58 protein-coding genes (1 of these 58 running past the window's edge) are annotated in these 57,671 nt (G+C 41.9%); 26 read left to right on the top strand and 32 right to left on the bottom strand.

Going from position 1 to position 57,671, the window contains the following annotated elements; translation table 11 throughout:
- From OCV61_RS05750 to OCV61_RS05625, 25 genes are all read left to right on the top strand, one after another.
- Nucleotides 1-128: the 3' end of a hypothetical protein gene (locus OCV61_RS05750; RefSeq protein ID WP_158420992.1), read on the top strand. 763 nt of this gene lie to the left of the window's left edge; the window shows 128 of its 891 coding nt (coding positions 764-891); the start codon falls outside the window, past its left edge; the stop codon is at nt 126-128.
- Between the two features lie 18 nt (nt 129-146).
- The gene (locus OCV61_RS05745) at nt 147-875 is read left to right on the top strand and encodes an ABC transporter permease (protein WP_244093070.1); all 729 of its coding nucleotides are present in this window, start codon (nt 147-149) and stop codon (nt 873-875) included.
- Complete coding sequence (locus OCV61_RS05740; protein WP_158420991.1) at nt 853-1,524, top strand: ATP-binding cassette domain-containing protein; 672 nt, start codon at nt 853-855, stop codon at nt 1,522-1,524. The genes OCV61_RS05745 and OCV61_RS05740 overlap by 23 nt, the downstream gene beginning before the upstream one ends.
- Nucleotides 1,525-1,526: 2 nt before the next feature.
- Nucleotides 1,527-2,882, top strand: coding sequence for a COG1361 family protein (locus OCV61_RS05735; RefSeq protein WP_158420990.1), 1,356 nt, complete (start codon nt 1,527-1,529; stop codon nt 2,880-2,882).
- Nucleotides 2,879-3,580: a hypothetical protein gene (locus tag OCV61_RS05730; RefSeq protein WP_262582707.1), complete on the top strand. Its 702-nt coding sequence runs from the start codon at nt 2,879-2,881 to the stop codon at nt 3,578-3,580. Before OCV61_RS05735 ends, OCV61_RS05730 begins: the two co-directional genes overlap by 4 nt.
- Nucleotides 3,581-4,162: 582 nt before the next feature.
- Entirely contained in the window at nt 4,163-5,428 is a 1,266-nt protein-coding gene (locus OCV61_RS05720) for a tyrosine-type recombinase/integrase (RefSeq protein WP_158420989.1), read from the top strand.
- Between the two features lie 136 nt (nt 5,429-5,564).
- Entirely contained in the window at nt 5,565-8,183 is a 2,619-nt protein-coding gene (gene mutS, locus OCV61_RS05715) for a DNA mismatch repair protein MutS (protein ID WP_158421009.1), read from the top strand.
- Between the two features lie 6 nt (nt 8,184-8,189).
- Entirely contained in the window at nt 8,190-10,199 is a 2,010-nt protein-coding gene (gene mutL / locus OCV61_RS05710; RefSeq protein ID WP_158420988.1) for a DNA mismatch repair endonuclease MutL, read from the top strand.
- On the top strand, nt 10,199-11,143 hold the full coding sequence (gene miaA / locus OCV61_RS05705; protein ID WP_158420987.1) for a tRNA (adenosine(37)-N6)-dimethylallyltransferase MiaA: 945 nt from the start codon (nt 10,199-10,201) through the stop codon (nt 11,141-11,143). The genes mutL and miaA overlap by 1 nt, the downstream gene beginning before the upstream one ends.
- A complete protein-coding gene (locus OCV61_RS05700; RefSeq protein WP_158420986.1) occupies nt 11,140-12,417 on the top strand; it encodes a methionine gamma-lyase family protein in 1,278 nt (425 codons plus the stop codon). The genes miaA and OCV61_RS05700 overlap by 4 nt, the downstream gene beginning before the upstream one ends.
- 72 nt (nt 12,418-12,489) lie before the next feature.
- A complete protein-coding gene (locus OCV61_RS05695; protein WP_158420985.1) occupies nt 12,490-13,707 on the top strand; it encodes a BaiN/RdsA family NAD(P)/FAD-dependent oxidoreductase in 1,218 nt (405 codons plus the stop codon).
- A complete protein-coding gene (locus OCV61_RS05690) occupies nt 13,704-15,314 on the top strand; it encodes an NAD(P)/FAD-dependent oxidoreductase (protein ID WP_158420984.1) in 1,611 nt (536 codons plus the stop codon). Before OCV61_RS05695 ends, OCV61_RS05690 begins: the two co-directional genes overlap by 4 nt.
- A gap of 255 nt (nt 15,315-15,569) precedes the next feature.
- On the top strand, nt 15,570-17,261 hold the full coding sequence (locus tag OCV61_RS05685) for an amidohydrolase family protein (RefSeq protein ID WP_262582706.1): 1,692 nt from the start codon (nt 15,570-15,572) through the stop codon (nt 17,259-17,261).
- Nucleotides 17,262-17,416: 155 nt separating this feature from the next.
- Nucleotides 17,417-18,157 (top strand): RadC family protein, encoded by a 741-nt coding sequence (gene radC / locus OCV61_RS05680; protein WP_262582705.1) that lies wholly within the window; start codon nt 17,417-17,419, stop codon nt 18,155-18,157.
- Nucleotides 18,158-18,180: 23 nt separating this feature from the next.
- A complete protein-coding gene (locus OCV61_RS05675) occupies nt 18,181-19,194 on the top strand; it encodes a rod shape-determining protein (RefSeq protein ID WP_158420982.1) in 1,014 nt (337 codons plus the stop codon).
- A gap of 19 nt (nt 19,195-19,213) precedes the next feature.
- A complete protein-coding gene (gene mreC / locus OCV61_RS05670; protein ID WP_158420981.1) occupies nt 19,214-20,104 on the top strand; it encodes a rod shape-determining protein MreC in 891 nt (296 codons plus the stop codon).
- The gene (gene mreD / locus OCV61_RS05665) at nt 20,094-20,621 is read left to right on the top strand and encodes a rod shape-determining protein MreD (protein ID WP_158420980.1); all 528 of its coding nucleotides are present in this window, start codon (nt 20,094-20,096) and stop codon (nt 20,619-20,621) included. The genes mreC and mreD overlap by 11 nt, the downstream gene beginning before the upstream one ends.
- Nucleotides 20,606-23,512 carry a penicillin-binding transpeptidase domain-containing protein gene (locus tag OCV61_RS05660; protein ID WP_158420979.1) on the top strand — a complete coding sequence of 969 codons (2,907 nt, stop codon included), beginning with the start codon at nt 20,606-20,608 and terminating at the stop codon, nt 23,510-23,512. The genes mreD and OCV61_RS05660 overlap by 16 nt, the downstream gene beginning before the upstream one ends.
- Before the next feature lie 48 nt (nt 23,513-23,560).
- Nucleotides 23,561-24,349, top strand: a complete 789-nt coding sequence (gene minD, locus OCV61_RS05655; RefSeq protein WP_158420978.1) for a septum site-determining protein MinD — start codon at nt 23,561-23,563, stop codon at nt 24,347-24,349.
- Between the two features lie 30 nt (nt 24,350-24,379).
- Nucleotides 24,380-24,619 carry a cell division topological specificity factor MinE gene (gene minE / locus OCV61_RS05650; RefSeq protein WP_158420977.1) on the top strand — a complete coding sequence of 80 codons (240 nt, stop codon included), beginning with the start codon at nt 24,380-24,382 and terminating at the stop codon, nt 24,617-24,619.
- A 9-nt stretch (nt 24,620-24,628) separates the two neighbouring features.
- A complete protein-coding gene (locus OCV61_RS05645) occupies nt 24,629-25,789 on the top strand; it encodes an FtsW/RodA/SpoVE family cell cycle protein (protein ID WP_158420976.1) in 1,161 nt (386 codons plus the stop codon).
- Nucleotides 25,786-26,841, top strand: coding sequence for a D-alanyl-D-alanine carboxypeptidase family protein (locus OCV61_RS05640; protein ID WP_262582704.1), 1,056 nt, complete (start codon nt 25,786-25,788; stop codon nt 26,839-26,841). The genes OCV61_RS05645 and OCV61_RS05640 overlap by 4 nt, the downstream gene beginning before the upstream one ends.
- 213 nt (nt 26,842-27,054) lie before the next feature.
- Nucleotides 27,055-27,555, top strand: coding sequence for an RNA polymerase sigma factor (locus OCV61_RS05635; RefSeq protein ID WP_158420975.1), 501 nt, complete (start codon nt 27,055-27,057; stop codon nt 27,553-27,555).
- Nucleotides 27,552-28,820 carry an anti sigma factor C-terminal domain-containing protein gene (locus OCV61_RS05630; protein ID WP_158420974.1) on the top strand — a complete coding sequence of 423 codons (1,269 nt, stop codon included), beginning with the start codon at nt 27,552-27,554 and terminating at the stop codon, nt 28,818-28,820. The genes OCV61_RS05635 and OCV61_RS05630 overlap by 4 nt, the downstream gene beginning before the upstream one ends.
- Nucleotides 28,821-29,019: 199 nt before the next feature.
- Nucleotides 29,020-29,439: a twitching motility protein PilT gene (locus tag OCV61_RS05625; RefSeq protein WP_158420973.1), complete on the top strand. Its 420-nt coding sequence runs from the start codon at nt 29,020-29,022 to the stop codon at nt 29,437-29,439.
- 172 nt (nt 29,440-29,611) lie between these two features.
- On the opposite strand, the gene OCV61_RS05620 is transcribed toward OCV61_RS05625, so the two are convergent.
- From OCV61_RS05620 to OCV61_RS05495, 26 genes are all read right to left on the bottom strand, one after another.
- Nucleotides 29,612-30,757 (bottom strand): tyrosine-type recombinase/integrase, encoded by a 1,146-nt coding sequence (locus OCV61_RS05620; RefSeq protein ID WP_262582703.1) that lies wholly within the window; start codon nt 30,755-30,757, stop codon nt 29,612-29,614.
- Between the two features lie 135 nt (nt 30,758-30,892).
- Nucleotides 30,893-31,339 (bottom strand): D-aminoacyl-tRNA deacylase, encoded by a 447-nt coding sequence (dtd, locus tag OCV61_RS05615; protein ID WP_158420972.1) that lies wholly within the window; start codon nt 31,337-31,339, stop codon nt 30,893-30,895.
- A gap of 57 nt (nt 31,340-31,396) precedes the next feature.
- Nucleotides 31,397-32,848, bottom strand: coding sequence for an AI-2E family transporter (locus OCV61_RS05610; RefSeq protein ID WP_158420971.1), 1,452 nt, complete (start codon nt 32,846-32,848; stop codon nt 31,397-31,399).
- 78 nt (nt 32,849-32,926) lie between these two features.
- Nucleotides 32,927-33,565: a cytidylate kinase-like family protein gene (locus OCV61_RS05605; protein ID WP_158420970.1), complete on the bottom strand. Its 639-nt coding sequence runs from the start codon at nt 33,563-33,565 to the stop codon at nt 32,927-32,929.
- Nucleotides 33,566-33,631: 66 nt separating this feature from the next.
- Nucleotides 33,632-34,546: an RluA family pseudouridine synthase gene (locus OCV61_RS05600; RefSeq protein ID WP_158420969.1), complete on the bottom strand. Its 915-nt coding sequence runs from the start codon at nt 34,544-34,546 to the stop codon at nt 33,632-33,634.
- Nucleotides 34,547-34,595: 49 nt separating this feature from the next.
- A complete protein-coding gene (lspA, locus tag OCV61_RS05595) occupies nt 34,596-35,144 on the bottom strand; it encodes a signal peptidase II (RefSeq protein WP_158420968.1) in 549 nt (182 codons plus the stop codon).
- Nucleotides 35,141-36,232, bottom strand: a complete 1,092-nt coding sequence (gene aroB / locus OCV61_RS05590; protein WP_158420967.1) for a 3-dehydroquinate synthase — start codon at nt 36,230-36,232, stop codon at nt 35,141-35,143. The genes lspA and aroB overlap by 4 nt, the downstream gene beginning before the upstream one ends.
- A 174-nt stretch (nt 36,233-36,406) precedes the next feature.
- Complete coding sequence (locus OCV61_RS05585) at nt 36,407-37,171, bottom strand: YlmH family RNA-binding protein (protein ID WP_158420966.1); 765 nt, start codon at nt 37,169-37,171, stop codon at nt 36,407-36,409.
- Between the two features lie 21 nt (nt 37,172-37,192).
- Nucleotides 37,193-37,843 carry a cell division protein SepF gene (locus tag OCV61_RS05580; RefSeq protein WP_158420965.1) on the bottom strand — a complete coding sequence of 217 codons (651 nt, stop codon included), beginning with the start codon at nt 37,841-37,843 and terminating at the stop codon, nt 37,193-37,195.
- A gap of 14 nt (nt 37,844-37,857) precedes the next feature.
- Nucleotides 37,858-38,556: a YggS family pyridoxal phosphate-dependent enzyme gene (locus tag OCV61_RS05575; protein WP_158420964.1), complete on the bottom strand. Its 699-nt coding sequence runs from the start codon at nt 38,554-38,556 to the stop codon at nt 37,858-37,860.
- Between the two features lie 19 nt (nt 38,557-38,575).
- Nucleotides 38,576-40,033, bottom strand: a complete 1,458-nt coding sequence (locus tag OCV61_RS05570; RefSeq protein WP_262582702.1) for a biotin/lipoyl attachment domain-containing protein — start codon at nt 40,031-40,033, stop codon at nt 38,576-38,578.
- A gap of 261 nt (nt 40,034-40,294) precedes the next feature.
- Complete coding sequence (gene lexA / locus OCV61_RS05565) at nt 40,295-40,915, bottom strand: transcriptional repressor LexA (protein WP_158420963.1); 621 nt, start codon at nt 40,913-40,915, stop codon at nt 40,295-40,297.
- 137 nt (nt 40,916-41,052) lie between these two features.
- Nucleotides 41,053-41,409, bottom strand: a complete 357-nt coding sequence (gene rsfS, locus OCV61_RS05560; RefSeq protein ID WP_158420962.1) for a ribosome silencing factor — start codon at nt 41,407-41,409, stop codon at nt 41,053-41,055.
- On the bottom strand, nt 41,406-41,999 hold the full coding sequence (yqeK, locus tag OCV61_RS05555) for a bis(5'-nucleosyl)-tetraphosphatase (symmetrical) YqeK (protein ID WP_158421004.1): 594 nt from the start codon (nt 41,997-41,999) through the stop codon (nt 41,406-41,408). The genes rsfS and yqeK overlap by 4 nt, the downstream gene beginning before the upstream one ends.
- Complete coding sequence (nadD, locus tag OCV61_RS05550; RefSeq protein WP_158420961.1) at nt 41,989-42,648, bottom strand: nicotinate-nucleotide adenylyltransferase; 660 nt, start codon at nt 42,646-42,648, stop codon at nt 41,989-41,991. Before nadD ends, yqeK begins: the two co-directional genes overlap by 11 nt.
- A 30-nt stretch (nt 42,649-42,678) precedes the next feature.
- A complete protein-coding gene (gene yhbY / locus OCV61_RS05545) occupies nt 42,679-42,975 on the bottom strand; it encodes a ribosome assembly RNA-binding protein YhbY (protein ID WP_158420960.1) in 297 nt (98 codons plus the stop codon).
- Between the two features lie 19 nt (nt 42,976-42,994).
- Nucleotides 42,995-44,287 (bottom strand): GTPase ObgE, encoded by a 1,293-nt coding sequence (obgE, locus tag OCV61_RS05540; protein WP_158420959.1) that lies wholly within the window; start codon nt 44,285-44,287, stop codon nt 42,995-42,997.
- A gap of 78 nt (nt 44,288-44,365) precedes the next feature.
- Nucleotides 44,366-44,653 carry a 50S ribosomal protein L27 gene (gene rpmA, locus OCV61_RS05535; RefSeq protein ID WP_005422790.1) on the bottom strand — a complete coding sequence of 96 codons (288 nt, stop codon included), beginning with the start codon at nt 44,651-44,653 and terminating at the stop codon, nt 44,366-44,368.
- Between the two features lie 5 nt (nt 44,654-44,658).
- On the bottom strand, nt 44,659-44,982 hold the full coding sequence (locus OCV61_RS05530) for a ribosomal-processing cysteine protease Prp (protein ID WP_158420958.1): 324 nt from the start codon (nt 44,980-44,982) through the stop codon (nt 44,659-44,661).
- 12 nt (nt 44,983-44,994) lie between these two features.
- On the bottom strand, nt 44,995-45,300 hold the full coding sequence (rplU, locus tag OCV61_RS05525; RefSeq protein WP_158420957.1) for a 50S ribosomal protein L21: 306 nt from the start codon (nt 45,298-45,300) through the stop codon (nt 44,995-44,997).
- Between the two features lie 146 nt (nt 45,301-45,446).
- The gene (locus OCV61_RS05520; RefSeq protein WP_262582701.1) at nt 45,447-46,676 is read right to left on the bottom strand and encodes a ribonuclease E/G; all 1,230 of its coding nucleotides are present in this window, start codon (nt 46,674-46,676) and stop codon (nt 45,447-45,449) included.
- The gene (locus tag OCV61_RS05515; protein WP_334292244.1) at nt 46,669-47,385 is read right to left on the bottom strand and encodes a TIGR03936 family radical SAM-associated protein; all 717 of its coding nucleotides are present in this window, start codon (nt 47,383-47,385) and stop codon (nt 46,669-46,671) included. The genes OCV61_RS05520 and OCV61_RS05515 overlap by 8 nt, the downstream gene beginning before the upstream one ends.
- Nucleotides 47,360-49,249: a TIGR03960 family B12-binding radical SAM protein gene (locus tag OCV61_RS05510; protein ID WP_158420955.1), complete on the bottom strand. Its 1,890-nt coding sequence runs from the start codon at nt 49,247-49,249 to the stop codon at nt 47,360-47,362. Before OCV61_RS05510 ends, OCV61_RS05515 begins: the two co-directional genes overlap by 26 nt.
- A gap of 380 nt (nt 49,250-49,629) precedes the next feature.
- On the bottom strand, nt 49,630-50,034 hold the full coding sequence (gene vapC, locus OCV61_RS05505) for a type II toxin-antitoxin system tRNA(fMet)-specific endonuclease VapC (RefSeq protein ID WP_158420954.1): 405 nt from the start codon (nt 50,032-50,034) through the stop codon (nt 49,630-49,632).
- On the bottom strand, nt 50,031-50,261 hold the full coding sequence (vapB, locus tag OCV61_RS05500; RefSeq protein ID WP_158420953.1) for a type II toxin-antitoxin system antitoxin VapB: 231 nt from the start codon (nt 50,259-50,261) through the stop codon (nt 50,031-50,033). The genes vapC and vapB overlap by 4 nt, the downstream gene beginning before the upstream one ends.
- Before the next feature lie 254 nt (nt 50,262-50,515).
- Nucleotides 50,516-50,674 (bottom strand): hypothetical protein, encoded by a 159-nt coding sequence (locus OCV61_RS05495; RefSeq protein ID WP_173728071.1) that lies wholly within the window; start codon nt 50,672-50,674, stop codon nt 50,516-50,518.
- A gap of 201 nt (nt 50,675-50,875) precedes the next feature.
- Here OCV61_RS05495 and OCV61_RS05490 point away from each other — a divergent pair, with 201 nt between their 5' ends.
- Nucleotides 50,876-51,454, top strand: a complete 579-nt coding sequence (locus OCV61_RS05490) for a TetR/AcrR family transcriptional regulator (protein ID WP_158420952.1) — start codon at nt 50,876-50,878, stop codon at nt 51,452-51,454.
- Between the two features lie 45 nt (nt 51,455-51,499).
- Here the strand turns inward: OCV61_RS05490 and OCV61_RS05485 are convergent, their stop codons facing one another.
- The 6 genes from OCV61_RS05485 to OCV61_RS05460 all read right to left on the bottom strand — a co-directional run bounded on the left by OCV61_RS05485 (nt 51,500) and on the right by OCV61_RS05460 (nt 57,581).
- Entirely contained in the window at nt 51,500-53,044 is a 1,545-nt protein-coding gene (locus OCV61_RS05485; protein ID WP_158420951.1) for an AMP-dependent synthetase/ligase, read from the bottom strand.
- A 53-nt stretch (nt 53,045-53,097) separates the two neighbouring features.
- Nucleotides 53,098-53,328: an acyl carrier protein gene (locus tag OCV61_RS05480; protein ID WP_158420950.1), complete on the bottom strand. Its 231-nt coding sequence runs from the start codon at nt 53,326-53,328 to the stop codon at nt 53,098-53,100.
- A 131-nt stretch (nt 53,329-53,459) separates the two neighbouring features.
- Entirely contained in the window at nt 53,460-54,848 is a 1,389-nt protein-coding gene (locus OCV61_RS05475; RefSeq protein WP_158420949.1) for a condensation domain-containing protein, read from the bottom strand.
- Between the two features lie 184 nt (nt 54,849-55,032).
- Nucleotides 55,033-56,001, bottom strand: coding sequence for an alpha/beta hydrolase (locus OCV61_RS05470; protein ID WP_158420948.1), 969 nt, complete (start codon nt 55,999-56,001; stop codon nt 55,033-55,035).
- A 150-nt stretch (nt 56,002-56,151) separates the two neighbouring features.
- Nucleotides 56,152-56,973: a hypothetical protein gene (locus OCV61_RS05465; RefSeq protein WP_158420947.1), complete on the bottom strand. Its 822-nt coding sequence runs from the start codon at nt 56,971-56,973 to the stop codon at nt 56,152-56,154.
- Between the two features lie 113 nt (nt 56,974-57,086).
- Nucleotides 57,087-57,581 (bottom strand): DUF2284 domain-containing protein, encoded by a 495-nt coding sequence (locus OCV61_RS05460; RefSeq protein ID WP_158420946.1) that lies wholly within the window; start codon nt 57,579-57,581, stop codon nt 57,087-57,089.
- Nucleotides 57,582-57,671: the final 90 nt, after the last annotated feature.

The following is a 57,671-nucleotide window of genomic DNA, read 5'->3' as shown; positions in this document are numbered from 1 at the left end:
ATGATCCATTACTTCCGACCATCTGGCAATCCTGTATGTTCTTTGCAGGTATTTTATTTGTTCTTATGGTTCTGGCACTTCGCAGGATGAAAAAATATCCCTTTGAATTTCTGGGAGAAAAAACATAATCAGAAAGGGAAATATCTATGCGGGTAGAAACAAAACGTATGCTTTTTGGCAGGAGTTTCCTGGCGGCATGGCTGATTGCCTGCTTTTCTATTGCAGCAGGTCAGACTTATCCAAGTTTGAAAAAAGCATTAACATGTGGAACTTTTATCAGCCTGCTGGATGGTTCATTGAAAAGCCAGATGGTATCTTTTGCCATCCCTGTAGCTGCGGTACTGCCGTGGAGTGATTCTTTTTTACAGGAGTATAAAAGTGGATTTTTAAAAGCTGCATTTCCCAGGACAAACCGCAGGCTATATGTGGAAGGAAAAGTCTTTTCTGTTATGACATCTGGATTTTTAGTCTGGATATTTGCTATAAGCACCATACTTCTTGTTAATTTTGTTATATTTTATCCTATGGAAATAAAAGGCAGCTTTCCAAAGGAACAGTTTCTGGAGCTGTTTATGAAAGGTCTTAGGATGGGACTGATCGGAAGTATTCTAAGCACTTTTGGTGGAATCTGTGGTACCTTATGGAATTCAGCTTATATGGCATATGGGATTCCTTTTGTCAGCTATTATTTTGGAATTATACTTCATGAACGCTATTTCAAAGACCAGATCTGGTTTTACCCAGTGGAATGGATTATGGCAGATGGAAACTGGGGAATGGATAAAGCGGGATTGTGGTTATTTCTGCTATTATTTTTATTGGTGTTAATGGGAATTTTTGGAGGTGTTTTAAATGGAAAAGTGGAAGAAATCTGAATTTCAAAATACCTGTGTGAAAATAGAACACGTAACCAAAAGGTTCGGGGAAGATCTGGTATTAAAAGAAGTAAATCTTACCTTAAAGGTGGGACAGGTTTACGGCGTTGTAGGAAATAATGGCTCTGGCAAAACGGTACTTATGAAATGTATCTGCGGATTCCTTCCTGTTACCACAGGCACCATCCGTGTTTTCGGAAAAGAAATCGGTTGTGATGTAGATTTTCCAGAAAGCCTTGGTGTCATCATTGAGACGCCTGGCTTTCTTACTCAGTATACCGGTGCAAAGAACCTGGAAATACTGGCAGATATGAAAAGAATGATTTCAAAGGCAGATATCCGCCTGGTCCTAAAAAAAGTAGGACTGGATCCGGATATGAAAAAGCCGGTTGGAAAGTACTCTCTTGGAATGCGGCAACGCCTTGGGATTGCACAGGCCATTATGGAAGATCCTCGCTTCCTGATTCTGGATGAACCATTTAACGGTCTGGATAAACACGGTGTGGCAGAAATCAGGGAACTTTTGCTTGATTTAAAGACAGGTGGAAAAACCATTTTATTGGCAAGCCATAATGATGAGGATATCCGGATTTTATGTGATCACGTATATGAGATGGATGGCGGAGTTTTAAGAGAAAGGACAGCCTGAAAATGGAAAAAAAATTTGTGAAAACCACATTCGCAATATTAAGTTTCATGATGCTTCTGCCGACATCTGTTTTTGCAGAAGATGCAGGGGATATGGAAGCTGCTTTTGTGGGAGAGTCTGGTCTGGAAGCAGATCAGTCAGCTTCTTATATTGATGTAGACAGTACATTGCCTTCTTATATTGATGTAGACAGTACATTGCCTTTTGAAGAGGAAAAAAACAATCCTACAGATGAGAAGATCCCGGGAACTGAGGAACAGACTCCTGAAAAAACGGATTCGGAAAATCAAAATTCTGACCTGGATGAATTTATATCAGGAGACGCTTCTGCTGAGGACGAAAAGAAGACAATCCATGTCATAATAGAAAATGGAAATACTGATACAGATAATGGAACACAGATCACAGATCCTGTTATAGATAGTGGGGATTATTCTGCTGGAGGGTATAGTGGAGGCGGTTCTTCTGCCAGCTCGTCTGGTGAGAAAATACTACATAAACCGCAGGTTCTTTTAGAGGATAACAATCTTTCCGGACAAAATCTAAAAGCAGGCACTGTCACAGAAATGTCATTTACATTTCGGAATAAAAGCCGTAGCCAGAATGTATTTGGTCTAAAGATTTCTATTTCTGCGGATACAAAGGGAATTGAATTCGAGAGAAACTCTTTTTATGTTCAGAGACTGACTCCAGGAGAAGCAATTACCCTAAAGCAAAAGGTTACTATAGCAGAGGACTGTGCTCCAGGTCAGGCAACAGTTTCTTTTTCTCTGGATTACGAAGATTCAAAAGCGACGGGAGCGGCAGGTACAGAAACGCTGTCCTTTCAGATCACTCAGCAGGCGCGTGCAAAACTGGAAGCTTCTGATATTCCTTCAGTTTTATATACCATGGATACGGTAGAAATTCCGGTGAAAGCAATGAATCTTGGAAGGGATAAAATATATAATGCAAGTGTCCGGCTAGAAGCAGACGGATTGAACCCAAAAGAGTCCGCTTTTTTAGGAACATTAGAAGCTGGAACCGCAGTACAGGGAAGTCTCCGTGTGTATGTAAAAGGAAAATTAGAAGATGATGACGGTTCTTTTCCCAACAGGATTACCGGAAAACTGATTCTTACTTATGAGGATGCAGCCGGCAATTCTTATAAGGAAAGTACAGAGTTTGAGTCTGAGATCAAAGAAGCTAAAATCCAGTCTTTAAAAATAGAGGATGACCAGGAAGAAACAAACAGCTGGTGGTATTCCGTTATTGCAGTTATTGCAGTACTGCTTGTTTCTGTGATTCTACTTCTTTTGGGCAAGCTTCATAAGAAAAACATACTTCTGGAAGAAACCAGAAAGGTGGATGCCCATTGAAAAAGAATAGAATAGACAGTTTTACCTGTTTTGTAGGTTTTCTTCTGATATTGGCATTATTTTTCTTTATAAAGCTTTTTTCAGGAATACAGGACGGGAAAAAACAATACTCAGCACTGGTTTCCCTTGGAGACCTTACTTATGGTGATGATTTTTTGAAAAAGGCAAAAAAAATAGAAGGGATAAAAGAGATATGGCCCGTTGTGGAAATTCCAGTAACCATCAAGATTGAAGATTATACGGAAACAGCCACCTTTTTAGGAATAGATCTGAATGCGTTTGGAGAAAATCCGGAGCAGAATGGTTTAGGAAATACACCGGTGTTGTTGCTTGGAAGTAAATCATTGCAAAACATGAAAGACTCAAATGATCATTCCATTTCAAAAAAACAACAGGAAAAATTCCTGCAAATGGGAGAAAATCTAACCATTTCTTATGCACTTGCTGGAAATACAAAAGAGCTTTCTGGCGCGGCAGATCATCCGGTATCCTTGACTGGGCACGAAGAAAATGAACAGCAAACTGTTTATCTTCCATGTAAAGTAACTGCAGTAACGGAAAATGAAGATATCTATATTCCTTTATCACAGGCGCAGGAGCTTTGCAGTGAGATGGGTGAGCCGCTTAAAATTACAAAAATTTATTTGAAAGTGAATGGAAAAATGAATCTGGAGAAGGCAAAAAAATTATTTGAATAAGTATTCTTGGAAAATTAATTGTATCAATCTCTGGTATTCATTTGACTAACTATTGTATTTTGTGCATGTTTTATGTAATTTTATCCATGTACTTCTTGTGGAAACAGCCATAAATACAAATCTTCCAAACGCGGTTCCGCAGGAATCGAACCCTCTACCTCAGAATGATCTGCAAGATAACGGATAGATATTTGATTATTGTCCTCGCCACGCTGATTGATAATCCGCAGACGCATTTCATAGTCCATCATCTTATGAGCAGGAACCACACAACTTCATACTTTACCCGCGATTTGTTTTACCAACTCGTTTGTCGTTCCCACATCAATAATTTTTTCCAGCTTTCATAATCGCATTACGAGTTGCGATATATTCAATATCAGAAACAATGTGGGTGGAAATCAGAACAATAGCGGGTGGTCTTGACTATTTATGCGTTATAAGGGCTATACAAATACTTCTGCCATAGAAATAGTAGTTCGACAAAAAGTCGGTTCAGCAGATATTGGATTGTAAAATCATGTCTTGAAACTCTTTTTGGGGCATGTTATTATACTGTCGAGTTGTGTTTTAGGAGAAAACATGGGAAAAGGAATAAATGGAAAGGAATTAGGAAAAGGAATACGCCAGCGTAAAGATGGCAGATATGAAACTCGAATATACAATCAAGGCACAGGAAAATATGTATCTTTGTATGCAACAAACCTTCAAAAGCTAAAAAAAACACGGAGTGCATATTTGGAAGGCAAAAGTTATGGAATCGCAGGTTATGATCTCAGTATAACTGTATCCCAGTGGTACAACAAATGGATGGAACTTTACGTTATCCATAGTAAGAAAAATACTACTATTAACAATTACGTCAATGGATATGAAAGGTTAAGGGAGTATATTGGATACTTCAAGATGATTGAGGTAAAACCTGATAATATTCTCAGTGTAATCAAAAGTTTACAGAATGAAGGCTATAAACGCGCCACTGTCGTTCATTCACTTACAATATTGAAACTGATGTTCCAAAAAGCTTTTGATAGTAAAATGATACCATCAAATCCAGTCCAGGATATAAAACTACCTGCCAGGGATTATGCACCGGCATCATATGATGTTAAAAAAGATATGCAATGCATAAGTGTAACTCAATCAGAAACTTTTTTTAAGGCATGTAAAGATACAAGATATTATGAACTATTTTATCTATTAATACATACAGGAATGCGCATCGGGGAGGCCTGTGCTCTTACATGGGCAGATATTGATTTTGATAATAAATTAATCCATATCAATAAAACTCTGAACCAGGTTTCCATATATTATGACAATGATGGGAATCCTCTTCCGGAACATAAATTTGTTATACAAATAACGACCCCAAAACAAAGCAAAAGCTGCAGAAATGTTCCTTTGTCAGAACAAGTTTCAGAAGCACTTCTCATGTGGAAATCAAAACAAATGGCTGATAAAAAGCAATGTAAGCACTGGGGAGAAGAAAACAGTTTATTAACGATGTATCCAGATCTGATATTTACCACCTGCAACGGCAAAGCATATACGCCTAACGATGCAAGTAAAGAATGTAGAAGAATCATGGATAAAATAAATGCAAATGAAAAAAAACTTGCTGAACTGGAAAAGAGAATGCCTGTGCTATTAAATATTCATCTTCACATGTTCCGGCACACATTTATTACACGTTGCATACAGTCAGGAATTCCAGCCGAAACTACTGCCAAAATAGTAGGCCATGCAGATATTAGGATGACGCATTATTACACCCATATTGAGGATGAATTTATGAAAAAGGAATATGCAAAGTTCTCAGAAAACTATACAGAAAGAGGAAATTAAATTGCCAACAGAGAAACCAACCCAGAATACCAGTTCGAATACAGATATGGGTAATATATGGGTCAAAACAGCTTCAGAGAAGCCCAAAACCCGCATAAACACAGGGGTTTTGGCCAATACTCCCATATTATCGCCAATGATGCGTGAGTACTGTAAAACTAAGGAAGAGTACAAGGACTGTGTCCTTTTTTACAGATTGGGAGATTTTTACGAAATGTTCTTTGATGATGCCATAATGGTTTCAAAGGAACTGGAACTAACCCTCACCGGAAAGGACTGCGGACTGGAAGAACGGGCACCTATGTGCGGGATTCCCTTTCATGCAGCAGAAACCTACATAAACCGTCTGATCGAGCGTGGACATAAAGTGGCCATCTGCGAACAGGTGGAAGATCCAAAGCTTGCCAAAGGACTGGTAAAGCGTGCAGTAATACGGATCGTTACACCTGGCACTACACTGGATGCACAGGCCTTGGATGAAACAAAGAATAATTATCTTATGTCTATTGTTTCTATTGAAGACCATTTTGGCTGTGCTATTGCAGATGTTACTACCGGCGACTGTTTCCTCACAGAAGTAGATAAGCCTCAGAAGCTGTTGGATGAAATCAATAAATTTGTACCTGCTGAGATCATCTGTAACGATGCATTTTATATGAGCGGAATAGATACAGATGACCTGAAGAATCGACTGGGAATCTGTATTTTTTCTCTGGATTCATGGTATTTTGACGATGAATCCTGTAAACGCGTATTAAAGGATCATTTTCACGTGAATACGCTGGATGGCCTTGGAATCGCAGATTATGAAAGCGGCGTCATTGCCGCTGGTTCGCTTTTTCTTTATCTGAAAGAAACACAGAAGACAGCTTTATCCCAAATGACCAGTATTCATCCCTACACTGCTGAGAAATATATGCTGATCGACAGTTCCAGCCGCCGCAATCTGGAGCTTGTGGAAACCCTGCGTGAAAAACAGAAGCGGGGATCCCTTTTATGGGTACTGGACAAAACCCGGACAGCTATGGGGGCAAGGACGCTTCGCTCTTATGTGGAGCAGCCGCTGATCGATGTAGATGAGATCAACAACCGGCTTATGGCAGTGGAAGAGCTGAAAGAAAAGCCTATGCTGCGTGATGAGATCCGTGAATACCTTAATCCAATTTATGATCTTGAACGACTGATCAGCCGGATCAGTTATAAATCAGCAAATCCCAGAGATCTGGTAGCCTTTGCATCCTCTTTGGAGATGATCCCCTATATCAGGCAGATTCTGAAGGATTTTGATGCTCCTATCATAAAGAGGATTTACGAAGATATGGATGATCTGGAAGATGTAACAGGCCTGATCAAAAGTGCCATTATCGAAGATCCACCACTTGCCCAGAAGGAAGGCGGCATCATCCGGGAAGGATATAATCCGGATGTAGATAAATTCCGCACAGCCCGTACAGATGGCAAGAAATGGCTGGGAGAACTGGAAGCAAGAGAGCGGGAGCGTACCGGGATCAAATCCTTAAAGATCAAATATAACCGAGTATTCGGATATTCTCTGGAAGTAACCAATACCTTTAAAGAACTTGTGCCTGAGAATTACATCCGCAAACAGACCCTGGTAAATGCCGAGCGCTACATTACACAGGAATTAAAAGACCTGGAAGATGTGATCCTTGGTGCAGAGGACAAGCTTTATGCTTTGGAATACCAGCTGTTTTCTGATGTAAGGGATAAAGTTGGAAATGAAGTGGTACGTATCCAGCGTACTGCCAAGGCTGTAGCCGCCCTGGATGTTTTTGCATCTCTTGCACTTGTAGCAGAACGGAATAATTATGTGCGCCCCAAGGTAAGCGAAAATGGGATCATTGACATTAAAAACGGACGCCATCCAGTGGTGGAACGTGTGATTGAAAATGACATGTTTATTGCCAATGATACTTTCCTGGACAATCATAAAAAGAGGATCTCCATTATTACCGGCCCCAATATGGCGGGTAAATCTACTTATATGAGACAGACTGCACTGATCGTGCTGATGGCACAGATTGGCTGCTTTGTTCCAGCTCAGAAAGCCTCCATCGGGATTGTTGACCGGATATTTACCAGAGTGGGGGCTTCTGATGACCTGGCCAGCGGTCAAAGTACCTTTATGGTAGAGATGACAGAGGTTGCTAATATCCTGCGGAATGCAACCTCCAAGAGTTTGCTGATCCTGGATGAGATTGGAAGAGGAACCAGCACCTTTGATGGGCTGGCAATTGCCTGGGCTGTGATCGAGCATATCAGCAATACAAAACTGTGCGGTGCAAAAACGCTGTTTGCTACTCATTACCATGAGCTTACCGAACTGGAAGGCAAGATCTCAGGTGTGAATAATTACTGTATTGCAGTCAAAGAAAAGGGGGATGATATTGTATTCCTCCGAAAGATCGTAAAAGGGGGAGCTGATAAAAGTTATGGTATCCAGGTAGCCAAGCTTGCCGGCGTACCGGAGCCTGTGATCCAGCGTGCTAAAGAACTGGTAGAAGAATTAAGCGATGCAGATATTACAGCCGCAGTAAAGGATCTTACAGCCCCAAAGAAAAAACAGAAAGTTGTTTATGATCAGGTAGATATGGCACAAATGTCTTTATTTGATACAGTACAGGATAATGATATCATTGAGGAATTAAAATCCATAGACATCGGAAATCTGACTCCTATGGAAGCGTTGAATACACTTTACAATCTTCAGAACAAGATCAAGAACAGATGGTGATAAATATTGAGAAAAATAGCAGTTTTAGATAAACATACCATAGATAAGATCGCAGCCGGAGAAGTGGTGGAGCGCCCTTCTTCCGTAGTAAAGGAGCTTGTAGAAAATGCCATTGATGCAGGTGCTACTGCTGTGACGGTTGAGATTGCAGACGGTGGGAAACGGCTGATCCGCATCACAGACAATGGAAGCGGCATGGAAGCAGATCAGGTTCCGGTTGCGTTTTTAAGTCATGCCACCAGCAAAATTGAAAAAGTAGAAGATCTGGAAAACATTGCCTCTCTCGGATTCCGTGGAGAGGCTCTTTCCAGTATTGCAGCAGTTTCTCAGGTGGAACTGATCACAAAAACTCCGTCTGCATTAAGCGGAGTCCGTTATGTGATCGAAGGAGGGGCAGAGCAATCTATGGAAGAAATGGGTGCTCCGGAAGGTACTACATTTCTTGTAAGAAATCTGTTTTATAATACCCCTGCCAGAAGCAAATTCCTGAAATCCGATGCAGCAGAAGGAAATTACATTTCTTCATTAATGGAGCAGCTGGCACTTTCCCACCCGGAGATCTCATTTAAGTATATTCAGAATAAACAGGTTAAGCTGCATACTTCTGGAAATTATAATGTTAAAGATGTGATCTATAATGTTTATGGACGGGATATTGCCCGGGCGCTTTTAGAGGTATCTTACGAAAATGATTTTCTGAAGATCCAGGGATATGTGGGAAAGCCTGAAATATCCAGAGGCACCCGTTCTTTTGAAAATTATTATATTAATGGCAGATATGTAAAAAATAATATTATTGCAAAAGCAATAGAAGATGCTTATAAAGGCTTTCTTATGCAGCACAAATTTCCATTTGTCTCTCTTCATATCCAGATGACAGGAAATGATCTGGATGTTAATGTTCATCCAAGGAAAATGGAAGTCCGTTTTGCAAGAGGACCTGAAGTATATGATTGCATTTATGAAGCAGTGAGAAATGTACTGACTCACAGGGAAATGATCCCAAAGGTCTCACCAGGTCCTGAGGAAACTGCTGCCAAAGCAAAAACAATCGTAGAACGAAAAGACATTCCTGAGCCCTTTGAAACAAAAAGGCTGACTCAGATGCAGCAAAATATACATCCGGTTGTTCAGAAGGATCGACTTTATGAAGAACTTCCGGTTTATAAAAGCAACACATTTACAAAGGCAGAAGAAGCTCTTTTCAGCGGAAATCTTCATAAAGAAGAATCATCTGCAAATACAACCGATCCTATTGACAAGCAGGAGCCGAAAATACAGGAATCCAAAACGCAAAAACTGAAAACGCAGGAAATATCTGATTCAGCCATAAATATTTCAGCCCACAAAACATTGGAGTCGGAAATCCTAAAGCAAGAGCAGGAGGCTCCTAAACAACTGGAGTTGTTTGAGGAAAAACTGTTGGCACCTGAATCCAGAAGTCGTCACCGGCTGATCGGCCAGCTGTTTGAAACCTATTGGCTGGTAGAATTTGATGATCGTTTTTTCATCATTGACCAGCACGCCGCCCATGAAAAAGTAAATTACGAACGTTTTGTAAAACAATTTAAAGAACAGGAAACACATTCCCAATATCTTAGCCCTCCGCTGATCGTAAGCCTTAGTCTGGAAGAGGAAGCAAGTCTTTTGGCAAACCGGGAGTTTTTTGAAAAAGCAGGATTTGAGATCGAGCCCTTTGGCGGCCGTGAATATAGTATCAGCGCAGTACCGGCAGACCTGTACGGATTTTCCGAGGAAGATCTTTTCCTGGAAATGCTAGATAACCTGGCAGGAGAAGGGGAAAAGGATGCATTGAATATTTTTGCAGCAAGGCTAGCTACTATGGCCTGCAAATCAGCAGTGAAAGGAAATAACAAACTGTCCTTCCAGGAGGCTGACCAGCTGATCGACCAGCTGCTGACTCTTAACAATCCTTATCATTGTCCTCATGGCCGGCCAACCATCATTTCCATGACAAAAACAGAGATAGAAAAGAAATTTAAGAGGATCATATAATGAAGCAGCCTTTACTGGTTTTAACCGGCCCTACTGCTGTAGGAAAAACAAAATTGTCCATCGCCCTTGCCAAGGCAATCGGCGGTGAGATCATTTCCGCAGATTCTATGCAGGTGTATCGGCATATGGATATCGGCTCTGCCAAAATCACTCCCAGCGAAATGGATGGTGTGCCCCATTACCTGGTAGATGTACTGGAACCGGATGAAGAATTTCATATTGTAAAATTTCAACAGATGGCAAAAGAAGCCGTGTCTCAGATTTATGCAAATGGACATATTCCTATTTTGGTAGGTGGAACCGGATTTTACATCCAGGCAGTTACAAGAGATATTGATTTTACCCAGGCACAGTGTGAATACGATTATCGCAAAGAACTGGAGCAGATGGTACAGGAAAAAGGCAGTCATTATCTGCACCAGATGCTGAAAGAAGTAGACCCTGTAAGCGCAGAAGAGATCCATGAAAATAACGTAAAACGGGTCATCCGGGCACTGGAATTTTATCATCAGAATAAAACTCCTATCTCCAGCCATAATCAGGAGCAAAAAGAGAGGAGCAGCCCGTACAATCTGGCGTATTTTGTATTGAATGCGCCAAGAGAGCTTTTGTATCAGCGGATTGATGCCCGCGTAGACGAAATGCTTGCAAACGGACTTGTAAAAGAAGTGGAAAACCTTCAGAAAATGGGCTGCCATAAGGGAATGGTTTCCATGCAGGGGCTTGGATATAAAGAAATCCTTGCATACCTTGAAGGTGAATATCCATTAGATGAAGCATTATGTATTCTGAAAAGAGATACAAGGCATTTTGCCAAAAGACAGTTGACCTGGTTCCGCAGAGAACAGGATGTGATCTGGGTCAACAAGGATCAATTTGCTTATAATGACCAGGAAATATTAAATTACATGCTTTCATGCTGTAAAGAAAGAGGAATATTATGAAAGAGCTTTATGAACAGCTGGGGATTTCTTCCAGAGTTTATGATTTTTGCCACGAAATAGAAGAAAGTTTAAAAGAACGTTTTATACAGTTTGATAAAACAGCAGAATATAACCAGATGAAAGTGCTTCTGGCCATGCAGAAAAATAAAGTAAGTGAAGAATGCTTTGGTTCTTCCTCAGGTTATGGTTATAACGATCATGGGCGGGATACACTGGAAAAGGTATATGCTGATACTTTTCATACAGAAGCAGCCCTTGTACGGCCACAGATCGCCTGTGGTACTCATGCTCTGGCAATTGCCCTTTTTGGAAATCTTCGGCCCGGAGATGAGCTTTTAGCCCCGGCCGGAAAACCATATGATACATTGGAGGAAGTGATCGGGATCCGTCCTTCCAAAGGCTCACTGAAGGAATACGGGGTATCTTACCGTCAGGTAGATCTTTTGCCGGATGGTACCTTTGATTATGAAAATATCCGTAAGTCTATTAACGAAAAAACAAAGCTTGTTGCGATCCAGCGCTCCAAAGGATATCAGACAAGACCTTCTTTTTCTGTAAAGCAGATCGGAGAACTGATCGCTTTTGTAAAATCCATAAAACCGGATGCAATCTGTATGGTAGACAACTGTTATGGTGAATTTGTAGATACCATTGAGCCAAGTGATGTAGGGGCAGATATGATGGTGGGTTCCCTGATCAAGAACCCAGGCGGCGGACTTGCGCCTATCGGCGGTTATATTGCAGGTACAAAGGAATGTGTGGAAAATGCTTCTTACCGTATGACATGTCCTGGCCTTGGCATGGAGGTAGGTGCTACCTTAGGAGTAAACCGGTCATTTTACCAGGGATTTTTCCTGGCACCGATGGTAACAAAAGGTGCATTAAAAGGTGCTGTGTTTGCTGCCAATATTTATGAACGGCTTGGTTTTCCGGTTGTTCCGGATTCCAAAGAACCCAGACAGGACATTATCCAGGCTGTTACTTTAGGAACACCGGAAGGTCTGATCGCTTTTTGCCAGGGGATCCAGGCTGCTGCACCGGTAGACAGCTATGTTTCCCCTGAACCATGGGATATGCCAGGCTATGACAGCCAGGTGATCATGGCAGCAGGTGCCTTTGTCCAGGGTTCTTCTATTGAGCTGTCTGCAGACGGTCCATTAAAACCGCCATATGCCGTATATTTCCAGGGAGGTCTTACCTGGGAGCATGCAAAGCTAGGAGTGATGATGTCTCTTCAGAAGCTTGTGGATGCAAAGCTTGTTTCTTTAAATTAAATTATTAATAATGCGATACCAGGATCAAAGTCATTTGCTCCTGGTATCTGTCAATAATAGCTGAGGAATATTATGTCAGATGTGATAATTGTAGGCGGCGGTGCTTCCGGTTTAATAGCCTCTGTGATGGCTGCCAGGGCCGGTGCCCGTGTTACAGTGCTGGAACAAAATGATAAGCCAGGAAAGAAACTTTCCGCTACAGGAAATGGAAAATGTAATCTTACAAACTTGAGCCAGAAGCCAGAGGATTACCGTGGCTCAGATCCGGAATTTTCATCTTTTGCCAGGAAAGCATTTTCTGTTTCTGATACTTTAGATTTCTTCACAGAGCTGGGTCTTTGCCCGGTAAATAAAAACAATTATATTTATCCTCGCAGCGGTCAGGCATCAAGTGTGACAGAACTTCTATGCATGGAAGCTGTCCGGCTGGGAGTGAAAATAAAAACAAATGAAAAGGCTACAGAACTGCATCAGAAAAAGGGCAAATGGACCGTTTTGACAAAAACCTGGCATTATGAAGCAGATGCGGTGATCCTTTCCGGAGGTTCCAGTGCATCAGCGATTGCCGGTTCTGACGGCAGCTGTTATCAGCTTGCAGCAGCACTTGGACATAAGATCATCAAGCCCCTGCCTGCACTTACAGCCTTCAAATGCAGCGGCAGCTATTTTTCCGGATGGGCAGGAGTGCGGACACAGGCAAATGTGACTCTTCTAATTGATGGAAGCCCCAGGCATAGGGCAGAAGGAGAAGTCCAGCTTACTGAATATGGCATTTCCGGGATCCCGGTTTTTCAGATCAGCCGATATGGGATCCGCAGCCTTTATAACAAGGAAAAAGTGTCACTTAGCATTGATTTTATGCCTGAAATCCACACTTCCGATCTGGATCGTTTCTGGGAAAATCGAAAAAAAAGGTGTCCACAAAAAAATGAAAGAGAACTTCTGATCGGCCTTTTTCCTGAAAAGCTTAACAAAGTAATCTGTAATTATTCAAAAAAACGTCATATAGAACTGCCCTGTTTATTAAAACGCTTTCCCTTGGAAGTGTGTGGATACCTGCCCTATGAACAGGCCCAGGTATGCTCCGGCGGTGTTGATACCAGTGAAATCGATCCACATACTATGGAGTCCAGGCTATGTCCCGGACTGTATTTTGCAGGGGAGCTGATGGATGTGGATGGCACCTGCGGCGGCTATAATCTTCAATGGGCCTGGTCCAGCGGTGCCTGTGCAGGACTTCACAGTGCAGGAGTAACAGGTAGTTCTTATAAGCAGGGAGAAAACATATGATCAGAATCAATCAGCTAAAGCTTCCCATCGGGCATACCACAGCAGCCCTGGAAAAGAAAATACAAAAAGCCTTGTATCTTCAAAATCAGCATTTTACCTATCAGATCAGAAGACAGTCTTTGGATGCAAGACATAAAGAAGACAAAAAATTTGTTTATACCATAGATGTAAAAACAGATAATGAAAACCGTATATTAAAAAAAGTTCACGATAAAAACATTACGTTAACCAACGAAAAGGCCTATTGTTTTCCTAAGCCTGGGCCAGCCCCATTACACTCCAGACCTGTCATAGTTGGAAGCGGTCCTGCAGGGCTGATGTGCGCCTGGTATCTTGCGAAAGCAGGTTTTGCACCTTTGCTGCTGGAACGGGGTGAGGAAGCATACCTGCGTCAGCAAAAGGTTGAAGCATTCTGGAAAAACGGCGTACTTGATCCTGACTCCAATGTTCAGTTTGGAGAAGGCGGTGCAGGTACTTTTTCTGATGGCAAACTAAATACCCTTGTAAAAGATACCTTTGGCCGTAACCAGGAGGTACTGAAGCGATTTGTGGAAGCAGGAGCAGGAGAGGAGATCCTTTACCAGCAAAAGCCTCATTTAGGCACAGACATGCTGGTTGGAATTGTAGAAAATCTCCGGAATCAGATCCAGGAAATGGGTGGAACCGTGCGGTTCAATGCAAAGGTAACGGATCTGATTTTTGAACAGGATAAGCTGCAGGCAGTAAAGGTCAATGATCAGGAAGTGATTCCTGCACAAATCTGTGTCCTTGCAATCGGCCACAGCGCCAGAGATACTTTTGGGATGCTTTATGAAAAAGAACTTTACATGGAATCCAAATCCTTTGCTGTAGGACTTCGGATCCAGCATCCCCAGTCTATGATCAATCAGGCTCTTTATGGGGAAGCCGAGAATCCTATACTTGGGCCTGCCAGCTATAAAGTGACCCATACCTGTGACAATCAAAGGGGCGTTTATTCTTTTTGTATGTGTCCAGGCGGATATGTGGTGAATGCCTCTTCAGAAGAGCAGATGCTGGCGGTAAATGGTATGAGTTATCAGGCCAGGGACAGTGAAAATGCCAACAGTGCTATTATCGTAACTGTTTCACCCGATGATTTTCCCGGAAATGATCCTATGGCAGGAATCCGGTTTCAGCGTGATCTGGAGCGTAAAGCCTGGGAAGCAGGGAAGGGAAAAGTGCCGGTACAGTTGTTTGAGGATTATCAGAAGCATCAGGAAAGCACCTCCTTTGGTCAGGTCAAGCCTTGCATCTGCGGTGCTTATACACTTACAGATGTACGAAAGATTCTTCCTGAAGAAATCGGAGATTCTATAGAAGAAGGGATTCTGGCATTTGGTAAAAGGCTGCCCGGATTTGACAGACCGGATGCTCTTTTGTGTGGAATAGAAAGCCGTACTTCATCCCCGGTAAGGATTGTCCGGGATAAGGAGTTGGAAGGAAGCAAAAAAGGAATTTATCCCTGCGGTGAAGGTGCAGGTTATGCAGGGGGGATCACTTCTGCTGCTATGGATGGACTGAAAGTAGCAGAGGCAATTGCACGGAAGTATTCTATTCCTTCCAGTGATGCTGATAAAAACTCTTGACACAAGTAATCAAGCCCGGAGATACACTTCTGATCCTGGGGGATGACAAACAAGGAATGGCAATTCCACCAAAAGAAATGTTTGCATCATATTTTGAACAGATATTCGGAAAATAACAGTAAATTCGGATATCTGTGTAAAGGAAGGAGAAACAGGTATGCCGAAGATATTTGGGATTCCGCTGATTGGCGTGATCCAGATGGTTTTAGGGGCTGTTATATTTCTTCTGATCCGCTGGCCATTCCGGGTGCACAGGTGATCCAGGGCAAGGGTAAGACCTTGATGCCAGGCCTTATTGACTGTCATGTGCATATTCAGGGGCTGAATAACCGTTGTGAAGCAGACAGTATGGCATTTCTTAAGGACGAAGTGCCCAGGATCTTCCAGGAAAAGGTATTTCCATACGGAATCACTACCATTAAAGATTTGTGTGCTCCCAGACATTTCATCTATCAGCTTCGTGAACAGCTTCGTTCCGGAAGGCTGGAAGGTCCGGAGCTGCTGATCGTAGGTCCTAACTTCACTGCTCCGGATGGACATCCTGCCAATACACTGGGAGGAGATAATCCTTGGATCCGTAAGGAAATGGCCATTGAAGTTACCACACCAGAGCAGGTGCATGAAGGAATCTTGGAACTAAAAAAGGCCAATGTGGATTTTCTGAAATTCACGTATCAGGGAGGCGATTACTGGTATTTTGATAAAAGGATCCCTATTGCCAAGATCAAGAAAGAGCTTATGGAGCAGATCATCCGTGAAGGCAAGGAAAACGGTCTGAAGACCACTGCCCATGTATTTTACAAAGAAGATGTACGACAGTTGCTGAAAGCAGGGATTTATGGCATTGAACATGGCGTTCTGGATGAGACTCTGGAACCGGATGATGACCTGATCCGCCTTTGGAAAGAAAGCGGTGCACATTTTGTACCTACTGTAAATGCTATGACCTATGAAAAAGATCCAGCACGTTTGACAAACAGCCTTCATAATCTGAAAGTACTTTATGACGCAGGAATCCCTATCGCCATGGGTACTGACAATATGCTGGAAATGATGGGCGGCGATGTGGAGCATAAGGAGCTTGCCTATTATGTGGAAGCAGGTTTAACCCCTATGGAAGCCATCACACTTGCAACTGGCAATGCAGCCCGGCATCTGGGGATTGAAGACCGGAAAGGTTTTGTTAAAGAAGGCATGGAAGCAGATCTGATCCTTCTTGACCAGGATCCATCCCAGGATATTTCCAATATCCAATTTATCCATCAGGTTTTCTGCAAAGGAAAGATCGTATATTCCCAGAATGTGATCCAAAGCTATGATATCCCTGAATTTCATTATCCAACATCTGTGAACCAGATCCGATTGAAAAGCACAGATGGAAAGGAAGAGAAGGTTCTGGATGTTTCCGGGTATAATTCCTCTGGAAAGATCGTACAGAGGATTACCAGGGAGGGTATTCTTTGGTCTGAAGAGATCTGTCAGGCAGACAGGAACCTTTCTCTTATTTCCTGGGAATATACACGTTCTTCTGATCATACCTTCTTAAAAGCAGTCAAAGAGAGCAGTTTTATTCATATGACAGGCACTTTTAAAGGCAAAGAGCAGGACAAACGATTCCGTATCGAAGACGGCCTGTGGTATCAGATGATGGAAATGGCTCTTCCTGCATTTCTTAAATCCAGTGAAAATGAAATCCTGCTGTATTCTATCGGTACAGGCAACAATCGGGGAGCCATGAGCCTTGGTGAATTTGCAGCCAAAAAGCTGGGTATAGAGCAGATCATAGTGAATGGAAGTGCCTATTCCTGTTATAAGGTAAGCCTTGTTCTTACCATGTTTTCATGGGCATGGACCGGGCTGTACTGGTATGATACACAAACAGGACAGTTGATCCAGAGTGGAGAAAAGAAAGGAAAAACTGAAAAGATTTTATACAGGATCTGTTAAGAGCAAGCCTGCAGGTATGGCATATCTGCAGGCTTGTGTATTCATTATAAGCTTCCATACTCTTTATAAAAAAGAAATTAAATTTTTTCAGAGAGTGTACATCCCCCTGTTTTTATGCTAAAATGGGTTTCGTATTCCAGAAGCTAAGGAATCATATGAAAAAATCAGATCAAATCCACACATTACCGGCACAGGGCAGACCTTACAGGATGATGGATCTGCCGCCCTCTCAGCGCCCATATGAGAAGTGCCTGAAGGATGGCCCTGGGATTCTAAGCGACAGTGAGCTGCTGGCAGTGATTCTGCGCAGCGGCACTAAAGACGCAAGTTCGCTTACGCTTGCACACGAAATACTGAATCATACAGAGAAGACTTCATTTCCCGGACTACTTGGGATCCTGCATATGTCCCTTCCGGAACTGATGAAAATAAACGGCATTGGCAAGGTAAAAGCCATCCAGCTGAAATGTATCGGGGAATTATCCAAGCGGATGGCACGGGAGGCAGCAAGACCACAGCTCTCACTGAATAGCCCGGATACAATTGCAAAGTATTATATGGAGCAGCTCAGACACGAAGAACAGGAGCTGCTTCTGTGCATGATGTTTGATACGCGCAGCCATCTTCTGGGAGAGGAGATTTTATCCAAGGGTACAGTGAACAGCACTTTGATCACCCCCAGGGAGGTATATCTTGCTGCCCTTAAATATCATGCCACCTGTATTGTGCTTGTACATAACCACCCAAGTGGGGTAACAGAGCCAAGTGCAGGAGATATACAGACAACACAGCGTATTCTCCGTGCCGGGGAAATGCTTGGTATTACTCTGCTGGATCATATTATTATCGGGGATCATACATACACCAGCCTTAGAGAAAATGGAATGATGGAATAGTTTTGTGATAAAGGGGCAGATGCATGCTTTTTGAAAAAACATACGGAATAGACCTTGGCAGCAGTTCTGTAAAGGTATATTCTCTGATCAGAAATAAAAGTTATTTAGAGAAAAATATGATCGCATCCAAAGGACGCAGGATCATTGCTGTTGGTAATGAAGCATATGAGATGTTTGAGAAAGCACCTGTGGGTATTTCCGTAACTTCCCCTATGTCTTTTGGTATGATTGCCAACCTGGAATTGCAGGAGATCGTATTATATAGTATGATGCGCAGGATCGATAAGATCCTTGGGATTGGATCAGTAATGTATTTTGCCGTTCCGCTGGATATGACGGCCATTGAAAAAAGAGCCTATTACCAGGTAGCAAACGGGCATTGGCTTCGTAAAAACCGGGTTTATATGGTAGAAAGCCCCATTGCAGACGCTATTGCCATGGGGGTTGATATTGAGAAGAATGAGGGCAGTATGATCGTAAACATTGGTGCCCAGACGACCCGTTTTTCTATTATTACCGGGGGCAAGATCATTATCAGCCGTAAGATCCCAATTGGAGGCAGGCAGATGAATGAAGCTATTTGCAGTGAAGTGCGCAAGCGGTATAACCTTCAGATCGGTACACGTACAGGCAAGCGTCTGAAGATTGTTATGGGACGTCTTTCGGATCAACGTAAAGAAGCCAGGAAAGTAGTTGGGATCGACAGTGTTTCCGGGCTTCCAAGGGAAGAGATCATCTCTGCCTATGTGGTAAATGACGGGATCATGAACTGTGTGAACGAGATAGCTGCTGAAATGAAAACATTTCTTGAGCGTACTCCGCCCCAGATTACTTATCATGTGGCAAAAGAGGGTATTTACCTTACAGGCGGCAGCACCAGGGTTCCATACATAGACCAGTATCTTGCCAGCTATACCGGATTTGCTTTCAATCTGTCACCTCTGTATGAGAATTCAGCAGTGACAGGTCTTGAAAAAATCATGAAGAACAGAGAACTTCGTAAATGGGCACAGCCCATTAAACAGAGAAAATTGTAATTTAGGGGATATATAGTAAATGAAAAACCTGAAAAGGAAAATCCATTTTCGGATCAATCTGAAAAGTAAACATCTGCTTGCAGTTATGACCTTGTTTTGCGTAAGCTGCATTGTAGCCACATTTGCATCCGGTGCTGCCACAGCTCCTTTACAGGAAGCAGCAGGACTTGTGGTGGTTCCCTTTGAGAAAAGCATTAACAGGATCGGGCAGCTTTTGTCTGTCACAAGACAAAGCCTGAAGGACAAGCAGGATCTGATCAGTGCAAATGAAGAGCTTCAAAGCCAGATCGATAACCTGACTCAGCAGAACAACAAGCTGATCCAGGATCAGGGAGAACTTCTCCGTTTGCGGGAATTGTATAAGCTTGATGCAGAATATGCAGATTATCCCAAGGTTGCTGCCAGGATCATTTCCAAGGATCCTGGGAACTGGTACGATACGTTTATGATCAATAAAGGCTCCAATGACGGGATCCGTGTAGATAATAATGTGATCGCAGGAAAGGGGCTGGTTGGGATCGTAACAGAAGTGGGCCCCGGATGGGCTACGGTACGTTCTATCATTGATGACAGCAGCAGTGTAAGTGCCATGACTGTCAGCACATCTGATAATTGTGTTATTACCGGTGACCTGGAGCTGATCGATGAAGGTAAGCTTCGTTTTGAACAGCTTTACGATCAGGAAAATAAAGTTACTGCCGGAGAGCGGATCGTTACCTCTAACATCAGTGAGAAATACGTTGAAGGTCTTTTTATTGGCTATGTAAATGATGTGGAGCAGGACAGCAACAATCTGACAAAGACAGGCACGATTGTTACACCTGTAGATTTCCAGCATCTTAAGGATGTTTTTGTGATCACAGTAAACAAACAGGATTCCATACAGCAGGAGGCTTCCAGTGAAGAGTAAGATTGTATGGTTTATTACCATCATTATATGCTTTTTATTGCAGTGTACCATTCTGAATCTGATATCCATTGGATCCATTACCCCTAATCTGATGCTGATCCTTACCGTTTCCATGGGACTTATGCGTGGACGGAAAATGGGCTTGTGGACCGGATTTTTCTCCGGACTGCTGGTGGATCTTTTTTATGGATCCTTATTCGGGTTTTATGCACTGATCTATATGTATATTGGTTTTTTCAGCGGGTATGCCCACAGAATCTATTATGATGATGATATTAAGGTACCTATGGTGCTGGCTGCTGTGGGAGATATTCTTTATAATTTTGCTGTTTATGGCCTGCAATTCCTTCTTAGGGGCAGGCTGGGACTTCATACCTATCTGTTCCGGATCATTTTGCCGGAAGCAGCCTATACCGTATTTTTGACCCTGATCGTATACAGGGTATTCCGTTTTATCAATTATCGATTTATGGATATTGCAAGGAAAGAAAGTGAGTCAATGTGGGTAATAAAATAAAACGATTTTTCAAAAAAATAAGCATAAAAAGAACAACCGTATTGGCCCTGGTATTTATTTTTATGGGCTGCATCCTGGTCCGCAGGCTTTTTGACCTGCAGATCATTCAGGGAGAAGATTATATCAATAAGTTTCAGACAAGAACCACCAAAAACCGTGTTTTAAAAAGTACTCGTGGCAATATATTGGACAGAAACGGGGAGATCATCGCTTCCAATGTCCTGTCTTATTCCCTTACTTTTGAGGATAATGGCACATATAATACCACCAGGGAAAAGAACCTTACCCTGAACGGCATCGCCTATCAGGTACTGAAAATCCTTAAGAAAAACGGAGACAGTCTGTCCAGCAGTTTCCATATCTATATAGATGAGAATGGACAATATGCCTTTGATGTAGATGAAGGCTTTACTTTAAACCGTTTTAAAGCAGATATTTATGGTCATCCGCTGATCGATGACCTTACAGAAGAAGAAAAAAATGCCACAGCAGCAGATATGGTGGCATTTCTTGGTGGGGCTAAAAGTGGAGGATTCTCCATTGTTCTTGAAGGAGACAATGCCTATACAGAAGAAGAGTTATCTTCCCATGGGCTGCCTTCCCAGCTGACAAAAGAGGAGATCCTTGAGATTGCCATTATCCGTTATGAACTGAATACAAACAGCTATAAGAAATATATGCCGGTTACCATTGCAACAAATGTAAGTGAAGAATCGGTAGCCGCTATCATGGAAAACAAAACTTCCTTTCAGGGAATCGAAGTAGTGGATGACTCCATACGTAAATATGTTGACGAAGAAAGCATGGGACCTATCCTTGGTTATACAGGAAAGGCATCTGCTGAAGAGCTGGAATCACTCCGCAAACAGAATCCGGATTATTCCAGTGATACTATTATAGGAAAGGCCGGTCTGGAACAGTATATGGAGCTGACTTTGCAGGGTACAGATGGCCATGAGACCGTTTCGGTTGATAATCTTGGAAAAGTATTGAAGATTGATGAGAATACAAGGGTGGCTCCGATTGCAGGAAATGATGTACAGATCACCATAGACACAGACTGGCAGTCCGGTATTTATGAGATCTTAAAGCAAAGGGTGGCAGGTATTCTTCTTTCCAAGATTGAAGCATCCAAGACCTTTGACTTTGAAGGGATCAAAAACGCCAGCCAGATACGGATCCCTATTTATGATGTTTACAATGCGCTGGTGGAAAACAGTGTGATCGATATTAATAAATTTCAGAACGAAAACGCCTCTGATATAGAAAAAAACTTATATGCCAAATTTCAACAAAAGCAGCAGCAGGTTTTTGATATAATAGACAGCAGGCTTACAGGAGACAATCCACCAGCTTACAAGGATGAAGATGTTCAGATACAGGCATACCTTTCCTATATCTGTAATGACATGCTGCGTGATACCTTAAAGATCATCAAAAGTGATGCTGTAAACACATCTGATGACACTTACAAAGCCTGGGTAACGGATGAAAGTATCAGTCTGAAGGATTATCTTACTTATGCTACCAGTCAGAACTGGATCGATATTTCCAAGATTTCCCCGGAAGGAGAGTACCTGGATTCAGCAGAAGTATACCGCAGTCTTACCGATTATATTATTGATTATCTGAAAACAGACACCGGATTTTCAAAGCTGCTGTATAAGTACATGCTTCAGGAAGATACCATTTCCGGTCAGGAGCTTTGCCTGGTGCTTTATGAGCAGGGGATCCTGTCCAAGGATGACGGTATGTACGAAAGTCTTGCTTCCGGATCTATGGGTGCATATGATTTTATGGTCAGCAAGATTTCCACTTTGGAGATCGAGCCTGCACAGCTGGCCCTTGAACCATGTTCTGCATCTGCAGTACTGGTAGATGTACACACAGGGAAGGTTCTTGCCTGCGTTACTTATCCAGGATATGACAATAACCGTCTTACAAATAACATGGATACGGATTACTACACCAAGCTTGCACTGGATGAGTCCAGCCCATTCTTTAACAAGGCAACCCAACAGACTACTGCGCCTGGTTCTACCTTTAAGCTGGTTTCCACCATTGCAGGCATGATGGAAGGTGTGATCGATGACAGCACTTATTTTGACTGTACTGGATCTTTTGATTATGTTACACCGCCCATCAACTGCTGGAATACTTATGGACATGGTGCACTGGATATCCGCAGTGCCATTGAGCAGTCCTGTAACTATTATTTCAGTATGATCGGATTCCAGCTTGGTAAGGTTGGTGATAACCAGTTTTCTGAGAATCAGAGTCTGTCAAAGCTGAAGGAATACGCTTCCTTGTTAGGACTGGATCAGAAGAGTGGGATTGAGCTTTCAGAAGCAACACCGCAGGTATCCAACCAATATGCAGTTCCGTCTTATATCGGACAGGGTACGAACCTTTATACTACAGTAGGCCTTGCCAGATATGCGGCAGCTCTTGCCAATTCAGGAACTGTATTCCAGCTGTCTCTTCTTGACAATGTAAAGGATGCGTCCGGCCAGACTCTGCAGACTTATGATCCGGTTGTCCTTAACAACCTTACAGAGATCCCACAGAATGTGTGGGACGATATCCATGACGGTATGTACAGGGTAGTACAGACCCACAATCAGTTTAATGGACTGGGCATGGCTGTATCCGGAAAGACAGGAACAGCTGAGGTGGATTATTACCATCCCAATCATGGCCTTTTTATTGGCTATGCACCGTCCACAGATCCTAAGTATGCTATATCCGTGCGTATTGCAAACGGATATACCTCTGGTAATGCATGTTTGATTGCTAATGATATTTTTAAATACATTTTTGAACTTGCTGATAAAGAATCCATTATCACAGGTATGGCTTCCAGCGATACAAGTGATGTTTCAAATGACTAAAGAGACCACCAGAAAGTTGGAACAATTTGTTTAGGAGGATTCATTGAAATGAGTGAAGTTATTGTGATCACTTCCGGTAAAGGAGGTGTAGGCAAGACGACCACAGTTGCAAATATCGGTACCGGTCTTGCCATGCTAGGCAAAAAGGTAGCAGTGGTAGACACAGATATAGGCCTTCGGAATCTGGATGTGGTTCTGGGTCTTGAGAACCGGATCGTATATAATCTTGTAGATGTGGTGAATGGCAGCTGCCGTCTGCGACAGGCCTTGATCCGGGACAAGCGTCACCCGGAGCTGTATCTTCTTCCTTCTGCTCAGACAAAGGATAAGACAGCCGTTTCACCGGAGCAGATGATCAAGCTGACCCAGGAATTACGGGAAGAATTTGATTATGTTCTTCTTGATTGTCCGGCAGGTATTGAGCAGGGATTCAAAAACGCCATTGCAGGTGCAGACAAGGCTATTGTGGTTACTACTCCTGAGGTTTCTGCTATCCGTGATGCAGACCGGATCATCGGTCTTCTTGAAGCTGGCGATATCCGTGATATTCGGCTGATCATTAACCGCCTGCGTCCTGATATGATCGCCAGGGGCGATATGATGTCTGTGGATGATGTTCTTGAGATCCTGGCTGTAGATCTTCTGGGTACGATCCTGGATGACGAGCAGATCGTAGTGGCTACCAATCAGGGAGAGCCTTTGTCAGGTAAAAATTCCCAGGCAGAGGAAGAATACCAGAATATCTGCAAACGTATTCTTGGGGAAGATATTCCTTTTGTTACCATTCGTCAGAAAAAGGGCATGTTCAGCAGACTTGGCAGTATATTCAAAAAATAATAACAGGCATATATGAGGAGGATCTCTTACATGAAATCCATTTTGCGTGAAAAACGGCGTTCAGCCGGGTATGCCAGAGATCGTATGAAGCTTCTTCTGATCTCTGAACGTATTGAATGCTCTCCGCAAATGATAAAAATGCTTCGCAGTGATCTGATACATACAGTAAAAAAATACGTAGTGGTAGAAGAAGATCAGGTCAGGGTCAAGATTTCCAAAGATCCGGCTGTGATCATGGCATATATTCCTGTACTTACGAAAAAGGACTGATAATAACATATGATTAAACAATATAAACTTCGCTTTTATAATTTCAGACTTGTACTGCTCCTGATTGCCATCAGTTCCATAGGAGTTGTACTTGTGACCAGTGCCAGGGCAGATTTGAGAAACAAGCAGCTGGTTGGTCTGATTCTTGGATTGGTTGTTATGGTGGTTCTGTCCCTCATGGATTATTCCTGGATCCTTAATTTCCAGTGGATCATGTATGGGGTTAATATTGTTATGCTTTTAGGAGTCCGGCTGTTCGGATCCAATGCAGGTGGTGCTACCAGATGGCTTCAGATCGGCGGATTCCGGTTCCAGCCCACTGAGCTTTCCAAGATTATTATTATTTTGTTCTTTGCGAAGTTTTTTATGGATCATGAAGAAGATCTGAATACATTAAAAGTTCTTGCAGAAGCAGCTGTCCTTCTTGCTATCCCGTTAGTGCTGATCTATGCACAGCCGGATATGAAGAATACCATTATGGTTACTTTGGTTTTCTGCATTCTTTTATATATGGCCGGGCTACGGTACCGGATCATAGGAGGGGCAATTCTGATCGCAATACCTTTGATTATTATTTTTCTTTCCATCGTTGTGCAGCCGGATCAGAAGCTGATCCAGGATTATCAGAGAAAGCGAATTATGTCCTTCCTGTATCCTGAAAATGAAGAATACTCCGAAAATATTGAACAGCAGAATAATTCAAAAACAGCCATTGCTTCAGGAGAGCTTGTAGGGAAAAAGCTTACAGGTGATGACAGCACATCCTCTGTAAATGAGGGGAACTTTGTTGCAGAGAACCAGACTGACTTTATTTTTGCAGTAGCAGGAGAGGAGTATGGTTTTATCGGCTGTACAGTGGTCGTATGTCTGTTAATGGCCATTGCGCTGGAATGTATCAGGATGAGCCTTCGAGCAAAGGATATGGCAGGCAGGATCCTTTGCTGCGGTATTGGCAGTATTGTGGCCTTGCAAAGCTTTCTGAATATCTGTGTAGCCACAGGACTTGCTCCCAATACAGGTACGCCTCTTCCCTTTGTAAGCTATGGCCTGACTTCACTGATCAGTCTTTATATCGGAATGGGAATTGTTCTGAATGTAGGTCTTCAGAGCAGTGCATACAATAAAGAAATCCAAAGAAAAGAAATATATGAGAAAGAGGAATACTTATGACATCAGCTAAACCAAGAAGAACGGTAAATAACAAAGCAGCCAGATTAAAAAAAATGCGCCGCAGGCGGATCCGTCATACCATTCTTCTGGTTTTATTATTGATCGCAGTTGTTGGAGGCGGAGTTTTTGCTATTTATACTTTACGTGGCGGTTCTTTAAGTACACCGGTAATCCCTTTTCAAGCGTCCAATGAATTTAGTTCTTCTGTCACAGCCAGAGATTCCCTGAAAGGGAACGGTTTTGCCAAGGATCTGGTAGTTTCAGCTCAGGATACACCTCTTGACGGAGTGGCATTGGAAACTGACCAGAAGGGGCTTTTATTCGATCTTGCAAACAATAAAGTACTATTTGCAAAGGGTGCATATGAAAGAGTTTATCCTGCCAGTATTACTAAGATCATGACTGCCATGCTTGCCTTGAAATACGGCAATATGGACGAAACGGTTACCATTACCCAGGAAAATGTTACATTGGAGGATGGTTCCCAGGTCTGTGGGTTTGGCGCAGGAGATAAGGTTACTATGGGACAGCTGGTACGGTGTCTTCTGGTATATTCCGGTAATGACGCTGCGTCAGCCATAGCAGAACATATTGGAGGCACAACCGATAATTTTGTTGATATGATGAACAGCTATGCTGCACAGCTGGGCTGTACAGGAACCCATTTTTCCAACCCTCATGGTCTTCAGGACGAGAACCATTATACAACTCCCTATGATATTTACCTGATGCTGAAGGAGGCAATGAATTATCCTTCCTTTACAGAGATCACGCAGCTTCCTTCCTATACAGTAGAATATACAAAAGCGGATGGCTCCACTATGAGTACTGTGCTTGAAGCTACAGACCATTATCTTACAGGGGAAGCTGCAACACCTAAGGATGTAAAGATCCTTGGTGGAAAAACAGGAACTACCAGCCTGGCAGGCAACTGTCTGGCTCTTCTTTGCCAGAATGCCTACGGACAGCCATTTGTATCCATTGTGATGGGCGCTTCTTCCAAGGAACTGCTTTACCAGGAAATGTCTTCTCTTTTACAGCATATTAACTAAACAGGTACGTTGCCCACAGGCGGTATCACCACATATGAAACCTTCAAATCTTATAAAGGTACAGAAAGTCACCTTATGCCAGGCATGATGCATTGCATGAGGTGGCTTTTTCAGACCACAAAATAATTTCTTATAATCTGTAACATTTTACAGACTGGATTGTTATATAAGTAGAATACAAACAATAAAGAAAGCACTGCAGGCAGGTAAAGCATGGATAAAAAGATATTGGAAGAAACATATCAAAAATTTCAGAAAGAATTATATCTGTACCTGTTTTCCTTATGCCAGAACAGACAGCTGACAGAAGATCTCCTTCAGGAAACCTTTCTGAAAGCCTTATTGTCCCTTTCGGACAGTCATGGAAATATACGGGCGTGGCTGTACGCAGTGGCAAGAAATCTGTTTTACAATCATCAGAAAAAGGCAAAAAAGGAGGTACTGTCTGAAGATATTTCAGATGCCCAGCTTACAGAAGATATTTTAGATCAGATCCTTCAGGAGGAAAAATTAAAAAATCTCTATGATGGGATCCGAAAGCTGGAAAACCGGAAACAGGAAGTATTACAGCTGCAGTATTTTGCACACCTTTCCCAGAAGGAAATTGCTGCAGTGCTGCACCTGACTCCGGAGCATGTGCGTATCCTGGCATACAGGGCCAGAAAGGAACTTAAAGCATTAATTGATAAAGAATACCAGGAGGAAAGAAAATGACGTATAAGGAGCTTTTAAGGCTATATAAAGAGGGCAAATTAAATGAGCAACAAAGACAGCAAATAGAGCAGGATATTCAGCGGCAGGATGCCATCAATGAATATCTTTATGAAGAAGGGGATATTCCTGGTCTGGAAGACACTGTTTTTCCGGCAGCTGAGTCTGGAACTGAACCCTGTTCTGAAAGAACAACAGATGAATCTGAAAGTGACTTTCAGAAAAAACTTACCTCCCAGATCCAGAGAACTATCCGGAAAGCATTCATTAAACTGGGGGTGATCACTGGGGGGCTGGTTCTGGTAATCATCCTATGTGCTGTTTTTATCCTTCCCCAGGTGGTATCCCTGTTTTATTACAATCCAAACAGATCTGCTGGCACAAGCAGTGAAACCGGCATATCCACTACACAGATGAGTCTGGATCTGTCTGTTTATTCAGAACTTTTCCTGCCAGGAGGACACAGGGATTATGTAAGCGCAATGCCACTTGGTTATGGATCCTATGATATCCAGATTCCTCAGACATTTTCAAGAAATGGCAGATTTACCTCTGCAGGCGGTAAACTGGTCCGTGGAAAGCTGACACTGTATGACAGTAATGTGCTTGCACAGCCTTTGCTTCAGTTCTATATTCCAGGAGATACAAGTAACCGGGTGATTTATACAAAGGATGAACAGGGCAATGTAACAGAAGAGGATAGTATGAAAGACGATATTGCCGCTTCCAAAGAGCAGATTGCAGGTTACAACGATACGGACTGGTATCTGGCCTATGTTTCTCTGTTAGAGATCACAGATTATGGCACATTTATCAGTTGGATCAATACTTTGGATCAGCAGGGAAGCCTGAATGCAGGAGATCTGTGGTGTGCTGTTTACGCCCAGAATCAGGATGGACATTCTATTTCTTATCCACCGGTTGGATTTTCCCCGGAGCCATCCGGTTCCTCAATGAATTGGGACAGAGAAAAGTATCCTTATCTTTCCCTGTTAGATGATGAGAAGGAAGAATATACAGATATATCAGACGAAGCTACAATGAAAACCCATTTCCAGAGTATGCTGTCCTATATGTGTGAACATGATGATATTCTGAAAATGCTTGGTCATTCAGACTGGGCTGATGATTTTTCACAGATAAATACCTGGATAGACGAGAATGGGCTGAAAACTTATGGTTTTGCAATCTGTGCTACGAAAAATATCCTTCAACAGCTGTATGATGACAGCCATGTAAGTTATATCCAGTCTGCACCTCTTTCATAAGTATATCTCCGGATTTTGCCATATACATGATACAAAACCTCGAGTGATATTACCTGTGAAAAGAATTACGAAACATGTAAAAAATATACAATTTTTATTAAAAAGGGCTTGCTATTTTTGATAATATACACTATAATTGAAACATCTTAAATAAGATTTTTAGCAAAAATTATTATATGTGTCTAAGGAGGAAAACAGCATGGTTGAACTGATTGTAGGAAAGAAAGGCAAGGGCAAAACAAAAGTACTTTTAGACAGAGTAAATGGCGCCGTTAAAGACGCTAATGGCAGCATCGTCTACTTAGACAAAAGCACTAAGCATATGTATGAACTGAACAATAAGGTTCGTCTTATTAATGTGACAACTTATCCTATCAAAAATGCAGATGAATTTGTAGGATTTATCTGTGGGATTATTTCTCAGGATCATGACCTTGAGCAGATCTATCTTGACAGCTTCCTCAGAATTGCAAATCTTGAAGGTGCAGATGTTACAAGCACACTTCAGCAGCTGGATGATATCGGTAATGCCTTTAAAGTATCTATTATCATCAGCATATCCCTTGACAAAGAAGAAATTCCTGAAGCATTCCAGGACAAGATTGCAGTTGCTTTATAATGATTTGCAAAGCTATACATATAATTAATTAAGTATAAAATACAAAATGCTAAATTAAACCGCTGCAGGTTTGGGACTCACATTCAAGAGTGATCCAGATTCTGCAGCGGTTTTTATATTGCCATAAATATAGGTACAGCTTCATATGTTAGTTGTAAAATAATGCAGTAGTTTACACATCAGCATCTCTGTCTTTTTTCAGCTGCACAATATTGGCAGCACGCCGTTTATTCTCGTTGTTCATCTGGGCATAGTGTTTCTTGGTGGTATTTACGTCCTTATGGCCAAGAACCTCTGCCACTAGGTAAATATCACCTGTTTCCCTGTAAAGCGCCGTACCGTAGGTGCTGCGCAGCTTGTGAGGGGTGATCCTTTTGTTGGTATTGATCATAGTGCAATATTTCTTCACCATAACCTCAATACTGCGTACAGCCATCCGGTTCCCACGAAGGGAAAGGAAGAGTGCCGGCTCATCCGGATTATCTTCTTTCAGAAGCAGGGATCTGGGTGCCTGAGCCAGATTTGCAGAGTTTTCATTATCAGATCCTGCTGTATCTGTATTGGAATCAACATCATATGATCCATCCGGATAGCCAAGATAATAGGAGAGTGCGTCCCGGATATCATCTCCAAAGTAAATATAAGCCTCATTTCCACCTTTCCGGATCACACGGAATGTCTGATTATTAAAGTCCACATCTGTAACGTCAAGACCAGCAAGCTCGGAGACACGCATACCTGTACCAAGAAATGCGGTAAGGATAGCACGGTCACGGTCTACGGTCAGATTATGGAATTTCTTTTGCCTGTCAGTCATGTTTTTAGGGGTTTCCACAGCATCCATCAAATCGAAAACCTGTTCCTGATCAAGGGTAATGATTGCCTTTTCATGCAGTTTGGGACGTCTGACTGCATTTAAAGGATTGTTTTTTACGATCTGACGTTTATTAAAAAAGCTGTACATATTACTTAATGCAGACAGCTTTCTGGCTTTTGCAGATTCACCATTTTTGTATACAATTCCATCAAATTCATAATAATTCAGAAATTCCATATACTCATCAATATCAGAGGAATTCAGTTCTTCAAGAACCTGCAGAGGAATGTCTTTGATTTGGCAGGACTGGTATAAGGGATTACAGGAAACAATAAACTGTAAAAACGTATAAATGTCCCTGCAATAACCGGTTTGAGTCCTTGGTGATGTGGATGTGGCAATCCCGCGTAAATAATCACTGCAAAACGGAGGCATCTTTTTCAGAAGCCCCCGTAAAGTGAGTATATTATTTATTTTTACGGATTCTGTATATTCATTCATAAAAAACACCTCAGTTACACATATATACATACGCTGAAAAACTGGATATCCGGAAGTAGTGCCTGCTTTTCATACATATTATTGCGTAAAATCTGCATTTCACGCAATAATATGTAACACTTCCCCAGTCCATATTTACATGATTTTTTCATCTAATATAATGGTAAACGGTCCGTCGTTTTCCAGGCTTACTTTCATATCTGCACCAAATATGCCATTTTCTACTATAGGAACAATCTTCCTTGCTTCAAGGATCATATGCTCATAAAGTTCTTTTGCCTGATCCGGATCACCGGATTCTATAAAGCTGGGACGATTGCCTTTTTTGCAGTTTGCATACAAGGTAAACTGGGAAACGATCAGAAGGCTTCCCTTCACATCTGCTAATGACAGATTTGTTTTGCCTTCACTGTCCTGGAAAATACGCAGACCAAGCAGCTTTTTCAGATATTTATCTGCAATCTCCTTTGTATCCTCCCTACCTACGCCTACAAACACAAGCAGGCCTTTTCCAATGCTTCCCACCAGCTTTTCGTCTACTTTTACCTCTGCGTGATTTACACGCTGTATTAACAGTCTCATACTGCTCCTCCCCTTTGCTGTTCTATATCTGCAGTCCGGTATCTCCACGATATGTTATTATCTTCTGTTCTTTTTCATACCCTGATACCATTTGGTAATACGCCGTTTTACGGATACACATGTACAGTATATTTTAGCATAGACTATTTTTATCACTGCACATAATAGCTTCCATATCTTTACAAGATCTTCCCATACAATATCCCAGAAACGGGAAGATGGTCCTCTCCTCTTGGCTTGAGTTTTTTTAGGCTTTGCAGGCTTTTCGGGGAACTGGACAGGTTCTTTTGTCTCAGGATTCAGCCGGTCAATATTCATATAGGTATTTTCATCCCGTGGGAAATCCTTTCTTGCCAGCAAATGAAACAGAAATTTTTCCCATGCTGCATAAAGCACTGCAAATACAGGTACTCCTATGATCATTCCAGGAATACCAAACAGACCGCCGCCAATGAGAATGGCTACGATCACCATGAAACTAGACAGACCTGTGGAATCTCCAAGGATCTTTGGCCCAAGAATATTGCCGTCAAACTGCTGTAATACCAGAATAAATATGGCAAAGTACAAAGCCTTGATGGGATCCACTAGCAGGATCAGTAAAATACAGGGAATGGCTCCCAGGTAAGGACCAAAAAACGGGATAACATTGGTAACACCAACCACTACACTTACCAAAGTTGCATAAGGCATATCCAGAAGCGTAGTTCCAATATAGCATAACACCCCTATAATGGCAGAATCCAGGATCTTTCCTGTGATAAAACCGATAAAGGTCTTACTGGTAAAACGCATGGAGCGGATAATAAAATCTGCCTGTTTTAAAGGAAACAAGCCATAAGTGATCATCTTCCCTTTTGCTACAAACTTTTCTTTGTCTGCCATCAGATACAGAGAGACAATAGCACCGATTATAAAATTCTTTAAAAATGTAAGAATGTCAAAGAATCCTGCGGATACATTTTTAAGCATCCCCTGCATCTGGGGAAGTATGGTGGTAGTAAGATAATTTTGTGCCTTCTGGGAAGACTGATTCAGAATATCAAAGGTATTCCCATCCAGATCCCAGCCTTTTTCTACAATAGAATCAAGGAATTTTCTTACTGCATTCACATAATCAGGAAAGCTGTATATAAAATTCATGATACTCCGGATCAATTCCGGAAGAATCATCATAACAAGAGCGTAAATTACAAAAAACAAAAAACAGACACAAAGAATCACACAGATCCAGCGAACCACCTTCTGTCCTTTTTTTTGCAGTGTAATCTCCTTTTTATGAAAAACAGGATAAATCACTTTCTGTTCCAGAAAATTAACGATAGGGCTCATTAAAAAGGCAATGGCAATACCATAAATAATAGGTGCCATGATCCCCATAAAATACTGAATCCCTAAGATCAAAGTCCCCATATGGAAAATTCCGTAATAAAAAAGCATACTTGCTGCAACTACTGCAAATGCTGTCACTCCCAAACGTAAATATCTGCTGTCCCAACGAAATTTCATATATTCCTTTATGCCTCCGCTAATTCTTTTAAAAAGGCTGCCGCATCAGCGACAGCCCTCTCCTGCATGTCTATAATCTTACTGCTTACACTGGTCAAAGACCTGAACGGTTTGAATAATAGCCTGAGCTGCTCCTTCGATCCCCAGCTTGCCGCTGTCTAAACAAAGGGTGTAGCCTGCTGCAGAGCCCCATTTCTTGTTTGTATAATAATTATAATAGCTGGCACGGCTCTTATCTGTTTTGTTGATCATATCTTTTGCTTCTTTTAAGGTCTTATTGTACTTGCCTGATATACGACTGATACGCCAGTCAAGGTCTGCATGTATAAATACACTGAAACAGTTATTATTATCTGCAAGTGCATAATCAGCACATCTTCCCACCATAACACAGGGACCCTCACCAGCCAGCTTCTTAATGGCTTCAAACTGTGCAAGGAAAACCTTGTGGTTCATAGGCATATCAGTAAATCCAGCAGAAGAATAACCAAATGAATAGGTATCCATTACCAGAGAATAGAGAAAACTGTTCGTTGGTTTCTCATCGTGATTCTCAAATAATTCTTTACAAATGCCGCTGTCATTGGCTGCATGCTCAAGAAGCTCCTTGTCGTAACATTTGATACCGAAGTATTTTGCAACTTCCTGTCCGATCTGTCTGCCTGCACTTCCATATTCACGGCCGATGGTTATAATTGAACTTGTGCTGTTGTTCATATTAAGCCACTCCCTTCTGCATAAATTGTTATCTCAATTATACATCAATTTCGCCAAATGTGCCAACTATTTTCTTAATTTTTCCAGAAGTTTTATAAAATATTCAGGCAGTGGTGCTTCAAACTCCATATATTCACCAGTACGTGGATGTACAAATCCAAGGATCATGGCATGAAGCGCCTGCCCCTGAAGGTGATATGGATTTCGAGCAGATCCGTAAACCTGATCTCCAAGAAGAGGATGTCCCTTACTTGCCATGTGTACCCTGATCTGATGTGTACGTCCTGTTTCCAGCCGGCACTCCACATAAGTGGCATTTCCGAAACGCTCCAGAACCTGATAATGGGTCACTGCATCTTTGCCGTTTTTGTAATTAATGGCCATTTTCTTACGGTCAATGGGATGACGCCCGATGGGTCCTTCGATCCTGCCAGTATCTTCTTTAAGGTTTCCACTGACGATTGCCCGGTACCGTCTTTTGATAGAATGCTCTTTTAACTGCTCTGCAAGATCCTTATGGGCAAAATCACTCTTACATACCAGGATAGCCCCTGTGGTGTCCATATCGATCCTATGGACGATACCCGGCCGCATAATCCCATTGATCCCGGACAGATGTCCCTGACAATGATATAAAATAGCATTTACAAGAGTACCGGATAAATGACCGGCACTTGGATGCACAACCATTCCCTTAGGCTTATTTACCACCATCAGATCTTCATCCTCATAAAGGATGTCCAGTGGAATATCCTCAGGAAGAATATCCGGCTCTGTCAGCTCCGGAACGGTAAGAAGGATCTGATCCTCCTGCTGTACCTTATAATTTGCCTTTACCGGAATCCCATTTACGGAAATTTCCTGGTTCTTCAACAGTTTCTGTATATAAGATCTGGAAAGATCTGTATTTTTTTCTGCAAGATAACGGTCGATCCGAAGCCCACATTCCTCTTCGGATACGCAATAAGTAACACTGTTCATGCATTGCTCCTTTTCCCAATATTCCTGAGCTATCTTAAAATGTTACTGATCATCTGTTTTGGGAATGCTTTGTTTTGTACTTTAATTTCAGAAAAGCAAAATCATTGTCATCCTTATATTTAAAAAGCACAAACAATACAGTAAGTATCCCTCCGCAGACCACATAAATATCCGCCACATTAAAGGTAGGAAAATCAATCAGAGAAAAATAAATAAAATCTACTACATAACCTCTGAAAAAGCGATCCACAAAATTGCCTAGCGCACCGGCAAATACCACCATATCAAGCACCATCAATGGAATATAATAGGCAGTTTTAGGCATACGGATATAAATATACAGGGCAAGTATAAGAAAGAAAAAACACATGATCAGAAGAAAAGGGATCTTCCCCTGAAGCATGCCAAATGCCATGCCGCGGTTTTCAACGTAAGATAACTCTAAAACACCGGGAATCAAAATCTTCCCATTGGTATTTTTAAGGAAAACAATGGACAGATACTTGGTAAACTGGTCGATCAGCGTAAGCAAAAGAACAGGAAAAATCCAGAAAAGCAAAGCCTTTTTCCCTGAAAATAAAGGTGTCTGTTCTTTCATACACAGATCTCCCGGATCCCGGCAAGCATTTCCTCATCTGTAAGATCTGTGGAAATAAAGGTTTTACCCAATCCATCCATAAAAATAAATTTAATATGTCCCCGTTCCATTTTCTTGTCTTTTTTGGTGGCAGATAATACTTCCTCAGGATCAAGTCCTGAAACTGTAAGCGGCAATCCATAGGATGCACAGCAGCTGCAAACCTGTTCATATTCACTGACAGTAAGAAGTCCTCTCTGCATGGAAATATATCCGGCTGCGATCAATCCCAGTCCTACACACTGGCCGTGAAGAAGTTGAAAATCCTTCAGCTTCTCAACTGCATGACCAATGGTATGCCCAAGATTAAGTAAAGCACGCTCTCCCTTTTCCCTAGGGTCACGCTCTACCACGCCTGCCTTGATGGTACAGCATCTGCGAACCATGGAAGCAAGCACTGCCAGATCCATCTGAGATACCTTTGGCTGGCAATTCTGTACATACTGAAAAAAATCCTTATCACAAATCAGACCTGTTTTGATCACTTCTCCCATCCCACAACTAAACTCTTTTGGGGGAAGAGTTTTCAAAGTAGAAAGATTCATATAGACCAGTCTTGGCTGGTGGAAAGCCCCTACCATATTCTTGTATTGTTCAAAATCCACACCTGTCTTACCTCCTACACTGCTGTCTACCTGTGCAAGAAGCGTAGTAGGAATCTGGATAAAATCAATGCCTCGAAGATATGTGGCTGCACCAAAGCCAGTCAGATCCCCGGTAACACCGCCGCCAAGAGCAGCCAGGATCCCTGTTCTGTCAATTTCATGCTGAATCAGAAAACGGTACAAGTCCTTTACAGTATCCAGGTTTTTATTGGGTTCCCCTGCTGAAAATACAAACATTAAGACTTCTGCAGCTGCCATGGACAGTTCCTTTTGGACTGCTTCTCCATACAATGCAGCAGTATTGGAATCAGCTACAACACAGATCCTTCTTCCTTCCATCTGCTCATCCCTTAATACCTGGGAAAGATTGGAAAAGTCTTCCTCAAAATAAATGGGATAATGAAAATCGCCATTCCTTTTTACAAGTAATTTTTCTTCTGCCATAATACCTCCATTTTCAAGAATGCCTCGGCATTCTTGCTGCGAGGTGCGCGTCATGCAATTGCATGACATACTTCTCCTGCGCACCTCTGCAATCCTGCCGGAGGCTATATCAGCTGGGGGATTGACTCCCACCACTGATACCAGCTTGTTGCTCACCACCTATAGAGGTGGGAGTCATCTCCCAGCTGATATATACTTGCGAATCGTAATACTATTCCGACCTTTCTTGGTCTGTCTGGCTATCCCATCGTATATAAAACGGCCTTTGCCTCTTACAGAGATAATATCTCCCTCTTTCGGCTCATGTCCGTTGGATGTGATCAGCTTGCCATTTACAAAAACAAGGCCTCCCTCTATATAAGAAACCATGCTGCTGCGGGATGCTCCAAAAGCAAGAGCGATCAGCGTATCCAGACGTACTGAGGAACAGGTTCCCTGGATTTCCTGGAAATGTGCCTTTGGCATCAATCCCGGATCCTCTACCTTCTCTGCCAGAACAGTAGTATGCCGTACTCTGCACAGATTTTCAAGGAAAAAGCCGGTCATTTTTGACAGACAGAAAAACCAGGCAGTATTGCCATCTACAAGAATATCTCCAACAACACTTCTGTCTACTCCAAGATTCAGGATCGCCCCAAGGTAATCCCGATGGGTTAATTCCTCTGAAAACTTTAAAGCCTTAGGAGTGATGCGGATACAATCTACCGGATATTCCCACTGAAACATAAGAGCATCAGGGTGAAAAGCAACCATCTGACGCTCAGCATTCTCATAGCCACCGTAAAACTCCACTATAACGCCCAGTTCCTGGAGTTTTTGGCTATGCACCATATTCTGTTCGTTTAAATTAAGAAAATCCGAAAAAGTGACGATATCACGCTGATAGGACAGCTTTGCCAGTTCACGGATTCTCTTAAGTAAAAATTCATCTTTTTCCATTTGAATGAATACCTGTTCTTATTAATAACCTGCTCTTACGGAAGGAACAGATCCTCCTAAAATATTCTGGAGATCACCTGTAATATCTACATTATACGGTCCAAGTACAAAAATATAACTTGAAATCTTCTGAAGGCTGCCATTTAAAGAATAGCAGGCACCGGAAGCGAAATCGATAATCCTCTGTGCAAGCTCTACATCAATACCCTCCAGATTCAGGATCACGGTAGAATTGTCCAGAAGTGTATCTGCAATCTCCCTGGTATCTTCCATAGAGGATGGCTTGATCACACATACTTCAACATTCTGGGACTGCCCGGATCTGCGGCTGCTTCTCATAGGTGTAATCTTGGAGGATGGTGCGGTAGAACGAACCGGTTTGTCTGCCTTCTCTGTCTGTTTTGCAGGAGCAGCTTTAGTGGCTGCGGCTGCCTTTACAGGACTTTTGGCAGGTGCATCATCAAAATCCTCGAATTCGTCAAATTCATCATCTGATGATTTCTTCTTTGTAAACTTCTCAAAGAACTTCTTCTTGGGACGTGCTTCCTCTTCATCATCAAGGAAATCATCATCATCATCATCTGCCCCATCCAGATCTTCATCCAGAAATTCATCATCATCGTAATCATCATTTAACTTGATCGCATCTAAAAATTTATCTAAAACGCCCATTTTAATCTCCAATCTTACTTATCTGCTGAATAATCCCTTTCACCAAAAATGCCTGTTCCTACACGCACCATGGTGGCGCCCTCCTGTACAGCAACCATATAATCACCGGTCATACCCATACTCAGGACACTCATAGTAGTATTATTAATGTTTTTGGCTTCAATGTCAACACTTAATTTTTTTAATTTGCGAAAAATTTCCCTGTTATCCTCTGGATTTGAAACAAAAGGTGCAATAGTCATAAGCCCTTTTACCTGAACATGAGGCAATTCTGAAATCTGTTGTACAAGAGGCAATACCTCATCCATTTTCAGGCCGAATTTGCTTTCTTCTTCTGCAACATTTACTTCCAGGAGCACGGAAACAGTAACATTTTTCTTAGCAGCTTCTGTCTCAATAGTCTGTGCAAGACGATAGGAATCTACGGAATGAATCATGTCAACCTTATCTACAATATATTTTACTTTATTACGCTGAAGATGGCCAATCATCTGCCAGCGGATATCTCCTGGTAAATGATCATATTTGTCCATAATCTCTTGAACTTTATTTTCACCAAACACTCTGGCTCCTGCATCGTAAACCTGCTGAAGCATTTCTACAGGCTTTGTTTTGCTTACTGCCACCAGTGTTACTTCCTTAGGATCTCTTCCTACAGCCTGGCAGGCATCCTGAATATTATTAAGAACCTGTCTATAATTATCTGCTAACATCTATAAGCCTCCTCCTGCTTTAATAAAGTATATCTTCTTCCTTTACTTTTGAAGCATCCTTCACAATATGATCGTATCGTACCAGACCGTAATCCGTATCCTTGGCTACAATGGCATATTCTTCATTCTGATCTATGATCTCTACCCTGCGGAACACAGCATACCCCTGGTTAATGCAATATACGCCTTCCAGCATTTCCGTGCTGCCGATAATATACTTCTCCTTAGAATCCGGTTTCAATATGGCATCCCCTTCTTTGAAGGAGCTTTTGTCAATATAATATGTATAAGTGACTTCCTGTGAATCATCCGTCACAGGATCTGCCAGTCTTGCATAAATACGTGGAGTTACAAAGGTGGTTACATCTTTACCCTCTTTATTTTTATCTGCAAGCATAAACCCAATGTCAGAGCTGTCTTCATTCCTTGTAGCATAAACAGCAGGAACTGTATAAAATTCCTTAGAAACAATGGATGTAAGAGGGATCTTCAGCCCACTGTTAGTATTAGTCACAAGCTCTATATCCAAAAAACGGTCTGATGCATAACGGATCAATCCCTTACTGAAATCAATCTTCCCGTAATTGCTCCCATCAATGGTGATAATGGAAAAATCACCTGTCTGAGTATTATCATCCTTCAGAAATTTCACACGGATAGCTGTCCGGTCCGCAAGCTTCACTGCCTGTTTCTCGCTAAGAGGTATCAGCAGGCTCCATCTTTCATCTGTAATAATAGTATATACCGGATCGCCGGTTTTCACCTGGCTTTGTGTCTTCAGGTCCGTTTCTTGGTAGGAATTCTGGTTAAAATCTTCTGCAGTCAGTTCATCAACTGTTTTGCCTTCATAACCATCTTTGGCATAAAGAATGATTCCATCTGCCGGTGCCTTGCTGATATTCTGATTTCCAAGGGTCACTACCTGAGCGGAGGAATCGCTGACCACATTGCCATATTCATCTGTTACTGCAGCAACGGATGTCTCCTGTGTGACTCCTGCATACTGAAGGATCTCGCCCTCCAGCTGATATTTGAAACTATATGTAGAATTAAATTTACTTGGGGAAAAGCTTTTGGAAAAACTTAACATATCACTACGGATATTAGACAGCTCTTCTGCTCTGAGGGATACCGTAGATTCCGGAACCTTGGTAGAACTCAATCCATATACAGCACCGCCGGCATTGATCTTACTGCCCTCTCTGGCATAATAATTCACATATCCTCCGGAATCTGCCTTACATACACTTTCTTCTCGCAAGGAAAGTCCTGTATAAGTCTCATTCCTTGAAAGCGGTCCGGAAGACACCTGATAGGATTCGATATGGGACGATGTAAGATACATAAATGCACTGACGATCATATATAGAAAAAGCACGCCAAAAATAGCTGTTCCTATATTCAGACTGAATATTTTTCTCAGTTTTATAAGATGCTCTGTGATTTTGTGGGAAAAATTCTGATTCTGATTAGGCAAAAAAATGCCTCCTTTTTCTCTTCTCTGATTTCATTCCGAAATATTGTATCATTTTTCCCGGACAAAAACAAGGCGTTGAAGAAAGTTCACAGGAACTCCATATTTTATTTGAAGTACAGTAATCAGTTGTGGTTGCCCATAAATATATTATGTCAATTACTATGGTGTAAATAATACCAGGACCGCTTTCCTGATGATGCATAGAAAGCAGCCCTGGTGTTATGGAGTCAGGACACAAAAACTGACTGCGGAACCCTTTGATTACTGGAAGACACGGAATACGCCAAAAACCTTGCCAAGAATCTGGATATCACCATGAATGATAATAGGATCCATAGAGTCATTCTCAGGCTGAAGACGATAATAGCCGTTCTCTTTGTAGAAAGTCTTTACAGTGGCAGAATCATCCACAAGAGCTACTACAATATCTCCGTTAGATGCGGTCGGCTGCTGCTTTACAAGTACCTGATCACCATCAAGGATACCTGCGTTGACCATACTTTCTCCCTTAACTTTCAACATAAAACTCTGGGCATTTGGCATAATCTCTGCCGGGATAGGAAAATATCCCTCAATATTCTCTACTGCAAGGATCGGCTGCCCTGCAGCAACTGTACCGATCAGGGGAACATTCACAACTTCTCTGCGTACTAGATTGAAATTGTCGTCTATGATCTCAATCGCTCTGGGCTTGGTGGCATCTCTGCGGATGTAACCGTTCTTCTCCAGTGCTTCCAGATGAGCATGTACGGAAGAAGTAGACTTCAGATTAACCGCCTCACAGATCTCACGAACTGCGGGGGGAAAACCACGGTTCAGGATCTCATTCTTTATATAATCAAGTATTTCCTGCTGTTTTTTACTGATTTTGCCATATGCCATAAGGATACCTCCATCAATTACGTGCTGTGTAACTGTTCAGTATCTTCCCAGTTACTGTATTTTTCTTTATCATACCACAAATCTTCATTAAAAGCAAACAGATATTCGGAAAATACGTTCGTAATAATTGGGGCTCTTTATTTCAAAAACTCTTCCATATCCAAAGTTTTGCCATCACGCCAGATTCTTTCCAGATCATAGAAAAGACGATTCTCCTCATCAAATACATGAACGATCACATCACCATAATCCATAAGGATCCAGCTGGAATTGCGCACTCCTTCTACCTGCTTAGGCTCAAAGCCGGCACGGCCAAGCTGCTCTTCTACATTATCTACCATTGCCTGTACCTGGTTCTGGTTGGAGCCACTGGCAATTACAAAATAATCTGCGATCACGGAAACATCATGTATATCGATCACCTTGATGTCACGTCCCTTTTTTTCATCTAATGCACGGCATACAAGCTGTGCCATCTGCTTTTCTGTAGTCATTTAGTCTGCACCTTTCCTTTCTGTAAATCATTATAATAGATAAAGGCTTTTCTGGACATTTCATCAATAGCATCCGGGTCTGTGTCCAGATAGGCGAGGGTGTCTTTCAAAATTTCATACATACATGCATCCAGATCCTGGAATGCCATCTTACGGATTTTGGGAAGGTTAGGTGCCTTATCACGCAAAGGTTCTATATAGTCCGCAATGTAGACAATTTTTTCCAGAAGAGTCATTTCCGGCTTTCCAGTGGTATGCCATGTAATGGCTGACAATATTTCAGGATCTGTAATATGATACTTTTCTCTGGCAATGTATGCACCAAGTTTGGCATGCAGCAAAAAAGGATGTACCTTTTCAAAATCTGTTACAGGAATTTTATTTTTACTGCAAAGCTTTAATTTCTTTTTGTTGGGAATGCATTTGGCACAATCATGGAGCAATCCCGCAACCTGTGCTTTTTGCAGATTACAGTCGTGAACCATGGCAAGGCTTGCACTGGTGTACATCACACCCATCGTATGCAAAAACCTTGGCTGATCAAGATACTTTGCCAGTTTTTTTTCTATTTTGCCAAAATCATATTCCATGGTTTTTACTTCTTTCTTCAATCTCATCACCTCTGTGATAAATATGGTTCTCTTCTATATAAGAGATTACCGAATCCGGCACATAATACCGCAGACTCTTATCTTCCCTGCACCACTGGCGCAGGAGCTGGCTGGAAACATCAATGTTCATCATGTCCAGCAGAAGAAAACAGCCCTGGTATTTATTGGTAAGCCGTTCCACTTCCATGCACAGCTTCGTGGTCGGCATATGATTTCTTACAGCAACCACCAGCGTACAGGCTTGGCAGATCCGCCCCGGCTCCATCCAGGTTTCAAAAGAAAAAAGTGAATCGGCCCCAATGATAAAGTAATAATCCGTATCCGGATGTTCTTTTTTCAGATTTTCCAGAGTCCGATAAGTATAAGTATACCCTTCTTCATTCATTTCAATAAGAGATAAAGCAAAGTGAGGATTTCCGTTAATGGCACGACGGACCATTTCCACCCGTTGTTCATCACTGGCTCTTCCTGCACGGTTCCGCTTATGGGGAGGATTACCTGCCGGCATGAAAAGTACCTGATCCAGTGAAAACTGTTCGTATGCTTTTTCACCAAGGATCAGATGCCCCATATGGATAGGATCAAAGGTGCCGCCCATAATACCGATCCGCTTTCTTTTGCACTCCATCTGTCAGACCTCCAGAAAAAACTTAAAAATTTATTTGCCAGGAAGGACGATCTTCTTCTTATCGTCTTTGCCTTCTCTATATAAAACGATTTTCTTACCGATCACCTGTACCACTTGGGAATGGGTACGTTCAGAAAGAATCTGTGCCATTTCTTTTGGGTCTTCCATGCAGTTCTGCAGGACGCTGATCTTGATCAGTTCCCTGGCCGCAAGAGCCTCTTCTACAGCAGCTGTATTCTGGGGAGTAAGGCCGCCCTTACCCAGCTGAAGAATAGGTGTCATTGTCATAGCAAGACTTTTCAGATATGCTCTTTGCTTTGTTGTCATCTTTGCTCCTCCCTGAATATTATTTATAATAATCAAATTCAAAGCCATACATACGTACAGTATCTCCGTCCTGTATTCCGGCTTTTTCCAGTTCTTCCAAAATGCCGCCTTCTTTCAGGAATTTCTGGAAGAAAGCAAAACCTTTCTCTGAGTCCAGATTGGTGTAGCCCAGCATTTTCTCAATACGTGGGCCTTCCACGATAAATACAGAAGAATCCTCAGGATCTGCTTCCACAGTAAATGGAAGATTTTCTGCCACAAGTGCATCCTCAGGGAAGAATTCCTGCTCAAACACAATAGATTTCCGCGGGCAGGCATCCAGAAGCTCTTTTACGTGGAAAAGAAGTTCCCGTACTCCCTGGCCGGTCACAGCAGAAATCGGATATACCTTGATCCCCTTTGGCTCAAATTCCTGTTTCAGACGCTGGATAGGATCCTCTTCTTCGTTATTGTAGATACAGTCGATCTTATTGGCTGCGATCACCTGGGGTCTGGAAGCAATTTCCTGGTTGTAAGCCTCCAGTTCCTTATTGATCTTATAAATATCCTCTACCGGATCTCTGCCTTCCGTAGATGCAGCATCCACAATATGGATGATCACACGGGTACGTTCAATGTGACGGAGGAACTCATGTCCCAGTCCCACTCCTTCCGATGCGCCTTCGATCAATCCTGGAATATCCGCAATAATAAATCCCCCATTCTCTGTGTCTACAACGCCAAGATTAGGGCTAAGCGTAGTAAAATGGTAATTAGCGATCTTAGGCCGGGCATTTGTAACCCGGGAAAGGAAGGTGGATTTCCCTACATTTGGAAATCCTACAAGTCCCACATCTGCAATGACCTTAAGCTCCAGAAGGACCTCCAGTTCCTGGGCTGGCTGTCCTGGCTGTGCATACTTTGGCACCTGCATGGTAGGTGTGGCATAATGCTGGTTTCCTTTACCTCCATGGCCGCCTTTTAATACAACCTGGCGTCTGTTTTCACCGGACATATCAGCAATGACCTTGCCGGACTGGGCATCCATGATCACAGTTCCTTCCGGAACCTTCAGAACAACGTCATTACCATTGGATCCGTGGCAGCGTTTCTTTCCGCCCTCTTCACCGTCACCGGCTTTATATTTCCTTTTGTGTCTGTAATCGCCCAGGGTATTCTGTCCCTCATCTATTTCAAATATTACATCTCCGCCGTTTCCGCCATCGCCCCCATCTGGGCCGCCGTCCGGAACATATTTCTCTCTGCGGAAGCTTACATGTCCATCACCGCCCTTACCGGAACGGATGATGATCGTTGCTCTGTCTGCAAACATAGAATACTCCTATTTTTATTATTATGAAAGAAAAGGCTCCAAACCCATGACAGATTTGAAGCCTTCTGCTACCTATAATTACTCTGCCTCTACCGGAACGATAGAAACCTGCTTCTTGTCACGACCCTTTCTGGTGAATCTTACAACACCATCGGTCAGTGCAAATAATGTATAGTCTTTACCGCAGCCAACGTTTTCACCTGGGTGAATCTTTGTTCCACGCTGTCTGTAAAGAATGTTGCCAGCTTTAACAAACTGTCCGTCTGCTCTCTTCGCACCTAATCTCTTGGACTCGGAATCACGGCCGTTCTTTGTGGAACCAACTCCTTTTTTATGTGCGAATAACTGAAGGTTCATTTTCATCATCGTTGTTACACCTCCTTGACTTTTAATGTCAAATATCGATTGTTATAATTATGCTCAATTTCCGTTAAACCGAGAATCAACGAATCCATAAGAAGCTTTCCTTCTGGAGTGTTTGGGCTCTGTTCAAATATAATGGATACATATCCATCTTTGTCTTTCGCCTGAAACTTCTCCTTTGTAAAAGTCTCCAGGGAATTAACAGTATTGATGATCAGTGCTGAAACGGCAGCACATACAATATCCTGCCCGCTTTGGGCATAACCTGCGTGTCCGCTGGAACGAAACTCTATATATGAATCATTTCTCTTTTTAACTGTAATTGTGATCATAATGACACCAGATTAACCATTAATCTTTTCGATCTTAACTTTGGTGTACTGCTGTCTGTGACCGTTTTTCTTGTGATATCCAGTTTTTCTTTTGTACTTGTAAACGATGACTTTTCTAGCCTTTCCGTTCTCAACTACAGAAGCGGTAACACTGGCATCTTTCACAGCCTCGCCTACTTTCATTCCGTCATTGCTGACAGCAATAACATTGTCAAAAGTAACGGTCTCACCAGCTTCAACTCCGAGCTTCTCAACTCTGATTACGTCGCCTTCAGCAACTTTGTACTGTTTACCACCTGTTGCAATAATTGCGTACATCTGTGGCACCTCCTATAACATTACTCGCCAAATATGGTGGCCTCTGTATAAAACAGAAGCACTTCAACCTCTTTGTGCGGCATACGTGATTATAATAACAGACCTTTTTTGGTTCGTCAATATATTTTTCTACGTTTTTTTGATTTTTATAAGCTTTTTTCTGCCTTCTGCAGATCCATCAGATCCTCGATCACAGGTCTGCGCACCTTTTTTCTGGTCATTTCAAGAATATTCAGTGGCGTAATATCCACTGCCCTGCAGCGCACAGAATCCTTCTTAAGATGTTTCTTCAGTACATGGAAAAGCTCATCGATATGATCCGGATTTTCCATATTAATAAAATCGATGAGGATGATCCCGGAAAGATTCCGAAGCCGCAGTTGTCTGGCAATCTCCTCTGCAGCTTCCAGGTTGATCTTACGATAGGTTTCCTGAACCTTTTTCTTTCCTGTAAACTTTCCTGTATTCACATCAATGGAGACAAACGCTTCTGTCTGCTGGATCACAAGAAAACCGCCGCTGTTCAGCCACACTTTTTCATGCCAGATCTCGTCAATAGCAGACTCGATCCTGTACAGCTTATAAAGGGGCAGCAGTTTGTCTGTATACATACGAACTTTGGAAAGCTCCTGCGGGCTGCTTTCCTCCAGATAAGCGTAGATCTGCTGATAATATTCCGGGATATCGGTAACGATCTCTTCCAGCTTCTGGCTATAAGTATCCCGGATCCTTCGTATATACTCTGGTTCAGGCTGATACAAAAGACTGCAGCAGGTACGGCTGCGTCCATTTACAGCTACCTTTTGATACGTTTCCCGAAGATGTTTAAATTCTCTTTCCAGTTCTTCTTTTTCTGCTTCTGCAGCATTTGTACGCACGATCAGTCCATATTCCTTATCCGGTTTCTGGATTTCATCCTCAAACCAGCCAGAAAGTCTTTTCCGGTCTTCAACGCTTAGCTTTTTGGAAAGACCGAATTTCTTATCGCCTGTAGTCAGTACCAGATACTTCCCGGTAAAATTCAGATTTCCGGACAATGCAGGAAGTTTTCCTTTCATGGCATCCCTGCTTACCTGCACAAGCAGCTCATCACCTGGCTTAAGGGGATGATTATCTGCAGTTCGCCCTGCGCTGAAAATAGCTGTTTTCCCTTCTTCCAACGAAAGATAGCCTCTTACATCCGGTGCGATCCGTACAAATGCAGCCTGAATGTTGGCAGCCACATTCTCCACCTGTCCAACATAAATATTGTCCAGGATAGATTTCCTGTTTTCAGGCTCCAGCTGAAGTTCCATGATCTTCTGATCTTCTGTAAGAATACAGACACTGCAGGAAATTCCGCTTATTTCCATCCGGGTGATAATAAGTTTACTCAATTTCCTCTCCTAACGCTTCCAAAGTAACAAAACGATGGTTATCTTCACTACCAAGATCTGCATATACTTCCAGTCGTTTGACCATCCATGGAAATTCAGACATTTCTTCTTTCAGCCAGCTGCAAAAACTGTTCATCACGGCTTCCGGTTTTGTGTAATTAGAACTTGCAGATGCCAGTTTCATAAATATACCCTGTTCCTGCTGCTCCATCTGGTAAATACATGGACGGATATCCACCTCTTTTGTGCCTTTTTTTGTTTCCTTTGTTATAAGGATCTCAGGCTGTGCCAAAAATTCCTGAATTCTCTCACGCCATACACACTTCGGCTCTTTTCCTTCTCTAAATACTACATAATAATCAGCGGCAGCTACAAGAGACATTGCTTTCCCGGCTTTTCCGTCTTCCACTTTTCTTGCACTGAGCACATGCACGCCCTCTGTCATCTGGGCATCCAACAGATCCCTGATCTGGGAAGTAGGAATGGTCTTTGTAAGCTCCAGATCAAAATATTCTCCCAGGCTTTCAACGCCAACCCCAAGAGGTGCGGCAAAGGACATAATCATGTGAGGACTGTATCCACCTGAAAATGCCACCGGAAGTCCTGCCCTGCGGATTGCCTTCTGGAAATAGCGCATGGTGTCCAGATGACCTACAAATTTTATAGGGCCTTCTTTTGTAAACTTAATTCTTACTTTCAAGACACACACCTCCTTTATAACCAGCGGCTCCGCAGCCGGAACATTTCTGCCTGCAGTTTGGTGTTACAATTTCTTTATGTGCCTGCTCCCATTCGCGGATCAGGAATTTCTTCTTAACACCTGCATCAATAAAATCCCAGGGCAGGATTTCATCAGTACTCCGCTCCCGTAATGTATAAAAATCAATATTCACTCCTGTTTCTGCAAAAGCTTCCTTCCATATATTATAATCAAAGGATTCAGACCAGGCATCATAAATCGCACCCTTTTCATATGCTTTCAGGATTACTTGTGATGCACGCCGGTCTCCTCTTGCAAGAAAGCCTTCCAGTACAGTCACATCCGGCTCATGCCAGTTATAACGGATACTTCTCTGATTCAGCTGTGCACGGATCTCGTCCTTTACTACTTTTGCCTTGTCAATAAAATCTTGCTCTGTATACATTCCAGCCCATTGGAATGGAGTAAATGGCTTGGGAACAAAGAAAGATGTACTCACGTTGATCTGAATCTTGCCATGGCGTTTTTCCTTTGGAATCAGATCATAATATTCCTCTGCAATCTTCTCAGCAAGATGTGCGATCCCTTTCATATCTTCTTCTGTCTCGGTAGGCAGCCCAAGCATGAAATATAATTTAACTTTATTCCAGCCGCCAAGAAAGGCATCTGCTGCACCCTGCATGATATTCTCTTCTGTAAGTCCTTTATTGATCACGTTACGAAGTCGTTGTGATCCGGCTTCAGGGGCAAATGTCAGACTGCTTTTCTTAATGTCCTGTACCTTACTCATAACATCCAGTGCAAATGCGTCGATCCTAAGAGACGGCAGGGAAATATTCACACACTTTTCTTTAAATTCATCAATCAGGAAATTCACCAGCTCCGGAAGATGTGAATAGTCACTGGAACTTAAAGAACTTAAGGAAATCTCCTCATGTCCAGTGCTTTCCAGCATCTCTCTGGCTGAATCCTTCAAAGTCTGGATATCCCGCTCACGGGTTGGTCGATAGATCATTCCAGCCTGACAGAATCTGCATCCACGGATACATCCTCTTTGTATTTCCAGCGTCACTCTGTCCTGTGTTGCCTTAATAAATGGAACAACCGGTTTTTTAATGGAGCGGTAGCCTTTTTCCATATCTATGATCAGCTGCTTCTGAATGACTCTGGGTGCTTCTGCCCGGTTCGGCTCAAAGGAAGCAATGGTGCCATCTTCATGATAAGTCACATCATAAAATGCCGGAACATAAATCCCGGGGATCTGTGCCGCAAGAAGTAAAAAGTCTTCCCTGGATCCCCCTGCAGCTTTATTTGCCTTATATGCGTCAAACAACGCATCATAAACCGTTTCACCTTCACCAATATAAAAAAGGTCAAAAAAGGCAGCCAGTGGTTCCGGATTGTAGGCACATGCACCGCCGCCTACAACGATGGGACATGAATCATCTCTGTCTTTGGCCAGCAATGGTATATGAGACAAATCCAGGGTCTGCAATACGTTGGTGTAGCACATCTCATATCCTAAGGTAATACACAGAAAATCGAACTGACGGATAGGGTCCTGGGACTCCAGTGCAAACAGCGGAATATTTTTCTCACGCATCACCTTATCCAGGTCCATCCATGGAGAAAAAACACGCTCACACCATACATCTTCCCTCTCATTAAACATGTTGTACAAAAGCATCATACCTAAATTGGACATTCCAATCTCATACACATCCGGGAAATCAAATGCCACACGTACCTTCACGTTGGGATCAATATTCCCATCCTCATCCATTTTCATAACAGAGTTGACTTCTCCGCCGATATAGCGGGCTGCTTTGTCAACACTAAGCAATATTTCGTCACTAAGTGCTAATTTTCTCATACTATTCCTTTCGATAATTGTGCATATACAACAATAAGGCAATGAATTTCTAGGAAATTCAGATTTCTGTAATATGCGTTTTAGAACTCAAAAATCTGTCTGTCAGGTCGAAAAACCGGAAAAACAGAGGGGCACTTTTAAGCCTGTTTTTTGGCTAAAAATGCATTTGGTCACTTTTTCTATTTTCAAGCAAAAAAATAACCTCAGCATCTGGAAATGCGTGAGACCATTTTGATACCGGAAAACAGGACCATTAACAGTGTTTTTATTATAAACAGAAACGCTTAGAAGTTCAAGTATATAATTTTTATTCGGAAAAATCATGAGGATTTTCGGCGGAAAAAGCCCTGCACTAAGCAGAGCTTTCAGCTTTTCATGTTTTATTCTTTAGTCCAATCTTCTACCGCTAATCCCTCAATTCTATAAAACTCTCTTGTATTATTAGTCACCACCGTAAGCCCTTCTGATTTTGCATGACCTGCAATCTGCATATCCAATGGTCCAATCGGAGTTCCTTTTCTTTCCAGATTTGCCAGGATTTTCCCATATTCTTCTGCAGCATAGCTATCAAAATCCAAAATGGTAATTGGGGATAGAAAAAGTGACATTGCAATTCGATTCTTCTCTACTGCCTGGCTTTTTTCAACACCATGCATCAGCTCTCCATATGTGATAGAAGAAATACACATATCATCCGGATCATGACGTAGAAAATTACGAATTACTTCTGGCGGTTTATTTTTTATTGCATAAATACAAATATTTGTATCCAGCATATACTTCATAAAGATTCTCGCTCCTGTTCTTTTGGCTGTTCCCTTCCCTCTTCCATAAAATCATTTGAGAACATATCAAAGCTGCTTAAAAAACCAGACCATTTATTATTTTGTGGCATTAAGATAACAATATCTCCAATCTTATTTACAGCCACTTCGTCTCCTGCAAACTGGCATTCTTTAGGAAGCCTCACAGCCTGACTTCTGCCATTTTCAAATAATTTTGCTGTCATCATAGTAAAGCACCTCCTCTTCTATGAATAGTATATACCGTGATATATATCACGGTCAAGAGAATCTTTTGAGCATAGGTATATTTTAACTTGATTTTGCCAGAATATTTTTTAATTCGTTTGCCACGGCAGCCACAAGAGTGTCTTTTTCTTCAGTAGATATTCTATATTCCGTAATATGCTACCAAAACTTCCTTGGCTCCAGGTGCATGGACTTTGCTAATGGATTAATTTCAATGATAAGTTTTTGACAGAAATTATATGCTAAGAAGTTTATATGCATCTCGTGCGAAATTCAATTCATCATCAAAAGTTTCGCTATAGTAATATGGACCGCATATGCCAAGAGGTTCACCACAAAAATCTTCGTAATCTCCTTTTGCAGTAATCTCCAACACGGACAGTGTTTCAGCCAACTCACATCCTTCTTTATATGCAGCCAGATCAATACATTTATTATTCGGATCGATATTCCATACATAAAAACTCTTCTCTTAACTGGCATTTCTTTACTTGTAACAGCTGCTATTGACAAGTACTTGAAGGTGTTTTATAATTCTTCTAAATTAGTAATCATTCTTATTTAAACAATTGAAAGAGAGAGGGAGTGTATACCCATGCAGAAGCCGGATTCTGACGAAAGATTTTATGTAGCTGATGAAGCTATCTTAGGTGCTTTTTTTAAACTATCCCGTGAAAAAGCCCCTGACAAAATCACAGTATCTGACATCATCAAAGCTGCAGGTATTGCCAGAAGCACCTTTTATAATCATTACCAGGATATCCCCTCGCTGGTAGCTGCTGTTGAAGAGAAAACAATCCATGATGTTTTTTCCATGATGGAGAAATTCCATCCCCGGAATGACCTGGATATCTGTCGCTCCTATTTTCTTTCAATCTGTCGGTACACTATAGAAAATCCTTTTCTTGCAGGACTTCTGAGCACACCTCATGGCAATGATCTGTTTGAAAAAATGCTGACTATGCTCCATCACTATGTGACGGATACTACATCCAATTCCAGTCCAAATGAACACACAAGGGAAGAAATTTCTTATGTGATCACCTGTGCTATCGGAAGCACGGTTGGAGTCCTGCACAAATGGGCCAGGGATCAGTTCGATCTGGAGCCAGAAGCCATCGCAGATATTTTGTCCCAGGTTTTTTTATCCGGCATGCTTCCTCTTTTGTCCTAGGACATTAAAAAGGCCTTCTGTAAGCTGCACAGAAAGCCTTTTTTATTATGCAAGAGGTTCATCGATCAGAACATCCTGTCTTCTGATTTTTTTCGTTGTGTTACGGATAAATGGATTTTTCCTGACAACCAACCCTGTAATCTGGCGATAGGTTGGCTGATTTTGATTGTACTCATCCAAAAATGACTGAAGCAGTCTTTGAACAGAATCTGCATCCAATGCCTTCGCTTCTACAACTGCCTGCTCCGGATAGATCCGGGCTGTCAGTCCATTCTTCTCACCCGTCACGATCACTTCGCCTACAAGAGGATTCAGGGCAAGCTTATTCTCAATCTCTTCCGGAGAAACATTTTCACCATTTGACAGGATGATCAGGTTTTTCACCCTTCCGTTAATGAATAAATAACCATCCTCATCCATATATCCTTTGTCTCCTGTATGCAGCCAGCCATCCTTAAGAGTCTCCTTGGTTTCCTCCGGCATTTGATAGTAGCCCTTCATAACACTTGTTCCACGCACCAGAATCTCCCCATTATCAAACCTGACCTCCACGTTTTCAAGAGGCTGTCCAATAGAACCCGGCTTATGGTTTTCCGGTGTATTGTTACTGATAACAGGAGAGCATTCGGACATTCCATACCCTTCCAGTATCTGAATACCGTATTGTGCAAAGCAGTCAATATAATATGGGTCCAGGTGTGCGCCACCGGTAAATATTGTATGCAGGTTTTTCCCGAATACTTTTTCTGCAAGAACTTTTTTGGGTATTGATGGGTCAGAAGCAGCCAATTTCTTATAAATCGTTTCAATCATCATCGGTACCATAAGCATAATGTCTGGTTCAAAAATGCTCATATTCCTGACCATGTGAAGCAGAGAATCATTGATACAAATAGTTGCCCCCTGGGAAAAGCCCTTCAGCCAGTCCATCACAAGGCAGAAAGCATGATGAATAGGGAGTACACTAAGCATCACAGTACCCGGTTCTGCTGAAATTTTTACAGCCTCAACATTGGAAGCCAGATTATTCTGGGTCAACATAACTCCTTTACTTTTTCCAGTTGTTCCTGAAGTAAAAATAATTGTCGCAATATCCTCTTTATCCGGACAGACAGCATCTGCAGAGGCATTATTTCCTGTATTCCGAAGTTCACTGATACTGTATACTTTTTCCGGTGCATCCTCTACCTTTTCCTGAAGTATCCATATCTTCTGAAGACCTGGACAATTTTCCAGAAAAGCCTGAAGATAGGGTCTGTGCTTCGGACTTAAAAAAAGAGCTGCGGAATCGGAGCGATTGATCAGCTCCACCAGATCCTCCCAGGGCAGCGCTGCATCAAGCGGCACTGCTGTAGTACACCCTGTAATAATTCCAATATAACTCTCGATCCACTCTACGGAACTGGTTCCAATCAATGCAATATGTTTTCCCTCAAAGCCCTCTGCAAGAAGACCTTTTCTCACAGAAACTGCATTTTTCATTATTTCACAATAGCTTCTCTCTGAAATCTCTTTCCTGTTAAGCCATTTTACAGCATTGACATTGCCAAATTTCTGTACACTTTCTTCTAATATATCTCTAACCAGCATATCCATTTTCTCCCTAGTGCCTGCTTTAAACAGGTGCTGATCTACACCTCTTCCTACTGAAAGTTTTCCAGTAATTCAAGTGCTTCTCCAATGGTTACGATTTTCATTACTTCGCTCTCTTCAAGCTCAATATCAAATGTGTCCTCAAGTTCACCTAAAAAAGACATAAAATCCAAAGAGCTGAATCCCAAATCCTCACGGAATCTCATATTATTTGTTATTTCTTCCGGTGCCACATTGCTATACTGTGCCACGATATTTTTAAATTTCATTTCCTGATTCATTATCATCTATCCTCCTGTTATGTAAAATCCTATTATATTTTTTGATTTCCAATTTGTCCTGCCAAATGCCTTTTATATTTTTGCCTTGTCAAATGCTTTTTATATTATTCAGACAGTCATCAAAATAACTTTCAGACTTGTTCCATGATCTCACCAAGACTCATATCCGGTTCTGCAATTCCTTTAAACAAAATCCGCATCATATAATAATAGAGAAGTTCCATATCATGTTCTTCCAGGTGTGCTGTTTGATAATGATAGGAAAAATTCATTCCACCATCCTCTGTATGGGATACGGTCAAATATATTTTCTTGGTTGCTGCACCATTGGCAAACCATTTGGCATGTTGGCGGACAACTCCCAGCATTTCATTTTCTACCTTTACCGGCATTGGCTGATAAGTCAGATAGAAGCTTTCATAACTGGTATGCTCCGGTGTATGATATCTTTTTCGCAGTTCTTCCATAATAAGTTCAGGATCGTAATTGCTATGCATATAAATACGGTTCTGTATATTCTGGATTTCATAAGCAGCAGAAAGAAAATCTGTTTCAGATGAGATCACCGTTCTGCACGGAAACATAATCGTCCTGCTTCCGCCAGAGGTCCACTCTTCATGGGTAGAACGTCTGGATATAAAATTCTGGATGGTAATATCCTCCTGTCCATTATTAACCTTAGACAGATAAGTACGAATACCAAGCAGAAGAAGATTTGTCATGGAAAGCTGATGATTCATACAGAAATCAATCAGATTCTGAGTTGGCCCCGGCTCCAGATGATAATCCTTAACTGCTACAAATAAATTATCCATTTCAATATCTGCGGATCGAAGTTTCGGATTTCCATGCCGCTTTCTGGCAATCTCCAGTACAGATGGTCCCTGAATATCAGAATACAGCGGCTCTCCCAAAGCATCCAGCTGATCCTCCCAGAATTTTTTGTCTTTTGCAAAACGCTTTTCATTGCTGGCTTTTGCCAGATCTTTCTTCAGTACTGTTTCAAAATCAGCCAATTCCTGTGGATGCGCTGTTCCATACCTGTAATAGGTATAAAGCTGAAACAGATCTCCGATCATTACTACAAGTCCACAGGAATCAATCAGTCGGTGATCCATATGTACAAAAAAGCCATTGTATCCTTCCGGCAGCTTCAACATAGTGAACTCACACATGGGAATATTATCGCCATCAAAGGTTTCATATGCCCATTGCTGCATCAATTCATCAGCTTTTGCAAGGTTTTCCATTTTGGACAGATCCTTCAGTTCAATGTCACGCGTATCCTGTTTTACAATATACTGTTTCACATTTCCGTCTTGGTCCGGTTTTGTAAAATGCACCCGGGTGCATCCTGAACGCTCTGTTTCCATTTGGATACACTTTTTTAATAATCCAAAATCCAATTCAGCCTGTACAGAAGCCACAACACTGACACCGGATACCTGCTGTGTACCATAGTCCCTGATCCAGTTATGATGCATCTTCTGAGCAGCCGTTAACGGATAGTAATCTCTCATTCTTAATCAATCCTTCCTGTTATAAATATTACATTTTTGCTCCAGATGAAAAATAGCATATATTTCAGGGAAATACCAGTATCTCCCAGACTTAATGAACACTTTATAAAAAATTGACCGGGATTTATCAAACAGTTTTTTGTAAAATGTTTGATAAATCCCGGTCCAAAGAATTGTTATGCTGTTAATCGTATTTCTCAAAAAAATGCATCATTGTATTCTGATATAGCCTGGGGTCTGCATAGGCACAGCACAAATGCCGTGCCCCAGGCACAACCACAAGCTCTTTCGGAGCCTTGCATAACCTATAGTTCTGAAATGAATTATGCGGATAAACATAGGTATCCTTATCTCCGTGATAAAATAAAACCGGTATGGTATTCGTCTGCATTGCTGCTGTAGTATCTGCATCCTTCATATGAAATCCGGCCAGTGTGCTGCAAAGCCAATCCATCTGCATTAATAGCAAAGGAACATGATGAAGATGAAACCAGTGCACCGCCATGTCCTTCATTTGTCCTTTCATGGAACGGAAGCCGCAGTCAGCAATCAGGCCTTTCACTTCCGAAGGCAGTCTGTGTGCAGATGCCATCAGCACAGCTGACGCCCCCATAGACTGCCCATATAAATAAATGGGAAGCTTTTTCTTGTTTCGTTTAGATACATAGATTGCCCAACGCTGAACATCCCACTGCTCCATTGCGCCAAAGGTAATATATTTTCCCTCACTGTCACCGCAACAGCGTTGTTCCATAAACAGAAGATCACATTGATGTTCATGAAGGTATTTTGCCATAAATGACATTGTGCCAAATCGACTGCCACGATATCCATGGCTTAATATAACAAACCGTTTTGGATTTTTGGCCGGCAGGTAAAATCCATGTAGCTTTAACCCATCCACACTTCTGATATAGCAGTCCTCCATCTTTTGGGCAAAGCACCATTCTTTACTTTCATGGTATTCCTTCTCGTATCCATTCTGAGGATGGTTTTCCCTGATGTGAGACAGTTCAAACCATTTCTTCCTTTCTTTCTTGGGAGCGCCCCTTTTACAGCAAATCATCATATGGAAGAGGCGCCAGCTTATCTCCATAAATCCCGAAACAATAATAAGAAGAACTATAAACACTTTAGAAATTCTCTTTTTCATGAAAACACCCCGAGTAATTGTCTTATCACTGCATAATACAGAAGACCATCTTTCTTGATCCACACTGCGACTTTGATACCTCTACTATACAGCAGGCAAACCATTTAAGCTTGTATTTACTACACTTTTCAATCTCAGGACTGATAATTCTCATCCAGCAATTCCTCTACTCCATGAAGTAAGGGCTTTCTTTTTATTTCCGTTGAGATCGCATCTACACTTTCTTGTTTTCCAGTTATAGGTTGCTTCTGTATAATAAATGTAATTTCCTTTTACAGATACTTTAATAGCTCTTCCACAAATTGTTTTGCATTTGTTTCCGTCTCTATTTATCAGATAAACCGGACCGCCATGCGGGAATCCTACTGCGGTTACCAGAACTTTATTCTTTACTTTCTGGACTGTTGAACAATCTTTTTTGAGGCGCTTTATCTGTTTTGTCTCCAGATTTACTACTGCAAAATTTCCCATACCATCACCATACTGGGTCTCATATCCCATATAAAGATAGGTACCATCGCAACCAATAATACCGTCCACAGGGCCTTCCCCTCCGAAGCTTATCAGTACTTTGTTTGTGCCGGTTTTTAGATTGTACTGCATCAATGTACGCTTTCTGTAGGTTCCTCCAAAATTTCCGCTTCTTACAAATGCCGCACTTTCGTAATAAAAAAATTTTCCATTTGTTACAATGGTGCCGCTTGAACAGTTTTTAAGAACTACTTTCTTTTTACCGTTTTTTGTCGCATATACAATATAGCGATTAGTTCTGCTGTTGTACTTCATAGAATAAGTTGTTCCATTGACTTTGTCGCTTTTATAAAAAGATATCTTTTTATATGCACTGAGTCCGCTGGATGCTGCCTGTACATTCTCTGTTGTTTCTGCTACTGTAAAGGTCATAACGAACGCCATCAATAATACCATACATATAGTCAGCAGTCTGTTGTCTTTGTTCCATCTGTTTTTCATTTTTCCATCCTCCTGTTTATTTATAAATGAGCAAGTTCGTGATTTTATATAAAATAAAGATACTTCGATTCCGTGTGTTGTATAATGAAAGTGACATGCTCCAGCTTAAGAAATCAAAAAAAGTCTACTGTTTCTCTCGCTTTAACATGAAAAAGAATTTGTGAAAAATAACGTATTTTATCATCGTTTCCCCAGCAGATCATTCCTACCGCATCAGCCATTTCCTGTGCATCAATACAGTAGGCGGACATGCAGGAGTGATGCTTATAGGGACCGGCAGACATGATCAGAAGATCCCTGTTTCCGGATTCCTCTATTTTGGATGCCAGCTGCTCAGTAAGCTTATTGTGAGCAAATTTCGCCTTTTTGTAATCAGAATGTCTGCTTTGTATGGTCTGCAAAATAAGAGTTTTTTCATAGGTTAATGCTCTTTGTTTCATAGCTTCTACAGTTCCGCTTTCAGGCGGACAGGCAGGATTCACATTGTAACATCCACATTGATTTTCTTCACAAAATCTCCGATACTCTGGTTTAAAAATAAGCTTTTGCGTATCCATGATCGCTGCATTTGAGAAGCCAAGTTCTTTCGCTTCTTTTACGTAATCCATAGAAAAATTCCTCCAAATCATCATTTCCCCTTATTTCTCTTGTCAATTTACAACAAGTGAAATAAGGGGAATGCGATATCATCAATACTT

This window comes from Blautia ammoniilytica (assembly GCF_025566965.1).
Lineage (GTDB): Bacteria > Bacillota > Clostridia > Lachnospirales > Lachnospiraceae > Blautia_A > Blautia_A ammoniilytica.
The sequence above is the reverse complement of the archived record's forward strand: the minus strand, read 5'-3'. Positions and strand labels throughout refer to the sequence as shown.

What these genes read in the sequence shown, in the direction of transcription:
- OCV61_RS05745 (WP_244093070.1), top strand. Translation starts at nt 147, where the DNA reads ATGCGGGTAGAAACAAAACGTATGCTTTTTGGCAGGAGTTTCCTGGCG.
- OCV61_RS05740 (WP_158420991.1), top strand. Translation starts at nt 853, where the DNA reads ATGGAAAAGTGGAAGAAATCTGAATTTCAAAATACCTGTGTGAAAATA.
- OCV61_RS05735 (WP_158420990.1), top strand. Translation starts at nt 1,527, where the DNA reads ATGGAAAAAAAATTTGTGAAAACCACATTCGCAATATTAAGTTTCATG.
- OCV61_RS05720 (WP_158420989.1), top strand. Translation starts at nt 4,163, where the DNA reads ATGGGAAAAGGAATAAATGGAAAGGAATTAGGAAAAGGAATACGCCAG.
- mutS (WP_158421009.1), top strand. Translation starts at nt 5,565, where the DNA reads ATGATGCGTGAGTACTGTAAAACTAAGGAAGAGTACAAGGACTGTGTC.
- miaA (WP_158420987.1), top strand. Translation starts at nt 10,199, where the DNA reads ATGAAGCAGCCTTTACTGGTTTTAACCGGCCCTACTGCTGTAGGAAAA.
- OCV61_RS05700 (WP_158420986.1), top strand. Translation starts at nt 11,140, where the DNA reads ATGAAAGAGCTTTATGAACAGCTGGGGATTTCTTCCAGAGTTTATGAT.
- OCV61_RS05695 (WP_158420985.1), top strand. Translation starts at nt 12,490, where the DNA reads ATGTCAGATGTGATAATTGTAGGCGGCGGTGCTTCCGGTTTAATAGCC.
- OCV61_RS05690 (WP_158420984.1), top strand. Translation starts at nt 13,704, where the DNA reads ATGATCAGAATCAATCAGCTAAAGCTTCCCATCGGGCATACCACAGCA.
- radC (WP_262582705.1), top strand. Translation starts at nt 17,417, where the DNA reads ATGAAAAAATCAGATCAAATCCACACATTACCGGCACAGGGCAGACCT.
- OCV61_RS05675 (WP_158420982.1), top strand. Translation starts at nt 18,181, where the DNA reads ATGCTTTTTGAAAAAACATACGGAATAGACCTTGGCAGCAGTTCTGTA.
- mreC (WP_158420981.1), top strand. Translation starts at nt 19,214, where the DNA reads ATGAAAAACCTGAAAAGGAAAATCCATTTTCGGATCAATCTGAAAAGT.
- minD (WP_158420978.1), top strand. Translation starts at nt 23,561, where the DNA reads ATGAGTGAAGTTATTGTGATCACTTCCGGTAAAGGAGGTGTAGGCAAG.
- minE (WP_158420977.1), top strand. Translation starts at nt 24,380, where the DNA reads ATGAAATCCATTTTGCGTGAAAAACGGCGTTCAGCCGGGTATGCCAGA.
- OCV61_RS05645 (WP_158420976.1), top strand. Translation starts at nt 24,629, where the DNA reads ATGATTAAACAATATAAACTTCGCTTTTATAATTTCAGACTTGTACTG.
- OCV61_RS05640 (WP_262582704.1), top strand. Translation starts at nt 25,786, where the DNA reads ATGACATCAGCTAAACCAAGAAGAACGGTAAATAACAAAGCAGCCAGA.
- OCV61_RS05635 (WP_158420975.1), top strand. Translation starts at nt 27,055, where the DNA reads ATGGATAAAAAGATATTGGAAGAAACATATCAAAAATTTCAGAAAGAA.
- OCV61_RS05630 (WP_158420974.1), top strand. Translation starts at nt 27,552, where the DNA reads ATGACGTATAAGGAGCTTTTAAGGCTATATAAAGAGGGCAAATTAAAT.
- OCV61_RS05625 (WP_158420973.1), top strand. Translation starts at nt 29,020, where the DNA reads ATGGTTGAACTGATTGTAGGAAAGAAAGGCAAGGGCAAAACAAAAGTA.
- OCV61_RS05620 (WP_262582703.1), bottom strand. Translation starts at nt 30,757, where the DNA reads ATGAATGAATATACAGAATCCGTAAAAATAAATAATATACTCACTTTA.
- dtd (WP_158420972.1), bottom strand. Translation starts at nt 31,339, where the DNA reads ATGAGACTGTTAATACAGCGTGTAAATCACGCAGAGGTAAAAGTAGAC.
- OCV61_RS05610 (WP_158420971.1), bottom strand. Translation starts at nt 32,848, where the DNA reads ATGAAATTTCGTTGGGACAGCAGATATTTACGTTTGGGAGTGACAGCA.
- OCV61_RS05605 (WP_158420970.1), bottom strand. Translation starts at nt 33,565, where the DNA reads ATGAACAACAGCACAAGTTCAATTATAACCATCGGCCGTGAATATGGA.
- OCV61_RS05600 (WP_158420969.1), bottom strand. Translation starts at nt 34,546, where the DNA reads ATGAACAGTGTTACTTATTGCGTATCCGAAGAGGAATGTGGGCTTCGG.
- lspA (WP_158420968.1), bottom strand. Translation starts at nt 35,144, where the DNA reads ATGAAAGAACAGACACCTTTATTTTCAGGGAAAAAGGCTTTGCTTTTC.
- aroB (WP_158420967.1), bottom strand. Translation starts at nt 36,232, where the DNA reads ATGGCAGAAGAAAAATTACTTGTAAAAAGGAATGGCGATTTTCATTAT.
- OCV61_RS05585 (WP_158420966.1), bottom strand. Translation starts at nt 37,171, where the DNA reads ATGGAAAAAGATGAATTTTTACTTAAGAGAATCCGTGAACTGGCAAAG.
- OCV61_RS05580 (WP_158420965.1), bottom strand. Translation starts at nt 37,843, where the DNA reads ATGGGCGTTTTAGATAAATTTTTAGATGCGATCAAGTTAAATGATGAT.
- OCV61_RS05575 (WP_158420964.1), bottom strand. Translation starts at nt 38,556, where the DNA reads ATGTTAGCAGATAATTATAGACAGGTTCTTAATAATATTCAGGATGCC.
- lexA (WP_158420963.1), bottom strand. Translation starts at nt 40,915, where the DNA reads ATGGCATATGGCAAAATCAGTAAAAAACAGCAGGAAATACTTGATTAT.
- rsfS (WP_158420962.1), bottom strand. Translation starts at nt 41,409, where the DNA reads ATGACTACAGAAAAGCAGATGGCACAGCTTGTATGCCGTGCATTAGAT.
- yqeK (WP_158421004.1), bottom strand. Translation starts at nt 41,999, where the DNA reads ATGGAATATGATTTTGGCAAAATAGAAAAAAAACTGGCAAAGTATCTT.
- nadD (WP_158420961.1), bottom strand. Translation starts at nt 42,648, where the DNA reads ATGGAGTGCAAAAGAAAGCGGATCGGTATTATGGGCGGCACCTTTGAT.
- yhbY (WP_158420960.1), bottom strand. Translation starts at nt 42,975, where the DNA reads ATGACAACAAAGCAAAGAGCATATCTGAAAAGTCTTGCTATGACAATG.
- obgE (WP_158420959.1), bottom strand. Translation starts at nt 44,287, where the DNA reads ATGTTTGCAGACAGAGCAACGATCATCATCCGTTCCGGTAAGGGCGGT.
- rpmA (WP_005422790.1), bottom strand. Translation starts at nt 44,653, where the DNA reads ATGATGAAAATGAACCTTCAGTTATTCGCACATAAAAAAGGAGTTGGT.
- OCV61_RS05530 (WP_158420958.1), bottom strand. Translation starts at nt 44,982, where the DNA reads ATGATCACAATTACAGTTAAAAAGAGAAATGATTCATATATAGAGTTT.
- rplU (WP_158420957.1), bottom strand. Translation starts at nt 45,300, where the DNA reads ATGTACGCAATTATTGCAACAGGTGGTAAACAGTACAAAGTTGCTGAA.
- OCV61_RS05510 (WP_158420955.1), bottom strand. Translation starts at nt 49,249, where the DNA reads ATGAGAAAATTAGCACTTAGTGACGAAATATTGCTTAGTGTTGACAAA.
- vapC (WP_158420954.1), bottom strand. Translation starts at nt 50,034, where the DNA reads ATGAAGTATATGCTGGATACAAATATTTGTATTTATGCAATAAAAAAT.
- vapB (WP_158420953.1), bottom strand. Translation starts at nt 50,261, where the DNA reads ATGATGACAGCAAAATTATTTGAAAATGGCAGAAGTCAGGCTGTGAGG.
- OCV61_RS05490 (WP_158420952.1), top strand. Translation starts at nt 50,876, where the DNA reads ATGCAGAAGCCGGATTCTGACGAAAGATTTTATGTAGCTGATGAAGCT.
- OCV61_RS05485 (WP_158420951.1), bottom strand. Translation starts at nt 53,044, where the DNA reads ATGCTGGTTAGAGATATATTAGAAGAAAGTGTACAGAAATTTGGCAAT.
- OCV61_RS05480 (WP_158420950.1), bottom strand. Translation starts at nt 53,328, where the DNA reads ATGAATCAGGAAATGAAATTTAAAAATATCGTGGCACAGTATAGCAAT.
- OCV61_RS05475 (WP_158420949.1), bottom strand. Translation starts at nt 54,848, where the DNA reads ATGAGAGATTACTATCCGTTAACGGCTGCTCAGAAGATGCATCATAAC.
- OCV61_RS05470 (WP_158420948.1), bottom strand. Translation starts at nt 56,001, where the DNA reads ATGAAAAAGAGAATTTCTAAAGTGTTTATAGTTCTTCTTATTATTGTT.
- OCV61_RS05465 (WP_158420947.1), bottom strand. Translation starts at nt 56,973, where the DNA reads ATGAAAAACAGATGGAACAAAGACAACAGACTGCTGACTATATGTATG.
- OCV61_RS05460 (WP_158420946.1), bottom strand. Translation starts at nt 57,581, where the DNA reads ATGGATTACGTAAAAGAAGCGAAAGAACTTGGCTTCTCAAATGCAGCG.